The following is a 56,344-nucleotide window of genomic DNA, read 5'->3' as shown; positions in this document are numbered from 1 at the left end:
GCTGGGCGTCGGAGGTGTTCAATTGCTCCGCCCCCGACACCGGCAATATGGAGGTGTTCCACCGCTACGGCACGCGCGAGCAGAAGGAGCGGTGGCTGGGGCCGTTGATGCGCGGCGAAATCCGGTCGGCGTTCCTGATGACCGAACCCGCCGTCGCCTCGTCCGATGCGACGAACATCGAAACATCGATGGTCCGCGACGGCGATCATTACGTCATCAACGGCCGCAAATGGTGGTCGTCGGGCGTCGGCGATCCGCGCTGCAAGGTCGCGATCGTGATGGGCAAGACCGACACGTCCGCCAAGCGTCATGCGCAACAGAGCATGATCCTGATGCCGATGGATACGCCCGGCGTCACGATCGAGCGGATGCTGACCGTCTACGGATACGACCATGCGCCGCACGGCCATGGCGAAGTGGTGATGACCGATGTCCGCGTACCGGTCGAGAACGTGCTGCTCGGCGAGGGGCGCGGGTTCGAGATCGCGCAGGGGCGGCTGGGGCCGGGCCGCATCCATCATTGCATGCGCACCATCGGTGTCGCGGAGACGGGGATCGAGGCGATGGCCAAGCGATTGTTGTCGCGCGTCGCGTTCGGCAAGCGGATCGCGGATCATTCCGTCTGGGAACAACGCATTGCAAAGGCCCGCATCGACATCGAAATGACGCGGCTGCTGTGCCTGAAGGCGGCCGATATGATGGACAAGGCCGGCAACAAATCCGCGCAACTGGAGATCGCGATGGTCAAGGTCGCGGCGCCGACGATGGCACTGCAGATCCTGGACGATGCGATCCAGGCGCATGGCGGCGGCGGCGTGTCACAGGATTTCCATCTCGCCCATGCCTGGGCCGCCTTGCGGACGCTCCGCTTCGCCGATGGTCCCGACGAGGTCCACAACCGCGCCATCGCCCGCGCCGAGTTCGGCAAATACGGCGAATACGCCGCGGAACGGCCGGCGCGCTAACCCCGTCACCCTCACTCATTGCCACCTTCGGCGTCTCTCCCTCTCCCGATGGGAGAGGGAAGGGGCCCGCCGCCGCAGGCGGTGTGAAGGGTGAGGGTGAGTGCGATCGATTGGAGAAAGACTAAGTCATGAAAGCTGCCGTCCTCTTCGAACCGAAACAGCCGCTGGAGATCGCGGACGTCACCGTCTCCAGTCCCGCAGCGCATGAGGTGTTGATCCGCACCGTCGCAGTGGGTGTCTGCCGATCCGACCTGCATTTCGTCGACGGCATTTATCCGCACGCGCTTCCCACCATTCCCGGACACGAAGCCGCGGGCGTGGTCGAGGCGGTCGGCAGCGAGGTGCGCACGGTGAAGGTGGGCGACCATGTCGTCACCTGTCTCAGCGCCTTTTGCGGCCAGTGCGAATTCTGCGTCACCGGGCGCATGTTCCTGTGCGTCGATGCGGGCGTGCGCCGGCCGAAAGGCGCCGCGCCGCGGCTGATGCTCGGCGACCAGCCGGTCGCGCAGATGCTCAACCTGTCCGCCTATGCCGAAATGATGCTGGTCCACGAAAACGCCTGCGTCGCGATCGATCCGGACATGCCGATGGACCGCGCCGCGCTGATCGGATGCGCGGTCACCACCGGTGCAGGCGCGGTGTTCAACACCACCGACGTGACGCCCGGCGAGACGGTGTGCGTCATCGGCTGTGGCGGCATTGGCCTGGCGGCGGTCAATGCCGCGAAGATCGCCGGCGCGGGCAAGATCATCGCGCTCGATCCGGTATCGGAAAAGCGCGCGCTGGCGGAAAAGCTCGGGGCGACGCACAGTATCGACGCGCTGTCGCCGACCGCGGCGGACGAGGTGGTCGAGATTACCAGGGGCGGCGTCCACCACGCGATCGAGGCGGTCGGCCGCCCGCAGAGCGCCGCCACCGCGGTCAAGGTGCTCCGCCGCGGCGGCACCGCGACGATCCTCGGCATGCTGCCGCCGACCGAAAAGGTCGGCCTGTCGGCGATCGATCTGCTGTCGGGCAAGCGGTTGCAAGGCGGGCTGATGGGCAGCAACCGCTTCCCGGTCGACATTCCGCGGCTGGTCGATTTCTACATGCGCGGGCAGCTCGACCTCGACGCGGTCATCGCCGAGCGCATGCCGCTGGAGCGGATCAATCACGCCTTCGACGAATTGCGCAAGGGCGATGCCACCCGCAGCGTGATCACGTTCGGGTGAGGAATATTCATTTGTCCCCCGTCGTCATCCCCGCGAAGTCGGGGATCCATTGTCGCGCCGCTGACGAAGGCGCCGCAACGCAGGCGTCCATGAATCCCCGCCTCCGCGGGGATGACGTGGGAGATGCGAGGAGCGGAACCGCATGACCGACACCATACCCGTCGCGGACAAGGACCGGCTGAACGAGGCGAACCTCACGCGCTGGATGAGGGCGAACGTTGCCGGCTTCACCGGTCCGCTTACCTACGCCAAATTCGCGGGCGGCCAGTCCAACCCGACCTACCGCGTCGACAGCCCGTCGGGCGCCTATGTCCTGCGACGCAAGCCGTTCGGGCCGCTGCTTCCCTCCGCCCATGCGGTCGATCGCGAATATCGCCTGATCGCCGGCCTCTACCCGACCGGCTTTCCCGTCGCCAAACCTTACGGCCTGTGCACGGACGATAGCGTGATCGGGTCGATGTTCTACGTCATGGCGCTGGCCGACGGTCGCAACCTGTGGGACGGCACCTTGCCGGACTATGGCCCGGAACAGCGCACCGGCATCTACAACGCGATGGTCGATACCCTCGCCGACCTGCACAACACCGATCACGTCGCCGCGGGCCTGGGCGATTACGGCAAGCCCGGCAATTATTTCGCCCGCCAGACCGAACGCTGGATCAGGCAATATCGCGCCAGCGAAACCGAACACATGCCCGAGGTGGAAAAGCTGATCGACTTTCTGCCGCGCACCGTTCCCGAACAGACGCGGACGTCGATCGTCCATGGCGATTACCGGATCGACAACATGATCTTTTCGCCCACCGAGCCACGCGTCATCGCGGTGCTCGACTGGGAATTGTCGACACTCGGCGATCCGCTTGCCGATTTTTCATATTTCCTGATGAGTTGGGTCACCGAGCCGGAGGGGCGATCGGGCGTGAAGGGGCGTACCGGTTCCGACACCGGCATCCCGACGATCGAGGACATGACGCGCCGCTATTGCGCCCGCACCGGCCGCGACGGCGTTCCCGACCTCGACTGGTATTTCGCCTTCAACCTCTTCCGCCTCACCGGCATCGTGCAGGGGATCAAAAAGCGGATCGTCGACGGTACCGCCTCCAGCGCGCACGCCGAACGTTCGGCAGCGCAGGTTCATCGACTGGCCGCGGCGAGCTGGCAATTCGCCCAGGCCGCAGGTGCATAATTAGATAATCGAGAGGATTACATGTCACTCTTCGACCTGACCGGTAAGGTCGCGATCATCACCGGCTCGTCGCGCGGTATCGGCAAGGCCAGCGCGATCGAACTTGCCCGGGCCGGCGCTCGCGTCGTCATCAGCAGCCGCAAGCAGGACGCGTGCGACATCGTCGCGGCCGAGATCAATGCCGAATTCGGCGCGGGCCGCGCCATCGCCGTCGCGGCCAGCATCTCGTCGAAAGAGGCGCTGCAGCATCTGGTGGATGCCACCCGCGCCGCCTTCGGCCGGATCGACGTACTCGTCTGCAACGCGGCATCCAACCCGTATTACGGACCGATGGAGGGGATCGCCGACGACCAGTTCCGCAAGATCTTGGACAACAACATCCTGTCCAACCACTGGCTGATCCAGATGGTGGTGCCCGAGATGCGCGAGCGGTCCGATGGGTCGATCGTCATCGTATCGTCCATCGGCGGACTGCGCGGTTCGCCGATGATCGGCGCCTATAACGTGTCGAAGGCGGCGGACTTCCAGTTGGCACGCAATTATGCGGTGGAATACGGGCCCGACAACGTACGGGTGAATTGCATCGCCCCCGGCCTCATCAAGACCGACTTCGCCCGCGCCCTTTGGGATACGCCCGAAGCGGAGAGCCGGTCGAGCAAGCACACGCCGCTGCGCCGGCTGGGCGACCCGATCGATATCGCTGGCGCGGTCGTCTATCTGGCGTCGGATGCGGGCCGCTACATGACCGGGCAGGCGATGGTGGTCGATGGCGGGGTGACGATCTGATGGCGCGCTTCACCGACAGGTCGATCATCGTCACCGGGGCCGGCAGCGGCATCGGTCGCGCCGCCGCACTGCTGTTCGCGAGCGAGGGCGGCCGGGTGGTCGCTGCCGACCTCACCGAAGGCGCGGAGCAAACGGCGGCGGCGATCGTGGCGGCCGGCGGCATCGCACACGCCATCCGCATGGATGCCGGTGTTGAAGACGACGTGGTTCGGGCGGTCGATCTCGCCTGCGACCGGTTCGGCGGGCTGGACGTGATGTTCGCCAATGCCGGCATCTCGGGGGGCATGGCGAACATCTTCGACACCGACGTGGCGCTCATCACCGATGTCCTGCGTGTCAACCTGATCGGGCCCTTTCTGGCGATCAAGCATGCCGCACCGCGCATCGCGGCGCGCGCTGCACGGACCGGCGGCGGCGCCATCGTCCTCACCGCCAGCGTCGCCGGTATCCGGTCGGGCGCCGGGTCGCCCGCCTATTCGGCGTCGAAGGCGGGCGTCATGAACCTCGCCGCGGTCGCCGCGCAGCAGCTGGCGGGCAGCAACGTGCGCGTCAACGCGATCTGTCCCGGGCTGACCGAGACCGGCATGACCAAGCCGACGTTCGATTACGCCCGCGATGCCGGCAAGACCGATCGGATCGGTCGACTGAACCCGTTGCGTCGCGGCGCGCAGCCGGGCGAGCTGGCCAAGGTCGCGCTGTTCCTCGCCTCCGACGATGCCAGCTACATCAACGGACAGGCGATCGCCGTCGATGGCGGCTTGTCGTCGAGCCATCCCGTCACCCGGCAGGATTACGGCAAGACCGCGGTGTAACCGACTTGCTGGCGTCATCGACGCGCGTCAGGATGGCGACATGCGCATCATCCTCGCCGCCCTGTCGCTCGCCGGACCGGTTCAGGTTCCACCACCACCGGTCGTTATCGATCCGCTGCCGCATGCGAGTGCGGATCGGACCGACCGGCAGGCCGGAGCAGCAGTTGCTGCGCTGGATGGCGAGCCCGGTCCTGTGCAGCGGCGGAGGTGCCGGCGTGACGGCGCAACAGGTGGTGCGCGCGCCGGACCCGCAGGTCGGTTTGGCTTGGGACATCGCCAGCCAGCGCCGGACGATGACGCTCGACTTCCGGATCGATGCCACGGGACGTCCCCTGTCGATCGTCCGCCGCACGCCGGCGGAGAACGCCTATGTTCCCGATGCGCAGGATGTCGTGCCGGCCTTTGCCGCCAGCCGCTTCGCACCCGGGCCTGAGCGGACGGGCTGTACCGTGACGTTCACCGCGAATCTCACGCCGATCGCCGCTGCACCGCTGGCCGACGTCATGGCGTATACCGTGTTCCCGACCAGCGGTCGCGCAAAGGCGATCGCGGACCGGTTGCGCATGCCGGGCGACGATTGCGCCGATCCAGAACCCGCGGTGCTGTTGCGCGCTTTTCCCGATTTCAAGCGGTTACCCGACCAGCCCGGCTATCCGAGCTGGAGCATGGTCGGGTATGACATCGACCGGTCGGGCAAGCCGACTAGGTTGCGCGCACTGGCGGGCAGCGGCACGCCCGCGCTCGACGTGGCGGCGCGCAAGGCCGTGGCGGCATCGCGGTTCGAACGCGGTGCGCGCGCCGGCTGCCTGTATTTCTATTACAAGCGGGGGACGATCCTGCCACCGCCGCCGGCGCCGGAAGAAGATGCGCTGCGCCCGGCCGCTGCCACCTGCCCGCGCGACCACGTCTGGGATCGCAAGCCGGTTCTGACCTATCCGTCCGGTTACAGCCGCCGCAGCATCGAGGGCTGGGCCATCGTGGCCTATGACGTCGCGCCCTGGGGGCAGACGGGCAACGTCCGCATATTGCAGGCGGAACCGACCGCGGAATTCGGCGACGCCGCAACGGCGATGATCCGCAACGCCACCTTCAGGGCGGGCGGCGGTGGCTATGTCGGCTGCATCGACCGGGTGTTGTACCGGATCCGCAGGCCAGGCACGCCGACCGCCGAGAGCGCGCCCGACTGACGCGTCATCCGCGCGGCGTGCGTTGGCGGATCAGCCCCTCCTGCGCCGCACTGGCGACCAGCCGCCCGTCCCGGGTGAAGATGCTGCCGCGGTTCATCCCCCGCGCGTGACCTGCCCATGGGCTATCGGTCGTGTAGAGCAGCCATTCGTCGGCGCGAAAGGGTTCGTGGATCCACAGCGAATGATCCAGGCTGGCGGTCTGCATCTCGGGTGTCAGCCAGTTGACCCCGTGCGGCATCATCGATGTCGCGAGCAGCGCCATGTCCGATGCATAGGCCAGCGCGGCGCGGTGCACGGCCGGATCGTCACCGATCGCCGCCGTGGTGCGGAACCAGGCGGCGTTGCTGGGCGCGCGCTTTTCCGGTGCGAACCAGTTGCGGGGATATAGCGGGCGCAACTCGATCGCATTCTGTCGGCGCGTGAAGAAATCGCGGAATTTCTCCGGCACCTGATCGGCGACGAGCAGGCGGAGTTCGCGTTCGGACGTCAGCGTTTCCGGCGCCGGCACGTCGGGCATCGCGCTTTGATGGTGGAAGCCGTCCTCCGGCGTCTGGAACGAGGCCGCGAGGTTGAGGATCGGCTGCCCGCGCTGCGTCGCCACCACCCGCCGGGTCGCGAAGCTCCTGCCCTCGAAATCCCGCGTCACCTGATAGACGATCGGAAAATTCTCGTCGCCGGGCCGCATGAAATAGGCGTGGAGCGAATGCGCGTCCTTGCCCTCGACCGACCGCTGCGCCGCTTGCAGCGCCTGGGCGATCACCTGCCCGCCGAACACCCGGCCGCGCCCACCCGGCTGGCGGGACCCGCGGTACAGGTCGACGTCGATCTCCTCGACGTCGAGCAGCGTGACCAGCCCCGCCGCCAGTTCTTCGGGAGTGCGTTCGCGGAACTCCGCCATCAATAGCCTGCCGCCTTTGCCAGCCGGTCGGCATGAAAGCCGATGTCGCCGAACATCTCGGCCAGCACCCGCGCCCGCTTCATGTAGAAGCCGATGTCATATTCGTCGGTCATGCCGATGCCGCCATGCATCTGCACTCCCTCCTGTACCGACAGCGTCGTCGCCATCCCGGTCATCGCCTTGGCGATCGACACCGCCTCGTCGGCATCCGCTCCGGTATCCATCAACTGCTGCGCCTTGAGCACCGCGGCGCGCGCGACCTCCATTTCGCTGTAAAGATGTGCGGCGCGATGCTGGAGCGCCTGGAACGTGCCGATCGCCACGCCGAACTGCTTGCGTTCCTTCAGATAGCCGACGGTCATGTCCATCGCCCCGCCGCCGACGCCGAGCAGTTCGGCGGCGGCACCCGTGCGGCCAGCCCGCAGCAGCCGCCCGAGCGGATCGCGCCCGGCATCGACCTCGCCGATCACCGCATCGGCATTCACCTCGACACCGTCGAAGGTCATCCGGGCGGCGAGACTGGCGTCGGCAAGCCGTTCGGGCGTGGCGGTCAGCCCGGCGGCGTCGCGCGGCACCGCGAACAGCGTCACGCCATCCGCCTCGTCCGCCGAGCCGGCCGTGCGGGCGGCGACGATCAGCAGGTCGGCGACATGGCCGTGCGTGACGAAGCGCTTGTCGCCCGTCAGGCGAAAGCCGTTGCCCGATCGCTCCGCCTTGAGGCCGATCGCGTCCCGATGCTTGGCGCCCTCGTCGATCGCCAGCGCCGCGACCGTCTCGCCGGCAATGATGCCGGGGAACCAGCGGTCCGCCTGTGCCGACCCTTGCAGCGCCGCCACCGCCGCGACAGCGGTCGTCAGGAAGGGTGACGGTGACAGGTTGCGGCCGATCTCTTCCAGCACCACGCCCGCCTCGACGTGGCCGAGGCCGAGGCCGCCCTGCGCCTCCGGGATCAGGATGCCGTTAAGGCCCATGTCGGCGAATTGCTTCCACAGGTCGCGGCTGAAGCCGGTGGGATCGTCCGCATCGCGTAGCGCGCGCAGATGCGACACGGAGGCATGTTCGGCGACGAAGTCCCTTGCCGTATCGCGGAGCATCGTCTGTTCGTCGTTAAGAAAGAGGGGCATCGATCAATTCCTGCGTCACCCCGGACTCGTTCCGGGGGCCACCGTGCCTCAAGCCGAAGCGCCGGTGGAGAAGTGGACCCCGGAACAAGTCCGGGGTGACGGAATGTGTCGGCTCAGGCGCCGGGCAGCTCCAAAATCCGCTTGGCGATGATGTTGAGCTGGATCTCGGACGTGCCGCCCTCGATCGAGTTCGCCTTTGTGCGCAGCCACGCACGGGGCGCGGCGCCGGTGCCGGATCGCTCGCTCTCCCATTCCAGCGCATCCGATCCACCGGCCGCCATCATCAGTTCGTGGCGATCCTTGTTCAGCTCGGTGCCGACATATTTCATCATGCTGGGTTGCGCCGGATGCGCACGCCCCGCCTTCAGCTCGTCGATGAATCGTTCGGACATCGCCGCGAACGCCTTCGCCCGCACCTCGAACAGCGCGATCTGCGTCCGCAGGACCGGGTCGGCCAGCCGTCCGTCGTGGTCCAGTCCAACCGTCGCGATCGCACCTTCGATCAGGGGATTGCGCCCGCCGCCGCCCAGACCCATGCCGCTGATCATCTCGCGTTCGTGGCCGAGCAGATATTTGGCGACGTCCCAGCCCTTGTTTTCGTCGTGGATGCGGTTGGCCTTGGGCACCTTCACGTCGTCCATGAAGGTCTCGCAGAACGGCGAATAGCCGCTGATCAGCAGGATCGGCTTGGTCGAGACGCCGGGCGATGCCATGTCGAACAGCACGAAGCTGATGCCGCCCTGCTTCGAGGCCTTGCTGGTGCGGACGAGGCAGAAGATCCAGTCCGCCTTGTCGGCATAGCTGGTCCACACCTTCTGCCCGTTGACGATATAGTGATCGCCCGCATCCTCGGCGCTGGCGGCGAGGCCGGCGAGGTCGGACCCGGCATTGGGTTCGGAATAGCCCTGGCACCAGCGGATCTCTCCGCGCGCGATTTTCGGCAGATGCTCGAGCTTCTGTTCCTCGGTCCCGTACTTCAACAGCGCCGGCCCAAGCATCGAGATGCCGAAGGAATTGAGCGGATTGCGTGCGCGGATCGCCGCCATCTCCTCGCGCAAGACCTTGGTTTCCGCCGCCGACAGTCCGCCGCCGCCATAATCCCTGGGCCAATCCGGCACCGTCCAGCCGCGGCCCGCCATCGCGTCCAGCCATGCCTTCTGCGGCGGGTTGGCGTCAGGATCGTAGCCGCGGCCGCCCCAGCAGACGTCCGCGTCGGACCGGACGGGTTCGCGCATTTCGGGGGGGCAGTTCGCCTCCAGCCATGCGCGGGTGTCGGAGCGGAAGGTGTCGAGGTCGGTCACTTGATCGTTCCCGACTTCAGGCTCTTGGCAACGTCGAAGCCGTGCTTCTCAAGTCCTGCCACGACCTTGTCGTACCCTTCCGACTTCGCCCAGAACATCGGTCCGCCGCGATAGACCGGCCAGCCGTAGCCATAGATCCAGACGACATCGACGTCCGACGCACGCTGCGCCATGCCTTCCTCGAGGATCAGCGCGCCCTCGTTGACCATCGTGTACAGGGTGCGTTCGACGATCTCCTCGTCGGTGACGTCATGCTGCGGTGTCCCCGTCTTGGTCCGCCATTCGTCGATGATCTCGGCGACGCGGGGCTGGGGGAGGGGGTCCGCTTTTCGTCGTAATCGTAGAAGCCGGCCTGCTTCTTCTGGCCCCAGCGTCCTTCGGCGGCGAGCGCGTCGCGGACGTTCTCGATCCGGTTGGGGTCGCGATGCCAGCCGATATCGACGCCGGCGAGGTCGGCCATCTGGAACGGCCCCATCGGCATGCCGAAGGCGACATGAACGCGGTCGATCTGTTCGGGCGTCGCACCCTCCAGCAGCAGCTTGTTCGCCTCGACCTGGCGCGGCATCAGCATGCGGTTGCCGATGAATCCGTAGGTGACGCCGGCGACGACCGCCACCTTCTTGATCGTCTTGGCAAGGTCCATGACCGTCGCGAGCACGTCGGGCGCGGTCTTGGCACCGCGCACCACCTCCAGCAGCTTCATCACGTTGGCGGGCGAGAAGAAGTGCATGCCGACGACGTCCTGCGGACGCCCGGTGCAGGCGGCGATTTCGTCGATGTTGAGGTAGGACGTGTTGGACGCCAGGATCGCGCCGGGCTTGGCGATGGCGTCCAGTCGCGTGAAGATCTCCTTCTTCACGTCCATGTTCTCGTAGACCGCTTCGATGATGAGGTCGCAATCGGCGAGTGCGTCGAAGTCGAGCGTCGGGTTGAGCGCGCCCATCGCCGCCTCGACCTGCTCGGGCTTCATCCGGCCCTTGGCGGCGGTCGCCTCGTAATTCTTGCGGATAGTGCCGGTGCCGCGATCGAGCGCGTCGGCCTGCATCTCGACAATCGTCACCGGAATGCCAGCGGACAGGAAGTTCATCGAAATGCCGCCGCCCATCGTACCGGCACCGATCACGCCGACGCGCTTGATCGGGCGCTTGACCGTATCCGCGGGAACATCGTCGATCTTGGCGGCCTGCCGCTCGGCGAAGAAGATGTGGCGCTGCGCGGCGGACTGCGTCCCCATCATCAGCTTCATGAATTCCTGCCGTTCGAAGGCGATGCCCTCGGCAAACGGCGTTTCGGTCGCCTTGACGACACAGGCGATGTTGGCGGCCGGCGCCTCGAACCCGCGGAAACGGCGCGCATTGTCCTTGGTGAAGGCGGCGACCGCCTCGGGGTCTGCCTTCGCCTCCTTTTCGGACGCGCGCGGGATCGGCCGCTTGGCCTTCACCTCGCGTGCGAAGGCGATCGCATCGGCCTCCAGGCTGTCCTCGCCGACGATCTTGTCGATCAGTCCGGCGTCCGCCGCCTTCTTCGCCGGGATCGGATCGCCCTTCGCCGTCATTTCCAGCGCCATGCGGACGCCAGCGATGCGCGGGATACGTTGCGTGCCGCCCGCACCGGGCAGCAGGCCGAGCTTCACCTCGGGCGTGCCGATCTTCGCCGACGGCACCGCAACGCGATAATGGCAGCCGAGCGCCACTTCGCAGCCGCCGCCCAGCGCCGTGCCGTGGATCGCGGCGACGACCGGCTTGGTCGATGCCTCGATCAGGTCGACGACCGTCGGCAGGCCGGGTTCGACCATTGCCTTTCCGAATTCGGTGATGTCCGCGCCCGCGAAGAAGGTGCGGCCATCGCAACGGATCACCATCGCCTCGATCGAGGCATCGGCGACGCCTTCCTTGATCGCGGCTTCCAGCCCCTGCCGGACCGCGGCGCCGAGCGCGTTGACCGGCGGGTTGTCGGAGATGATGACGAGCACGTCGTCATGGCGTTCGGTACGGATCGGCGAGGTCATGGCAACACTCCAGGTATCGTCAAAAGGGGATCAGTTCAGCGCGGCGTAGATCATCGTCTTCAACTCGCGGCGGATCGGATAGAGGCCCGAGGGGCTCAGCTGCGTCATGAACACCATGTGCAGCCGCTCGACCGGGTCGATGAAGAAGGCGGTCGAGAACATGCCGCCCCAGTAATATTCGCCGCGCGATCCGGGGATCATCGTCCGCGCGACATCCTGCGTCACCGCGAAACCCAGGCCGAAGCCGGTGCCGGCGTTCTGCGTCTCGCTGAACAGCGATCGCGACAGGCTGGCGAGGTCCTTGCCGCCGGGCAGATGGTTCATCGTCATCAGGTCGATCGTCTTCCGGCCGACGATGCGCGCGCCATCCAGCGTCCCGCCATTCTCGCACATCCGGCAGAAACGATGATAGTCGAGCGCGCTGGACACCAGCCCGCCACCGCCCGACAGCAGCTTGGGTCGCCGGCTCCAGGCGCTCGCCGCGCCGCGATCGTACATCACGCGGCCCTTGCCCTCGACCAGCGCATAGCAGTCGGTCAGTCGATCGATCTTGTCGGCGGGTACCTCGAAGAAGGTGTCGTGCATGCCGAGCGGGGCGAAGATGCGGGTCCGGAAGAACACGTCGAGCGTCTGCCCCGATACGCACTCGACCACCGCGCCCAGTACGTCCGTGGACACCGAATAATTCCAGCCCTCGCCCGGCGAAAACTCCAGCGGCAGTTGGCCCAGGGCAGCGATGAAGCCATCAAGGTCGAGGTTGCCGTGCCAGCTCTCCATCTTCGATTCGCGATAGGCGGCATCAACGTTCGAGCGGTTCTGGAAGCCATAGGTCAGACCCGACGTGTGCCGTAACAGGTCGAGCATCCGCATCGGTTCGGCGGTCGGCCGCGTGAGGAAGGGGACGCCCCCGCCGCCGCCGTTATAGACGCCGAGGCCCTTGAATTCGGGCAGGACGTGGTGGACCGGTGTATCGACCGCGACCTTGCCCTCCTCGACCAGCATCATGAACGCGATCGAGGTGATCGGCTTGGTCATGCTCGCGATCCGGAATAGCGATGCATCGCCGATATCCTCGCCGCCCTCGCGTTCCGCGCCCTGGTGCGAGAGGTGGGCGATCTCGCCGTCGCGGGCGATCAGCAATTGTGCGTTGGGCAACAGCCCGGTGTCGAGATAGCGTGCTTTCAGGAATTGGTCGATCGCGGCCAGACGGCCGGCGTCGAAGCCGAGGGTGCTCGCGTCGATGGTCGTCATCCTCTGCCATACCTCAGTTTCTAACTTTCATCTTCTATTGCCTTGAGCGGCAGCGGAATCAACTATAACCTTTCATCGAAACGCGGGTTTTCGACGGCCCGCGCCGGACAGGTGAGAGAGGAAGCTGATCTTGGCAAGCGAACCGATCGTGGCCCTGCCGCCCTCGTGGCCGGCGATGTCGCTGCCGCTGGTGCAGTCGCTGCTCACCGCGCCCGGCGCCAGGTTCGAGATGGCGGAGGTAGAGATCCACGGCATCGCGACGCGCGTCTGGAAGAACGCACCGCCCACGATGCGCTTCCTGCTGGAGGCGAGCCGGGCGCATGCCGACCGTGTGTTCGTGATCTACGAGGATGAACGGGTCGGCTACGAGGCGCATTACCGTGCCGCCGCCGCGCTCGCCGCGCATCTGGTATCGCTGGGTATCGGCAAGGGCGACCGGGTCGCGCTGGCGATGCGCAACCTGCCCGAATGGCCGGTCGCCTTCTTCGCCGCCGTATCGATCGGTGCGATCATGGTGCCGCTGAACGCCTGGTGGACCGGTGCGGAGCTGGACTATGGCCTGCGCGATTCCGGCGCACGGGTGCTGATCGTCGACGGCGAGCGGCATGGCAGGCTTGAGGCGGTATACGCCGGCCTGCCTGACCTCGAGCGGGTGATCGTCGCGCGGGCCACGACGCCGCTGGCCGCGGGTGTCGAGCGGCTGGAAGAGGTGATCGGAACGCCGGCCGCATGGCCCGCGCTGGCCGATGCGGCATTGCCGGCGGCGGACATCGCCCCCGACGACGAGGCGACGATCTTCTACACCAGCGGCACGACCGGTGCGCCCAAGGGTGCGCTCGGCAGCCATCGCAACTTCATGACCAACATCATGTCGAGCGGCTATACCGCCGCGCGATCCTACCTGCGGCGGGGCGAGACGCCGCCCGAGCCGACGCCGCGGGTATCGCTCACCGTCATCCCGATGTTCCATGTCACCGCCTGTTCGGCCGGCATGATGGGTTCGATCGCCAGCGGATCGACGATGGTCTTCCTGCGCAAATGGGATGCGACCCGCGCGCTGGAGATCATCGAGCGCGAAAAGGTCAACATGACCGGCGGGGTGCCGACGATCGCCTGGCAGCTGCTCGAACATCCCGATCGCGCCCGCTACGACCTCTCGTCGCTCGATACGATTGCCTATGGCGGCGCGCCCTCCGCGCCCGAACTGGTGCGGCGCATCCATGAGGAATTCGGCGCGCTGCCCGGCAACGGCTGGGGCATGACGGAAACCACCGCGACGGTGACGCAGCATGGCGGCGAGGATTACCTCAACCGCCCCGACAGCGCCGGCGCACCCGTCGCGACGGCGGATATCGAAGTGCGGGGCAGGGACGGCGTCACCGTGCTGCCGGCGAACGCGATCGGCGAACTGTGGGCGCGCGGGCCGATGATCGTCAGCGGCTATTGGAACAAGCCGGAAGCCACCGCCGCCACCTTCATCCATGGATGGGTCCGCACCGGCGACCTCGCGCGGATCGACGAGGAAGGGTTCCTGTTCATCGCCGATCGCGCCAAGGACATCGTGATCCGGGGCGGCGAGAACATCTATTCGATCGAGGTGGAGAACGTGCTGTACGCGCATCCGTCGGTGACGGACGCGGCGCTGGTCGGCGTGCCGCATCGCACGCTGGGCGAGGAGCCCGCGGCGATCGTCCACCTCTGTCCGGGGTGCGAGGCGAGCGAGGCGGAATTGCAGGCGTTCGTGCGCGAGCGGCTGGCGGGATTCAAGGTGCCGGTCGCGATCCGTTTCCTGTCCGAACCGCTGCCACGCAATGCCAACGGCAAGATCCTGAAAAAGGACCTGAAAGCGCTGTTCGCCGACCATGTCCCGATGACGGTCTGATCCGCCTGAAAGAAGCAGGGTGGCGGGGCGCGAAAATACGCTAGAGCATGGGGATGGCCGACGATCCCGCTTCCGCTTCCAGCGCGCCCCCGATCTCTTCTGAGGAACAGGTGGCATTGGGTGCGCCGTTGCTGCCCGGTACGCGATCGGAAATTGGCCGCATCGCGCTCCGCCGCGACCGGCTGCTCGCCGCCTTTACGCTCATCTCGGGTATCGGCCTGGCGCTGGGCACGCCGTTCGCGCTGAAATCGGGTGCGGAATTCTTCATGCCGCTCACCGCGGCGCTGGTCATCGCGATCGCGCTGGTACCGGTGCTGGAATGGCTGGAACGGCGACGCATCCCCTCGGCACTCGCCGCGCTGTTCTGCGTGCTCGTGTTCCTCATCATCGCCAATATCGCGATCGCGGCGATCGTCGTGCCGGCCACCGACTTCTTCCAGCTGCTGCCCAGCAGGATCAGCCGGATCCAGCACAATCTGTCCCCGCTGCTCGACCTCTATTCGACGCTCGAAAAGTCGGTGAACAAGATGTTCCGGCAGATCGCCTCGACGCCGGTACGCCAGTCGCCGACCGCCGCGGTCGCCCCGCCCAGCTCGATCCTGGAACTCGCGGCGACCTCTGCGCCGACGGTCATCGTCCAGTTCTTCTTCGGCATCCTCATCGTCTTCTTCTTCCTCTCGGGCTGGAGCGGGATGCGGCGCAAGACGATCACCGGGCGGACCAGCTTCGACGGCGCGATGGCGACTGCGCGGGTGATCCAGGACGTGGTCGACGACGTGTCCGCGTATCTGGGCACGATCACGGTCATCAACCTGACGCTCGGTGCGGTGGTGGCGGGGGCGCTGTATTTCATCGGCATGCCATCGCCGCTGATGTGGGGCGGGATCGTCGCGCTGCTCAACTACATCCCCTATTTCGGGCCGATCATCGCCATGTTCCTGCTGGCGATCGGCGGCATGATGACCTTCACCGACATCTGGGTGGCGATGCTGCCGCCGGCGGTGATGATCGGCTGCCACCTGGTGGAGGCGAATGCGATCACACCGCTGATCGTCGGTCACCGCCTGACGATCAGCCCGCTGATGATCCTTATTTCGATCAGCTTCTGGGGCTGGGTGTGGGGGACGGCGGGGGCGCTGCTGGCGGTGCCGCTGCTCATCATCATCCAGACCGTGCTCGGGGCCGCAGGCAAGCCGGACATCGCCGGTTTCCTGTTCGAACACGGCACCCTCGTGCAGCAGGAGCGCGAGCGCCGCCGCCGAAACGACGGGGATGGCGAATAGGCCGTTGACACCCCCGATGCCCTCGCCTAGTTGGCGCGCCTCAACGCTTTCAGCGGGTGTAGCTCAGTTGGTTAGAGCGCCGGCCTGTCACGCCGGAGGTCGCGGGTTCGAGCCCCGTCACTCGCGCCACTTCCCTTTCGGGGAAGCGGGACAAGCTAATCGGAACATGCGGGAATAGCGCATCGCCGGATCGGCGAAGGTCGCATTCCGACCGCTTTCAGCGGGTGTAGCTCAGTTGGTTAGAGCGCCGGCCTGTCACGCCGGAGGTCGCGGGTTCGAGCCCCGTCACTCGCGCCACCGGTCGTGCCGGTGGATATCCGAAACATCCTCCTTATCCGCGCCGCATCACCGCCAGCGCATCATCGCCAGCGCCCGGTCTCCATCCACAGCAGCAGCGGCTTCAGCGGCATGATCCAGACGATGCCCGCGATCAGGTAGAACGGCGCCTGCAACCACCACGGCCATGCGCCGATGACACTGGATGCGCTGACGATCCCGATGCACCAGATCAGGATCAGCGCCAGGATGATGAACATGCCGGCAGGCTTGCGCCACGAAGGGGTCATGGGACGATCCAGTCTGATTCGGTGGCGATGGCGTGAAGGGCGACGTCCCAGGGATCGGGAACGAGCGTCGCGACCTGCTGCACCGCCCATGCTATTCCGATCCGCCAGGCATCCGGATGCGCGGCAAAGGCACGGTCGTAATGGCCGGCACCTTGCCCCAGCCGGTTGCCCGCCCGATCGAAGCCCAGCAAGGGCGTCAGGATGATGTCCGGCCGTACCTCGACGGCGCCGGCGGGGGGCTGCTGCAACCCGAACGGTCCGGCGACGAGAGGCTCGGCCGCGTCCCATGCCAGGAAGCGAAACGGTGCCGCCTTCGTCGTCACATGGGGCAGGACGATCGTGCAGCCCGCATCGCGTGCGGCGGCGGCGAAATAGCCGGGATCGGCTTCGCTGCCGATCGGGATGTAGCTTGCCACCACGGGCTGGCGGACGAGTGCCGACAGGAAGGCGTCCGTCGGCCAGATTGCGGCGTTGCGGGTCATCCCGTCTCGTGCGGCCCGCATGCGGGCGCGAAGGGCGATCTTGTCGGTCATCGCTCCGAATCGCATGCGGGAGGAGAGGGACGGGTGGCGGGACCGCCGTGGCCGTGTGCCAAAGTATCCGCCGACGCCTGTTAACGTCAGGTGGGGACCATGTGCGTCGGACCAGGGTCCGGGCAGGGACAGCCCCCTTGGATGATGAATAGCCTCAGGGATAAAGTAAGGCTCGTACCGGGCAGAACCCGCCACCGCCAATTTAGGATGTGCTACCGCCGCTGGCAATGGGCCATCGCTGGTTTGTTGATGCGTGGATGTAGGGCCACGGCCAGGCTCTGGCGGTGTTGTCGGATCGCGGGATCGTCAGCCGGACGCCGGGCTTACCTCCAGCGCGTCGGCCAGCGCCTCCAGCCGGTCCGCGATACGTGCGAGCGCCGGTTCGCTGACCGCCGCACCCTCGGGCGGTCGCTGCTCGATCTCCTCAAGGTCGTCGGCGAGCATCAGTGCCACGAACAGCATCGCGCGTTCCCCCGGAACCCCTGCTGCAGCCCGCAACGCGGCCGGCCAGCGTTCCTCGATCATCCCGCCCAGCTTCTGCAACCGCGCCTCTTCGCCATCGCGGCAGGCGACGGTGTACGGGCGCCCGCCGATCGGCAAGGTGACGTTGGCCATCAGGACGCCGTGCCGCGGGCGATGACGTCGTCGAGCGCGCTGACCGCTTCCGCCATGCGCGCCTTCAGCGCCGCGTGACGTCGGGCCAGCGCATCACCCGCCCTGGCGCGGGCGTCGATCGCGGTTTCGATGCGGGCGATCGCAGCGTCGATCCGTTCGACGGCGTTGGGGGTGTCAACCATGTCAACGACGTAGGCCCGCGGTCGGTGACCGGCAAGACGGCAAACCGGATGCCGCCATCGTCTCGGCGCGGGAAGCCAACAATTGAAGGCCGCGGTTGACAGAACGGGTCCCCCCTCGCAAAGGCTTGCCCGCCCGGCGCGGCCCCAATCCGTCGCGCACGCTGACCCACGCGAGGAGAGACCAATGACGGTGAAGGTTGCGATCAACGGCTTCGGACGCATTGGGCGCCTCGTGGCGCGCGCGATCATCGAGCGGGGTTCCGGCGATCTCGAACTCGTCGCGATCAACGACCTGGCCGATGCCAAATCGAACGCCTGGCTGTTCAGCCGCGACAGCGTCCACGGCAAATATCCCGGTACCGTCGTCGCCGAGGGCAACGATCTGGTCATCGACGGCAAGCGCATCCGCGTCACCGCCGAACGCGATCCCGCCAACCTGCCGCACAAGGAACTCGGCGTCGACCTGGTGCTGGAATGCACTGGCTTCTTCACCGACAATGTCGCCTGCCAGAAGCATATCGACGCGGGTGCGAAGAAGGTGCTCATCTCGGCTCCCGGCAAGGGCGTCGACCTGACCGTGGTCTATGGCGTCAATCATGACAAGCTGACCGCCGACCACACGATCGTGTCGAACGCGTCGTGCACCACCAACTGCCTGGCGCCGGTCGCCAAGGTGCTGAACGATGCGATCGGCATCGAACGCGGCCTGATGACGACCGTCCACGCCTATACCAACGATCAGAAGATCCTCGATCAGATCCACCCGGACCTGCGCCGCGCCCGTGCCGCCGCGATGTCGATGATCCCCACCACGACCGGTGCCGCGCGCGCGGTCGGCGAGGTGCTGCCCGAACTGAAGGGCAAGCTGGACGGGTCGGCGATCCGCGTGCCGGTGCCGGACGTCAGCCTGATCGACCTGACCTTCACGCCGAAGCGCGACACGACCCGCGACGAGGTGAACGCGATCCTCAAGGCCGCATCGGAAGACGGCCCGCTGAAGGGCGTGCTGGTCTATTCGGACGAACCGCTCGTATCGATCGACCTGATGCATTCGCCGCAATCCTCGACCGTGGACAGCCTGGAAACGGCGGTGCTCGACGGCAAGCTGGTGCGGGTCGTCAGCTGGTACGACAACGAATGGGGCTTCTCGAACCGCATGGTCGACACCGCGACCGTGATGGCGAGCTTCCTTTAAGCGGATGGGCGTGCTGGTCGGCATCGCCCGGCATGCCTTTTCAAAGGCGCCGATGGAATTGCTCGCGGCGGTCGACGTGACGCTGGACGGCGGATTGCACGGCGACTTCCGCGGCGCGGTGAAACCCGGCGGTCGCGGCAAGCGACAGGTGACGATGATGGAGCGGGTCGACTGGGACGCGGCGATGGCCGAACTGGGTCATGCGATCCCCTGGCAGGAACGCCGCGTCAACCTGCTGCTCGACGGCATCGATATTCCGCAGCTGCCCGGCACGCGCATCGCGATCGGCGATGCGGAATTCGAGGTCACCGTCGAATGCGATCCGTGCAGCCGCATGGAGACGGTCGCTGCCGGGCTGAAGGCGGCGTTGACACCCGACTGGCGCGGCGGAGCGTGTACGCGCGTGAGGGTTCCCGGTCGTATCGCCGTGGGCGATACGGTGACCATCCGTACCGGATACTTCACACATGAAGGAAGATGACGTGGCCAAGCCCTTCAAGACGCTCGACGATATGGGTGAGATCAGCGGCAAGCGCGTGCTGGTCCGCGAAGACCTCAACGTGCCGATGGCCGATGGCGCGGTCACCGACGACACCCGTCTGCGCGCGACGCTGCCGACGGTCACCGAGCTCGCCGATCGCGGCGCGATCGTCCTTATCCTGGCGCATTTCGGTCGCCCGAAGGGGGTACCGAACCCCGATATGTCACTGGCGATGCTGACGAGGCCGTACAGCCACGTGCTGGGTCGCGAGGTCCGCTACATCGACTGGGAGGGCGACGAGGCCGCCGTCGGGACGATGCAGCCCGGCGACATCGCCATATTGGAAAACACCCGCTTCTTTGGCGGCGAGGAAAAGAACGATCCGCAAGTCGTTGATCGTTTTGCCAAATTGGGCGACTTGTACGTCAACGATGCCTTCTCTGCCGCGCACCGCGCCCACGCCTCTACCGAGGGGCTGGCCAGGGCGTTGCCGGCCTATGCCGGGCGGGCGATGGAAGCCGAACTCGACGCGCTGGAGAAGGCGCTGGGCCAGCCCGAGCATCCTGTCGCCGCGGTCGTCGGCGGCGCCAAGGTGTCGACCAAGCTCGACGTGCTCAAGCATCTCGTCACCCGCGTCGATCACCTGATCATCGGCGGCGGCATGGCCAACACCTTCCTCGCCGCGCGTGGGGTGAACGTCGGCAAGTCGCTGTGTGAACACGACCTGACCGACACGGCGGACGCGATCCTGGAAGCGGCGGACAAGGCGAATTGCACGGTCCATCTGCCCTATGACGTCGTGGTGGCGAAGGAATTCCGCGCCAATCCGCCGGTGCGCACCGTCAACGTCCACGAAGTCGCCGCGGACGAGATGATCTTGGACGTCGGTCCGAGTGCGGTGGAGGCGCTGGGCGACGTGTTGAAGAACTGCCGCACCCTCGTGTGGAATGGCCCGATGGGCGCATTCGAAACACCGCCGTTCGACGTCGCCACCGTCAGCCTCGCGCGGACGGCCGCTGCGCTGACGCAGGATGGATCGCTCGTCTCGGTCGCGGGTGGCGGCGATACCGTCGCCGCGCTCAACCAGGCTGGCGTCGCCGACCGTTTCACCTTCGTCTCGACCGCGGGCGGCGCCTTCCTGGAATGGATGGAGGGCAAGGACCTGCCCGGCGTCGCGGCGCTGATGGGGTGATGGCTCAGGACGGTGCCGCTTCGCGCAGCAGCGGCACCAGATTGGCGTTAAGATCGTCCAGCCCCAGCGCCGCCGCTTTGGCGTAACGGACGACGCCGGCGCGATCGATGATATAGTTGGTCGGCACGGCATTGCCGATCAGCGGATATTTGCCACGGATCCGCCTGGCGGGCGTGATCGCCAGCGCTGCGAACAGCGGCTTCATCCGATAGGCCGGCACCGAATCCTCGGTCGCGATCGCGAACACGCGCAGCCCATGTTTCTGGGTCATCCGATAATAATTGTCGAGCAGCGGCAGCTCCTGCCGGCATGGCCCGCACCACGTCGCCCAGAAATTGAGCACGACGACCTGCCCACGTAGCTCCGATAGCTTGACCTTGCCGCCATCCGCCAGCGCCAGCTCGAAATCGGGCGCGGGCTTGCCGACCAGCCCGCTCTCGGCCGGCGGCGGCGCAGCGGCCGAGGTCGCGATCAGGGCTGCGGCGATGGCGACACGGAACAGATGCATGATGGTCTCCCCCGGCAGCAGAAAACCGCGTCGTAGCGTCCGCGTCAATCCACGCACGTAAGCGGTTGATCCGGCGCGGCCGCGCTCGTATGTTAAACGCGTTAAACAGGAGCCGGCATGCTCGGAGTGCGACTCGACAGCGAATTGGAAGAGCGGCTCGCCGCCGTCGCGCGCACCCAGGGTCGCAGCAAGAGCGACATCGCGCGAGAGGCCGTTCGCCGCTATGTCGACTTGCATGACGAGGCATATCGCCGCGAGGCGCGTCGTCAGTCGACCCGCGCCTCGGGCCGCGACGCCGCCACCGATGCCGCCTTTTGGCAGGATGCCGCCGCGTGGAAGTGAAGCATGGCGGCATCGTATTGGTGGACGGCCCCGACGGCGCGCCGGCGCGCCCCTGCGTCGTTGTGCAGTCCGACCTGTTCAACGACACCCACGCGACGATCACCATCTGCCCGCTGACCAGCGTGATGGGCGGCGAGGCGCTGTTTCGCGTCGCCATGTCGCCGCGCGAACACAATGGCCTGACTGCCGAATGCGAGGTGCAGGTCGACCGGATCACCAGCGTTGCCCGCACCCGCATCACCGCGGTGATCGGCCACGCCAGCCCCACCCGCATGGAGCAGATCGACCAGGCGCTGCGGCGCTGGCTGATGCTCTGACCGATATTCCCCAAGGAGCCGAACGATGACCACCACCACCACCCCCGCCGTCAAAGCGATCCTCGACAAATACGAAGCCACCAGCCCCGCGGTGAAGGCGAACCTTGCCCGTATCCTGATGCAGGGCAAGCTTGGCGGCACCGGCAAGCTCGTCATCCTGCCGGTCGACCAGGGCTTCGAGCACGGGCCGGCGCGCAGCTTCGCGATCAACCCGCCCGCCTATGATCCGCACTACCACTATCAGATCGCGATCGATGCCGGGCTCAGCGCCTATGCCGCTCCCCTGGGACCGCTCGAAGCGGGCGCGGATACCTTCGCCGGTCAAATCCCGACGATCCTCAAGGTCAACAGCTCGAACAGCTGGGCGACGAGCATTGATCAGGCGGTGACCGCCAGCGTCGGCGATGCGCTGCGCCTCGGTTGTGCCGCGATCGGCTTCACCATCTATCCGGGGTCGGACGGCATTTTCGAACAGATGGAAGAAATCCGCGAGCTGTCCGAAGAGGCGAAGTCGGTCGGTATCGCCACCGTCATCTGGAGCTATCCGCGTGGCGGCAAGCTGTCGAAGGATGGCGAGTTGGCGCTCGACGTCGGCGCCTATGCCGCGCACATGGCGGCGCTGCTCGGGGCGCATATCATCAAGGTGAAGCTGCCGATCGCGCATATCGAGCAGGCGGATGCCAAGAAGGCGTATGAGGGCACCGACTGGTCGAACCAGGCGGATCGCGTCCGCCACGTCGTCCAGTCGAGCTTCGCCGGCCGCCGGATCGTCGTCTTCTCAGGCGGCGCGGCCAAGGGCAGCGACGCGGTGTACCAGGACGCGCGCGACATTCTGGCGGGCGGCGGCAACGGTTCGATCATCGGCCGCAATACCTTCCAGCGCAGCCGCGAGGATGCGCTCGAGATGCTGGCCAAGATCATCGCGATCTACAAGGGCGAGGCAGCCTGACGCATCCGACCCGCACCGCTCCGGCTTTCGCCGGGGCGGTGTTCCATGTAGGGGCGCTGGCATGACCGAAGACGATCCGCTTGGCCCCCTCGATCCCGATTTCGCGGCGCACTTCCGCCGCGACGACCGCCGGCCGCCCTGCCAGCTCTATCTGATCTCGCCGCTCGACGTGACCGGCGGCTTTCCCGACCGGTTGGCGCGCGCGCTCGACGCCGGGCCGGTCGCCGCATTCCAGATGCGGATAAAGGATGTCGACCAGCACGTCGCCGCCAAGCTCGCCGAGCCGTTGCAGCGGCTGTGCGCGGATCGCGAAGTCGCCTTCATCGTCAACGACAGCATCGCGCTCGCGAAGCGGCTGGGGGCGGACGGCGTCCATCTCGGCCAAGGCGACGGCGATCCGCGGGAGGCGCGCGACGCGCTCGGGCCGACTGCGCAGATCGGCGTGACCTGTCACGACAGCCGCCATCTGGCGATGGAAGCGGGCGAGGGCAGCGCCGATTACGTTGCCTTCGGTGCCTTCTATCCCACCACGACCAAGACGGTCGAGCATCAGCCCGATCCGTCGATCCTGTCGTGGTGGGCGACGATGTTCGAGATCCCAAGTGTCGCGATCGGCGGCATCACACCGGCCAATGCGCCGCCGCTGGTCGCCGCGGGTGCGGACTTTCTCGCGGTGTCAGGCGCCGTCTGGGGCGGCGGTGAAGCCGCGGCGATTCAAGCCTTTACCGAGGTGCTGAAGCGCTGAGATAGCGCCTGCACCAAGATGCGCGGCAACCCAACGCGTCCCGAACCGTTCACTGCGCAAGCGTAACGGTAAAGGGATACGGCAGATGAAAGCGCTCTTCGCAACGGCATTCCTCGCGAGCGCCGCGCTCGTCGTGCCGGCCAGTGCACAGGCACCGCAGCCGATCGATCGCAATATCCTGCATGTGCAGGTCATCCTCGATTCGCTCGGGTTCGGACCCGGCGTGCTCGACGGCAAGGGCGGCCAATCGCTCACCGCCGCGCTGAAGGGTTTCCAGGAAGCCAAGGGCCTGGCGATTACCGGCAAGCCCGACGCGGCGACGCTCCGCGCGCTCTACCCCTATCGCGCCAAACGCCCGACCGCCCGCTTCACCCTGACGCGAGAGGCGCTTGCCGGACCCTATTTCAACCCGTTGCCCAAGGATTACGGCGAACAGGCCAAGTTGCCCACGATCGGCTATGCGACGCCGATGGAGAAGCTGGCGGAGATGTTCCACACCCAGCCCGCCGTGCTGATCGCGCTGAATTCGCCGACGACGCGATTGAAGGTTGGCAACACCATCGTCGTCCCCAACGCGCTGCCCGCGTCGCGCGATTATGATCCCAAGCTACCCGATCACTGGCGGCAGACGCTGAACATGCTGAACGTCGATGCGAACCAGCCGGTCGCCGATCATATCGTCGTCGACAAGTCCGACAGCGTCCTCCGCGTCCTGGACAAGAATGACCGGTTGATCGCGCAGTTCAGCGCGACGATGGGATCGTCGCACGACCCGCTGCCGCTGGGCACGTGGAAGATCTACGGTGCCGACTACAATCCCAAATTCCACTATAATCCGGCGCTGTTCTGGGATGCGAAGAAGGGCGATGAGAAGGAGATGCTGCCGCCGGGGCCGAACGGCCCGGTCGGCGTGGTCTGGCTGGACCTGTCCAAGGAGCATTACGGCATCCACGGCACCCCGCATCCGGAACTGATCGGCCGCACCGAAAGTCATGGGTGCATCCGCCTGACCAATTGGGATGCGGCCCGGTTGGCGCAGATGGTGAAGCCGGGCACGAAGGCCGTGTTCAAGGCGTGATCGGCGCGACGCATCTCACAGCCCTCCGCTCTGCGCGGCCGATGCCGAAGATCGAGGTCGCGGAGTCGAAGCGATGAGCCGTCTCGGCTGGATCATCCTGGCGGTTGTCGTGGTCGTGGCCGGTGCCTTTCTGTCAATGACGAGCTTCGGCAGCACCGAACGACGCACCTCGCGCGTCGCCGTCGCGGCCAGCGCGCCGGATGCAGAGCCGGCACCGGAGCGACCCGGACAGCTGGTCGTACCGGTCGCAGGAGTGAGACCATCCGCGATCGCGGATAGCTGGAACGACCCGCGCGGCGGCGGATCGCGCGGGCATCACGGCACCGACATTCCCGCTCCCGGCGGCACCGCCGTCGTCGCAGCGGCTGCGGGGCGCGTGGAAAAGCTGTTCCGATCCGGCCTGGGTGGCATCACCGTCTACATCCGCTCGCCCGACCGCCGCTGGATTTATTATTATGCTCATCTGGCGGGGTACACACCAGGACTGGCGGAGGGGCAGGCGGTCCGCGCCGGTCAATCAATCGCCTATGTCGGCGACACCGGTGACGCCGGGGAGGGCAATTATCACCTTCATTTCGGCATGCAGCGCATGCAGCCGGACCAGCGCTGGTATCAGGGCGAGGACGTCAATCCATACCCGATGCTTGCCGCCGCGGCCCCCACGCGGTAAAGCCGCCGCACCATGGCGCGCGTACTCCGCGTGCCGCAATCGCTCTTTCCAGCAGGTTCAGACCATGAAGATCAGCGGCGTGGACATCCGTCCCGGCAACATCATCGAATATGAGGGCGGCATCTGGCGCGCCGTCAAGATTCAGCACACGCAGCCCGGCAAGGGCGGCGCGTACATGCAGGTCGAGCTGAAGAACCTGATCGACGGTCGCAAGAACAACGTCCGCTTCCGCTCCGCCGAAAGCGTCGAGCGCGTCCGCCTCGATACCAAGGATTTCCAGTTCCTGTTCCGCGACGGCGATGCGCTGACGTTCATGGACAAGGACAATTACGAACAGATCACGCTCGACGCAGGTATCCTCGGCGATGCCGCGGCGTTCCTGCAGGATGGTATGGACGTCGTGCTCGAACTGTATGACGAAAAGCCGATTTCGGTCGAGCTGCCAAGCACGATCGAGGCGATGATCGTCGAGGCCGACGCGGTGGTGAAGGGGCAGACCGCCTCGTCCAGCTACAAGCCCGCGATCCTCGACAACGGCGTCCGCGTCATGGTCCCGCCGCACATCGGTGCGGGGACGAAGATCGTCGTCGACGTCTACGAACAGACCTACGTTCGCCGCGCGGATTGACCGCCTATCCCTCTCCCGGTGGGAGAGGGCGGCCGAGCGCAGCAAGGTGGGATGAGGGCAGGGCCTTCACCCCACCTCACCCTCCCACCGCCTGATGGCGGCGGGCCCCTCCCTCTCCCGCCCGGAGAGGGGCATAGAGAACCTCACAATGCCCAGCCATTCCGGCCTCTTCACCGTCATCGAACGCGCCGCGCGCAAGGCCGGCACGGCACTGCGCCGCGATTTCAACGAGGTCCAGAACCTCCAGGTCAGCCGCAAGGGGCCGGCCGATTTCGTGTCGATCGCCGACAAGCGCGCCGAACAGACGCTCTACGAGGAACTGAGCCGCGCCCGGCCCGACTGGGGCTTCCTGTTGGAAGAGGGCGGCGAGGTTGCCGGCGATCCCGACAAGCCGCGCTTCATCATCGATCCGCTGGATGGCACGTCCAACTTCCTGCACGGCATTCCGCATTTCGCCATCTCGATCGCGGTCGAGGAACAGACCGCGGCCGGGAAGCGCGAGATCACGACCGCGCTCGTCTACCAGCCGCTGACCGACGAAAGCTTCTGGGCAGAAAAGGGCCGCGGCGCTTGGCTCACCGACCAGCGCCTGCGCGTTTCGGGACGTCGCGATTTGTCGGAAGCGCTGATCGCGACGGGCATCCCGTTCCTGGGCCACGGCGATTTCGTCCAATGGAGCCGCATCTTCGGTGCGATCGCCCCCGAGGTCGCCGGTATCCGCCGTTTTGGCGCCGCATCGCTGGACCTGGCTTGGGTCGCTGCCGGTCGGTTCGACGGCTATTGGGAATCCGGCCTGAAGCCGTGGGACGTCGCGGCGGGCATGCTACTCGTCAAGGAGGCTGGCGGCTATGTCACCGACTTCCGCGGCGCCGACCGCGCGATGGAGCGCAATGAATTCCTTGCCGCCAACGACGGCCTGCACGTCAAGCTGCACAAGCTGGTGGCGGGGGCCTTGCGCTAACGCGGCGATTCTATCCCGCTGGGCAGGGGGCTGGGCTGTTCGCGCCGGCGAGCAGGCGGCGGCGGGTAAGCGAACCGTTCGCGGGTCGTCCGCCTCTCGTCAATTGCGAGTGATTCTCACACCCTCCCGGCCTTGCCCGTGCCAACCCACGGGCCTAAAGCGACCCCACATCCTTCGCACTTGCGAGAAGCCCATTGGTCGATCTGTCGCAATATCTACCTATCCTGCTGTTCCTGGGTGTCGCCCTGGCGCTGTCGAGCACGTTTGTGTTCCTGCCCATGGTCGTCGCCAGGCTGACCGGCACGAACAAGCCGAGCGAGCAGAAGCTGTCCGAATATGAATGTGGTTTCCCCGCGTTTGAGGATCCGCGCAGCCAGTTCGACGTGCGGTTCTATCTGATCGCCATCCTGTTCATCATATTCGATCTCGAAGCCGCCTTCCTATATCCTTGGGCAGTATCGGTTTTCAGCATCGGCTGGACCGCATGGATCTCCATGATGATCTTCATCGGCGAGCTTGCGCTGGGGCTCGTCTATGCCTGGAAGAAGGGAGCGTTGGATTGGGAGTAGAGGCACACTCCGGTCCCATCGGATTGGTCAACAACCCCGAAGGCGCGGTGATCGCGCCCGACCAGGGGTTTTTCGACAGTCTGAATGGCGAGCTGACCGACAAGGGCTTCCTGGTCACCTCGACCGAGGAATTGTTCCAGTGGGCGCGTACCGGGTCCCTGTGGTGGATGACGTTCGGCCTGGCATGCTGCGCGGTGGAGATGATCCACGTCAACATGCCGCGCTACGACCTCGAGCGCTTCGGGGCCGCGCCGCGCGCGTCGCCGCGCCAGTCGGACGTGATGATCGTCGCCGGTACGCTGTGCAACAAGATGGCGCCGGCGCTCCGCAAGGTCTACGACCAGATGTCGGAGCCGAAATACGTCATCTCGATGGGCAGTTGCGCCAACGGCGGCGGCTATTACCATTACAGCTATTCGGTCGTGCGGGGCTGCGATCGCGTCGTGCCCGTCGACATCTACGTGCCCGGTTGTCCGCCGACCGCGGAAGCGCTGCTGTACGGCATCATGCAGCTGCAGCGTAAGATCCGCCGTCAGGGGAGCATCGAACGGTGAGGGCGCCTGCTCCCGCCTATGCGGCGCATCTGAACGACGAAACGATCGGAGCGGCGCGCATCACGCTCGGTGCATCGCTGCTCGACGCGGTCGATCAGGTTGGCGAGGTCGCGCTCTATGTCGCGCGCGAGGATATCGTCGCCGCGTTGACCAAGTTGCGCGACACGCCGGGCCTCGAATACCAGCAGCTGATGGAGATCGCCGGCGTCGACTATCCGGAGCGCCCGGAGCGCTTCGAGGTGGTCTATTGCCTGCTCTCGCTGACCCGCAACCATCGCCTGCACGTCCACGTCGCGACCGACGACGTGAAGCCTGTGCCGTCGGTGACGGGCATCTGGCCGGTCGCCGGTTGGCTGGAGCGCGAGGTCTACGACCTGTACGGCGTATTGTTCTCCGGCAATGCCGATCTGCGCCGCATCCTGACCGATTATGGCTTCCGCGGCCATCCGCTGCGCAAGGACTTCCCGATGACCGGGTTCGTCGAAATGCGCTATTCGGAAGAAGCCAAGCGCGTGATCTACGAGCCGGTCAAGCTCGCGCAGGATTTCCGCAACTTCGACTTCCAGAGCCCGTGGGAGGGCGCGCAATACGTCCTTCCCGGCGACGAGAAGGGTATGCTGCCCGAGGCCAAGGGTGCGCCGACGCCGCTGAAGGCGGACGAGATCGTCAAGGCCGACGCACCTGCCAAGCCGAAGGCGGCGACCGCGACGAACGAGCCCAAGACCACCGAGACCCCCGCGCAGACCGGTGCCGGCGAACTCGACCCCGGCAACCAGCGCGAGGACAAGCCTACGGATTCGGACGTCGTGCCGACCAAGGGTGGAGGACAGAACCAGTGAGCGACTATGTCGACGAGCTGATGCACGTCACCGATGCGGGCGATCCCACGACCGGCGACGTCACCATCTCCAATTATACGATCAATTTCGGTCCGCAGCACCCCGCGGCGCATGGCGTGTTGCGGCTGGTCATGGAGCTGGACGGCGAGATCATCGAGCGGATCGATCCGCACGTTGGCCTTCTCCACCGCGGCACCGAGAAGCTGATCGAAGCCAAGACCTATGCGCAGGCGATCCCCTATTTCGATCGCCTCGATTACTGCTCGCCGATGTGCATGGAGCACACGTTCGTGCTCGCGATCGAAAAGCTGCTGGATATCGAGGTGCCGGTCCGCGCCCAGTATCTGCGCGTCTTCTTCGCCGAGCTCACCCGCATCTCGAACCACATGCTCAACCTCGGTAGCCACGTGATGGACGTCGGCGCGATGACGCCGAACCTGTGGCTCTTCGAGATTCGCGAGGATTGCTACAATTTCTTCGAGCGGGCCTCCGGCGCGCGCATGCACCACAATTACTTCCGTCCGGGCGGCGTCCACCAGGATGTGCCGCTGAAGCTGCTGACCGATATCGCCGACTGGCTGGACACGCGATTGCCGCGCTTGTTCGAGGATGCGATCAGCCTCGTCGCCGACAATCGCATCTTCAAGCAGCGCAACGTCGATATCGCGACGGTCAGCCGCGAGGACGCGATCGCCTGGGGCTTCTCCGGCCCGATGATCCGCGCTGCCGGCATCCCGTGGGATCTGCGCAAGTCGCAGCCCTATGACGTCTACGACCGCATGGACTTCGACGTTCCGGTCGGCACGCGCGGCGACTGCTACGACCGCTTCATGGTGCGCGTCGAAGAGGTGCGCCAATCGGCCCGGATCATGAAGCAATGCCTGGCCGAAATGCCCGAAGGCCCGATCGCCTCGACCGACCGCAAGGTCGTGCCGCCCAAGCGCGCCGAGATGAAGCAGTCGATGGAAGCGCTGATCCATCACTTCAAGCTCTATACCGAGGGCTATCATGTACCCGCGGGCGAAGTGTATGTCGCGACCGAAAGCCCCAAGGGCGAGTTCGGGGTGTTCCTGGTCTCCGACGGTTCGAACAAGCCCTATCGCTGCAAGATCCGGCCGACCGCGTTCAGCCACCTTCAGGCGATGGACTTCATGTCCAGGGGTCACATGCTGGCGGACACGACCGCGATCCTCGGGGCGATGGATATCGTGTTCGGCGAGTGCGATCGGTGACGTTCCTGCGAAAGCATATGTGGATCGGCGCAGCGCTGCTGATCGTCGCGGCGGGAGGGTTCCTGGCATATGGCGCGAGCTATCGGCTCGGTTTCTTCATGGGTTCGAATTGATGGCTGAAGCACCGCAAATCCCCGACGAGGCAGAAACCCGCGCACGCTGGGGCGGCTTCGCCTGGAACGAAGACAACCAGCGCAAGGCGAACGAGATCCTGTCGCGCTACCCGAAGGGTCGCGAGCAGTCGGCATCGATTCCGTTCCTCGATCTCGCCCAGCGGCAGGTGGGGGCGGAAACGCAGACGCAGGGTTGGTTGCCCGTGCCGGTGATCGAATTCGTCGCGCGTCAGATCGGCGTGCCGTACATGCGCGTGTTCGAGGTCGCGACCTTCTACACGATGTTCAACCTCGCGCCGGTCGGCCGCTATCACGTGCAGGTTTGCGGGACGACGCCGTGCATGCTGCGCGGCTCCGACGACGTGCTGGCCGCCTGCAAGAACCGCGGGTTGGTGAAGGGGGGCACGACGCCCGATGGCATGTTCACGCTGACCGAGGTCGAATGCCTCGGCACCTGCGCCAATGCGCCGATGGTCCAGATCAACGACGACAATTACGAAGACCTGGACTATGACCGCACCGTCGCGGTGCTCGAAGCGCTAGCCAGGGGCGAACAGCCCCGGACCGGCTCGACGATCGGTCGCCAGACAAGCTGCCCCGAAGGCGGTCCGACGACGCTGACCGCGATGGTCGACGCCAACCACGATTACCGGAGCGAGTGGGCCTGATGCTAGCCGACAAGGATCGCATCTTCACCAACGTCTACGGGTTCCAGCCGTGGAACCTGGACGCGGCGCTTAAGCGTGGCGACTGGGACAATACCAAGGCGCTGATGGCGCTCGGCCAGGACGCTATCATCGACGTCATCAAGGCGAGCGGCCTGCGTGGCCGTGGTGGCGCCGGCTTCCCCACGGGGACCAAATGGTCGTTCATGCCCAAGGAGCCGAAGCCGGACCGGCCGAACTTCCTGGTCATCAACGCCGATGAATCCGAACCCGGTTCTTGCAAGGACCGCGAGATTATCCGCCACGATCCGCACAAGCTGATCGAGGGCGCACTGATCGCCGGTTACGCGATGCGCGCGCGGGCGGCCTATATCTACATTCGCGGCGAATATATCCGCGAGGCGGAGACGCTGTTCGCCGCGGTCGCGGAGGCGTACGATCGCGGTCTGATCGGCAAGAACGCCAGCGGCTCGGGCTACGATTTCGACGTCTTCGTCCACCGCGGCGCCGGCGCGTACATCTGCGGCGAAGAGACCGCGATGCTCGAGAGCCTTGAGGGTAAGAAGGGCCAGCCGCGCCTGAAGCCCCCGTTCCCGGCGGGTGCGGGGCTGTATGGGTGCCCAACGACGGTCAACAACGTCGAAAGCATCGCCGTAGCGCCGACGATCCTGCGGCGTGGCGCGTCGTGGTTCTCGAGCTTCGGGCGCGAGAACAACAAGGGCACCAAGCTCTACCAGATCAGCGGCCATGTGAACAAACCGTGCGTCGTCGAGGACGCGATGGGCCTCACTTTCCGCGAACTGATCGAAACGCATTGCGGCGGCATCCGCGGCGGCTGGGACAACCTCCTCGCGGTGATCCCGGGCGGGTCGTCGGTGCCGCTGGTGCCGGCCCGCGACATCATCGATGCGCCGATGGACTTCGACGGGCTGAAGGCGGTCGGGTCGGGCCTTGGCACCGCGGCGGTGATCGTCATGGACAAGTCGACCGACATCGTCCGCGCGATCAGCCGCATCTCCTATTTTTACAAGCATGAGAGCTGCGGCCAGTGCACGCCGTGCCGCGAAGGCACCGGCTGGATGTGGCGCGTGATGGAGCGGCTGCGCACCGGCGATGCCGACATCGCCGAGATCGACACGCTGCAACAGGTCACCAAGCAGGTCGAAGGTCACACGATCTGCGCGCTCGGCGATGCTGCGGCATGGCCGATCCAGGGCCTCATCAAGCATTTCCGCCCCGAACTGGAGCGGCGCATCATCGAACGGAGCGGCGGCGATCTGACGCCGATGCAGGAAGCTGCTGAATAATGCCCAAGCTTAAGGTAGACGGGATCAAGGTCGAAGTGCCGCAGGGAGCCACCGTGCTCCAGGCGTGCGAGGCCGCGGGCAAGGAAATCCCGCGCTTCTGCTATCACGAACGCCTGTCGATCGCGGGCAATTGCCGCATGTGCCTCGTCGAGGTGAAGCCGGGACCGCCGAAGCCGCAGGCGTCGTGCGCGCTGCCCGCCGCGGACAATCAGGAAGTGTTCACCACCTCGGCGATGGTGAAGAACGCGCGCGAAGGCGTGATGGAATTCCTGCTCATCAACCATCCGCTGGATTGCCCGATCTGCGATCAGGGCGGCGAGTGCGACCTGCAGGACCAGTCGATGGCCTATGGCAAGGGCCATAGCCGCTACACCGAGAACAAGCGCGCGGTCACCGAAAAATACATGGGCCCGATCGTCAAGACGATCATGACCCGTTGCATCCAGTGCACTCGGTGCGTGCGCTTCGCCGAAGAGGTTGCCGGGGTCGAGGAGATCGGTGCGATCTATCGCGGTGAGGACATGCAGATCACCAGCTATCTGGAACAGGCGGTGACCAGCGAACTGAGCGGCAACGTCGTCGATCTGTGCCCGGTCGGCGCGCTGACCAGCAAGCCTTACGCCTATGAGGCGCGACCCTGGGAATTGAAGAAGACGCTGACGATCGACGTGCAGGACGCGGTCGGCACGAACATCCGTCTCGACAGCCGCGGCCGCCAGGTGCTGCGCTGCGTGCCGCGCATCAACGAGGACGTCAACGAGGAGTGGGCGACCGACAAGACGCGCCACCACGTCGATGGGCTGGTGCGTCGTCGCCTCGATCGCCCGTACGTGCGCCGCGAGGGCAAGCTGATCCCGGTCAGCTGGGACGAGGCGTTTGCCGTCATCAAGACGCAGGTCGATCGTGCCGGCACGGATGTCGCCGCGGTGGCCGGCGATCTGGCCGATTGTGAAACCATGTACGCCGCCAAGGCCCTGCTTGCCAAGCTAGGCTCATCGCTGCTCGAGGGGCGGCAGACCGGCATGGACTATGACACGTCCAGCCTCGCCGCGGTGAATTTCAACACGACGATCGCCGGCGTCGAAGAGGCCGACGCGATCCTGCTGGTAGGCACCAACCTGCGCTGGGAAGCGCCGTTGGTGAACACCCGCATCCGCAAGGCGATCAAGAAGGGCGCGAAGGTCTTTGCGATCGGTCCCGAGACGGAGCTGACCTACAAGGTCGAATGGCTCGGTACCGATCTGTCGCTGCTCGGCGACCTGCCCGAGGCGGCGGCGACGCTGTTCGGCGAGGCGAAGAAGCCGATGGTTATCGTCGGCGGTGGCGCGCTGAAGGGCGGCCATGGCGCCGCGCTCGCCTTCGCCAAGCAGTACAACCTCGTCCGTGATGGCTGGAACGGCTTCAACGTCGTGCATATGGCCGCCAGCCGGATGGGCGGGCTGATGCTCGGCTATGCGCAAAAGGGCGGCATCGCCGACCTCGCCAATGCCGGCGTCACCTTCTACCTCGGCGCGGATGAGGTCGACTTCTCCGCGTTCGGCGGATTTAAGGTCTATGTCGGCCATCACGGCGACAAGGGTGCGCATCACGCCGACGTGATCCTGCCCGCCGCGACCTATGCCGAAAAGTCGGGCACCTGGGTCAACCTCGAGGGCCGCGTGCAGCGTGGCGAACGCGCGGTATTCCCGCCGGGCGATGCGCGCGAGGATTGGGCGATCTTCCGCGCCCTGTCCGATGTGCTCGGCCATACGTTGCCGTTCGACAGCCTCGCCGGCTTGCGCGAGGCGATGGCAACCGACGTACCGGCGTTGCGCGACCTGGGCAAGCTTGCCGCCTTCGACTGGAATCCGCCCGCACTCGACGCGGCGGGACAGGGCAGTCTTGCCGGCTATCCGATCCAGGATTTCTATCTGACCAACGCCATCTGCCGCGCGTCCCCGACGATGCAGCGCTGTTCGGCGGAACTGGTCCATGGCGAGACATTCGCGGAGGCCGCGGAGTGACCGATTTCTTCAACACGACTGTCGGTATGTCGTACAATTGGGCGTGGTTCGTCGCCACGATCGTCGGCATTCTGGTGATCGCATTGCCGCTGATGCTGGCGGTGGCGATGATCATCTATGCTGATCGCAAGATCTGGGCGGCCATGGCGCTGCGGCGCGGCCCGAACGTGGTCGGGCCGTTCGGCCTGCTCCAGTCGTTCGCGGATGGCCTGAAGGTGTTTCTGCAGGAGACGATCGTCCCGGCAGCCGCCAATCGGGCGTTGTTCCTCCTTGCGCCCATTATCACCTTCACGGTCGCATTGATCGTCTGGGCCGTGGTGCCGTTCGGGGCCGGCGTGGTGCTCTCCGACATCAACGTCGGGCTGCTGTACGTGCTCGCCGCCTCGTCGCTGGGCGTCTACGGCATCATCCTGTCGGGCTGGGCCTCCAACTCCAAATATCCGTTCTATTCGGCATTGCGCGCCGCGGCGCAGATGGTGAGTTACGAAGTCGCGATCGGTTTCGTGCTCGTCACGGTCGTGTTGTGGGCGGGCAGCTTCAACCTGTCGGCAATCGTGCTAGCGCAGCAGAACCTCTACGGTCTGCCGATCAACGGTTTCGTGCTCAACCCGCTGCTGTTCCCGATGTCGGTTGTGTTCCTGATCTCGTCGATGGCCGAGACGCAGCGTGCACCGTTCGACCTGACCGAGGCGGAGAGCGAACTCGTCGCCGGCTATCAGACGGAATACAGCTCGATGAGCTTCGCGCTGTTCTGGCTTGGCGAATATGCCAACGTGCTGCTGATGTGCGCGCTCAACGCGACGTTGTTCTGGGGCGGCTGGCTCCCCTTCTTCAACTTCGCGCCGTTCACCTGGGTGCCGGGGATCATCAACCTCTTCATCAAGATGTTGATCTTCTTCTTCATCTTCAGCTGGGTGAAGGCGACGGTGCCACGCTACCGGTACGACCAGCTGATGCGGCTGGGGTGGAAGATATTCCTGCCGCTGTCGCTGCTGTGGGTGTTCCTGGTGTCGGGCGTGTTGATGCTGATGCGCGTGCCGCTCCATTGATGGGCGGGATCGCGGACTGGTTGAGCGCTCGCGGCTTTCGGCCGCAGGCGTTGCGTGACCGGGCGCTTGCGGGCGTCGGGATTGGATTGTTGGTCGTGATGATCGACCGTGTGTTGGGATTCGGATCTTGAGCGTCGCACAGATCGTCAAGTCGTTCACCTTGTGGGAGTTCGTGAAAGCGCACGCCCTGACCTTGAAGTATTTTTTCAAGCCCAAGGCGACGATCAACTACCCCTTCGAACGCAACCCGGTCAGCCCTCGGTTCCGCGGCGAGCATGTGCTGCGCCGCTATCCCAACGGTGAGGAACGCTGCATCGCATGCAAGCTGTGCGAAGCGGTCTGTCCGGCGCAGGCGATCACGATCGAGGCCGAACCGCGCGACGACGGCAGCCGTCGTACGACGCGCTACGACATCGACATGACCAAGTGCATCTATTGCGGCCTGTGTCAGGAAGCCTGCCCTGTCGATGCGATCGTCGAGGGGCCGAACTATGAATTTTCGACCGAGACGCGCGAGGAGCTGATCTACGACAAGGCCAAGCTGCTCGACAACGGCGACCGCTGGGAAAGCGCGATCGCGGCGAACCTTGCCGCCGATGCGCCGTATCGTTAATGCGCGCCGCACTCGATCCAGGGCTTAGGGGGCCGACCCAATCGTGATCCAGGCAATTGCCTTTTACCTGTTCGCCATCGTGGTGATCGGATCGGGCGCGATGACGATCTCGTCGCGCAATCCGGTGCATTCGGTGATGTGGCTGATCCTCGCCTTCTTCAACGCGGCGGGGCTGATGGTGCTTGTCGGTGCCGAATTCATCGCGATGCTGCTCGTCATCGTCTATGTCGGTGCGGTCGCGGTGCTGTTCCTGTTCGTCGTCATGATGCTCGATATCGAGGTCGCGCAGCTGCGCGCCGGCGTCGCGCGCTACGCGGCGCTGGGTCTGGCACTGGCGGTCGCGCTGGCGGCGGAAATCCTGATCGGCATCGGTGCCTGGGGCGCCGGTGGCCTGAAGATCAGCCAGCGCATCGCACCGATCGATACGGCGGTGCCGAATATCCAGGCGATGGGCCAGCTGCTCTACACGCGCTATCTCTTCGTGTTCGAGGCGGCCGGCTTTGTCCTGCTCGTCGCGATGATCGGCGCGATCGTGCTGACGCATCGTCAGCGTGGCGGGGTGCGCGGCCAGAACATCAGCCGTCAGAACGCGCGCCGTCCGCAGGACGCGACGCGCAACGTCCAGCCACCGATCGGCCAGGGGGTCCAGCTGTGATCGGCCTTACACATTACCTCGTCGTCGCGGCGATCCTGTTCACGATGGGCGTGCTCGGCATCTTCCTCAACCGTAAGAACCTGATCGTCATCCTGATGGCGATCGAACTGATCCTGCTCGCGGTGAACCTCAACCTCGTCGCCTTCTCGGCATATCTCCACGATCTGGTCGGCCAGATCTTCGCGATGTTCGTGCTGACCGTCGCCGCGGGCGAGGCCGCGATCGGTCTGGCGATCCTGGTGATATATTTCCGTGGCCGCGGCACGATCGCGGTCGACGACGTCAATCGGATGAAGGGCTGATTACGGTGCACTCCATCCTCTTCATCGTGTTCCTGCCGTTGCTGGCGGCGATCGTTGCCGGCCTCGGCAACAAGGCGATCGGCTTCGTCCCGGCGAAGGTCATCACGACCGGCGCGCTGTTCGCATCGTGCCTGCTGTCCTGGCCGGTGTTCCTCGGCTTCCTCGCCGGCAGCAGCGAGGCGCATGTCGTGCCGGTCCTCACCTGGATCGTCAGCGGCGACATGGCGGTCGACTGGTCGCTCCGCGTCGACCAGCTGACCGCGATCATGCTGGTGGTCATCACCAGCGTGTCGGCGCTCGTCCACCTCTACAGCTGGGGCTATATGAGCGAGGACCCGGACCAGCCGCGCTTCTTCGCCTATCTGTCGCTGTTCACCTTCGCGATGCTGATGCTGGTCACCGCGGACACGCTGGTCCAGATGTTCTTCGGCTGGGAAGGTGTCGGCCTCGCCAGCTATCTGCTGATCGGCTTCTGGTTCCGCAAGCCGTCGGCCAACGCCGCCGCGATCAAGGCCTTCGTCGTCAACCGCGTCGGCGATCTCGGCTTCATGCTCGGTATCTTCGGCACGTTCCTCGTCTTCGGCACGGTGTCGATCCCCGCGATCCTCGCCGCGGCGCCGGGCATGGCCGGTTCGACGATCGGCTTCCTGGGCATGCGCGTCGACACGATGACAGTCCTCTGCCTGCTGCTGTTCGTCGGTGCGATGGGCAAGTCCGCGCAGCTCGGTCTCCACACCTGGTTGCCGGACGCGATGGAGGGGCCGACCCCGGTGTCGGCGCTGATTCACGCAGCGACCATGGTCACCGCGGGCGTGTTCATGGTGTGCCGCCTGTCGCCGATGTTCGAAACGTCACCAGCCGCTTTGCATGTCGTGATGTTCGTCGGCGCCGCGACCTGCCTGTTCGCCGCGACCGTCGGCATGGTGCAGACCGACATCAAGCGCGTCATCGCCTATTCGACCTGCTCCCAGCTCGGCTACATGTTCTTCGCCGCGGGGGTCGGCGCCTATGGTGCGGCGATGTTCCATCTGTTCACGCACGCCTTCTTCAAGGCGCTGCTGTTCCTCGGCGCGGGCTCGGTCATCCATGCGATGCATCACGAACAGGACATGCGCTATTACGGGGGCCTGCGGAAAAGCATTCCGCTGACCTTCTGGGGCATGATGATGGGCACGCTGGCGATCACCGGCGTCGGCCTGCCGGCGGCGTTCGGCAATCCGCTCGGGATCGGTTTTGCCGGCTTCCATTCGAAGGACGCGATCATCGAGGCGGGCTGGGCCGCGGGCGAGCCCGGCGTGTGGTTCGTCGGCGTGCTCGTCGCGCTCATCACCAGCTTCTATTCGTGGCGGCTGATGTTCCTCACCTTCTGGGGCAAGCCGCGCTGGGCCGCGTCGGAGCATATCCAGCACGCGCTGCATGACGCGCAGGGCCACGGCCACGACGATCATGCGCACGGCCACGATGCGCATCACGCCGACGAGGCGCATGGCAATCCGGCGCAGGCCGAGGATGCCGGCGATCATCCGTCGACCCATGGCGCATCGCAGCACGACATGCCCGCCGGCACCGGCGGCTATCACCCGCACGAGAGCCCGTGGCCGATGCTGGTGCCGCTCGTCATCCTGTCGATCGGCGCGATCGCGGCAGGGTTCGTCTTCCACGGCTTCTTCATCGAGCCGGAGGCGGGCGAGACGTTCTGGAAGGGCGACATCGCCTTCCGCGAACATCTCATGCACGCGATGCATGGCGTGCCGACGCCGATCAAGCTGTCGGCGACCATCGCCATGCTGCTCGGGCTGTTCACCGCCTGGTATGCCTATATCAAGGCGCCGAGCTTCCCGGCGGCGGTCGCGGACCAGTTCCGCATCCTGTACCGCTTCCTCGTCCACAAATATTATTTCGACGAGCTGTATCACCTGCTCTTCGTCCGCCCCGCCTTCGCGATCGGCCGCTTCCTGTGGCATCGCGGTGACGAGAAGACGATCGACCGGTTCGGGCCGAACGGCTCGGCCTGGCTGGTGCAGCGCTCCAGCCGCGTCGCCGGCCGGCTCCAGAACGGATATGTCTATACCTATGCCTTCGTCATGCTGATCGGTCTGACCGCCGTCGTCACCTGGGCGATCGCACAATGAGCGGGCTGCCCATCCTCTCGATCATGCTGCTGATCCCTGCGGTCGCGGCGATCGTCTGCCTGTTCGTACCCGCCGCCACCGCGCGCATGGTGGCGCTGGCGGCAACGCTGCTCGATTTCGCCCTCGGCGTGCTGCTGTGGGCAAATTACGATATCGGCGGCGCGCAGTGGCAGTTCGTCGAGCACGGCCCGCGCCTCGGCTTCTTCGGCTGGGATCTCGGCATCGACGGCTTTGCGTTGATGCTCATCATGCTCAGCGTGTTCCTGATGCCGATCTGCATCGGGGCGAGCTGGCGTTCGGTCACCAACCGCGTGTCCGAATATATGGCGGCGTTCCTGCTCACCGAAACGCTGATGATCGGTACGTTCGCGGCGCAGGACCTGTACCTGTTCTACCTGTTCTTCGAAGCCGGCCTGATCCCGATGTACCTCATCATCGGCATCTGGGGCGGGGCGAACCGCATCTACGCCAGCTACAAGTTCTTCCTGTACACGCTGCTCGGCTCGCTGCTGATGCTGGTTGCGATGCTGTACATGACGCATGCGGCGGGCACCTCCAGCATTCCGGCATTGCAGACCCACGATTTCCCGGCACACGTGCAGACGTGGCTGTGGCTGGCGTTCTTCGCCTCGTTCGCGGTCAAAATGCCGATGTGGCCGGTCCACACCTGGCTGCCCGACGCGCACGTGCAGGCGCCGACCGCGGGATCGGTGATCCTGGCGGGCGTGCTGCTGAAGCTGGGCGGCTACGGCTTCCTGCGCTTCAGCCTGCCGATGTTCCCCGAGGCGTCCGGGCAGCTGACGTGGCTGATCTTCGGCCTCTCGGCGGTCGCGGTCATCTACACCTCGCTCGTCGCGCTGGTGCAGTCGGACATGAAGAAGCTGATCGCCTATTCGTCGGTCGCGCACATGGCGATCGTCACCATCGGCCTCTACGCCTTCAACCGTCAGGGTATCGAAGGCGCGATGATCATGATGCTCAGCCACGGGCTGGTGTCGGGGGCGCTGTTCCTGTGCGTCGGCGTCATCTACGACCGGCTGCACACGCGTGAGATCAGCCGCTACGGCGGTCTGGCGATCAACATGCCGCGCTATGCCCTGTTCTTCCTGTTCTTCACGATGGCGTCGATCGGCCTGCCCGGGACCAGCGGCTTCGTCGCCGAATTCCTGGCGCTGATGGGCGCCTATCAGGTGTCGACCGGGATCGCGCTGCTCTGCACGACCAGCATCATCCTGGGCGCTGCCTACATGCTGTACCTGTATCGCCGCGTCGTGTTCGGCGAGATCAAGTCCGACGACGTCGCCGCGATGGAGGATCTGTCGCACCGCGAATTGTGGCTGCTCGCCCCGATTGCGGCGGTGGCGCTATGGATGGGCGTATACCCCGAAAGCTTCCTCGCGCCGATGCGCAAGGACGTCGGCGTGCTGCTCGCCCGGATCGATCGCGCCACGCCGGTCAGCGATTCGCAGCCGACCGCCGGCAAACCCATTCCCGCGGCGCATGCTGCCGCCCACGGAAACGCGCACTGATGGATTACGCCGCCAATCTCGCCATGACCCTGCCCGAGGTGATCCTGGGGCTGGGCGCGATCGTCCTGATGCTGGTGTCCGCCTGGGGCGGGTCCGCCGCGACGCGGGCGGTGTCGTGGACCGCGGTCGCGATTCTGGGTGGTGCATGCCTCGCGCTGCTCGGCCCGGCCAGCTACGGCGGGCCCGCATTCGACGGACTGTACCGCGCCGACGCTTTCGCCGCGTTCGCCAAGGTCCTGATCTTCATCGCGGCCGCCGTCGGCATCGTGATGGCGCCGGACTTCTTCCAGCGGACCAGTGGCGACGATCTGCGTCCCGAATATCCCGTGCTGATCCTGCTGTCCGCTGCCGGCATGGGCATGATGGTATCGGCCGGCGACATGCTGACCCTGTACGTCGGCCTCGAACTGCAGAGCCTTTCCGCCTACGTCCTCGCCAGCTTCATGCGGCGCGACACGCGGTCGGCGGAGGCGGGCCTGAAGTATTTCGTGCTCGGTGCGCTCGCCAGCGGCATCCTGCTATATGGCATCAGCCTGGTCTACGGCTTCTCGGGCACGACCCTGTTCGGCGGTATCGCCGCAGCCTATGCGGAGGGGAATTCGCTGGGCCTGCTGTTCGGGCTCGTGTTCGTCTTCGCCGGCATCGCGTTCAAGATTTCGGCAGTGCCGTTCCACATGTGGACGCCGGACGTGTACGAAGGCGCGCCGACCCCCGTCACGGCCTTCTTCGCTTCGGCACCCAAGGTCGCGGCGATGGGCCTTGCGGTGCGTGTCGCGGTCGAGGCAATGGGCCCGGCGACGGACCAGTGGCGCCAGATCGTGATCTTCGCAGCGCTCGCCTCGATCATCCTCGGTGCAGTCGCGGCGATCGGCCAGACCAACATCAAGCGCCTGCTTGCCTATTCGTCGATCAACAACGTCGGCTTCGCGCTCGTCGGCCTCGCCGCCGGCACGCCGGAGGGCATATCCGGCGTACTCGTCTATATGACGATCTATATCGCGATGACGCTCGGCTCGTTCCTGGTGGTGCTGCAGATGCGCGACGACGACGGTCAGCCGGTCGAGGAGATCGCGGCGCTGTCTGGCATGTCGCGCACCCGGCCCGGTCTTGCCGCCGCGCTCGCGATCTTCATGTTCAGCCTCGCCGGCATTCCGCCGCTGTTCGGCTTCTATGCGAAGTTCGCGGTCTTCTCGGCCGCGGTACAGGCGGGGCTGTTCCCCCTGGCGGTGGTCGGCATCGCGGCCTCGACGATCGGCGCCTATTACTACCTGCGCGTCGTCAAGACGATGTACTTCGACGAACCGGCGCCGGCCTTCGTCAAGGGCAACAGCCCCGTCGAGGGCGGGCTGATCGTGCTGACCGCGGCGTTCGTCTCGCCGCTCGGCTATCTGGCCATTCCGTTGCTCGGTGGCTGGACGATGGCGGCGGCCCGCGCGCTGTTCCCGGCGATTTGACGGTTCGGACCGTCGCGGAGACGGGATCGACCAACGCCGACTTGCTGCTCCTCGCCCGTCAGGGCGCGGAGGAAGGCCTGTGGCTTCGTGCGGATCGGCAGACGGCGGGCCGCGGACGGCAGGGCAGGGCATGGTCGTCGCCACCCGGCAATCTCTCCGCCTCGACGTTGGTGCGCTTGCGGCCGAGCGATCCGCCCGCGGCGACATTGGCGCTCGCCGCCGCCGTCGCTCTGCACGAGGCGGTGGGGGTGTTCGGCGTAACCGCGCAGCTGAAATGGCCCAACGACGTGCTGGTGACCGGCGCCAAATTGTCCGGCATCCTCCTCGAACGCAGCGGCGATGCCGTGATCGTCGGCATCGGCGTCAATCTGGCGCATCATCCCGATTTGCCGGATCGCCCGACCACCAGCCTTGCCGCGCATGGCGCTCCGGTGGCGCCGGAGGTGTTCGTCGACGTCCTCGCCGAGGCATTCGCGCGCTGGCTGGCGCGCTGGCGCGGCGAGGGGATCGCCGCCGTGCGCGCCGCCTGGCTCGCCGCGGCGCATCCGATCGGCACGGCGCTGACCGCCCGCATGCCCGATGGCAGCGCGCATGACGGGCTGTTCGACGGCCTCGACCGGGACGGCGCGTTGATCCTGCGCTTGGCGGGCGGCGAGCGACATGTCATTCACGCTGCCGACGTGTTCCTGGCCTGAAGGATTGACGATGCTGCTCGCCGTGGATGCCGGCAACACCAATGTCGTGTTCGCGCTGGTCGAAGGGCGCGCGATCAAGGCGCGCTGGCGGATCGCCACCGACCCCCGCCGCACCGCCGACGAATATGCCGTGTGGCTCAGCCAGTTGCTGGCGCTCGAGGGCTATGAGCGGAGCCAGATCGACGCCGTCATCATCGCGACCGTGGTGCCGCGCGCGCTCCACAACCTCCAGGTCCTGGCGCAGAAATACTTCAGGACCGATGCCCTGGTCGCCGGCCGGGCGCCGGTGGAATGGGGCATCACCATCGACGTCGATGAGCCCGCCAGCCTGGGCGCGGACCGCGCGGTCAACACGATCGCCGCGCATGCGCTGCACGACGGCGACCTGATCGTCATCGATTTCGGTACGGCGACGACGTTCGACGTCAGCGACTATAGCGGGGCGTACAAGGGCGGGATCATTGCGCCGGGCATCAACCTGTCGCTCGATGCGCTCGTCAGCGCCGCCGCCAAACTGCCGCGCATCGCGATCGAGGCGCCCGCCACGCAGAGCGTCATCGGGCGCAACACCGTCGATCAGATGGCGATCGGCGTCTATTTCGGCTATATCGCGATGATCGAGGGGCTGGTCGCGCGCATGAAGGCGGAGGTCGGCCGGCCCGCCAGGGTGATCGCCACCGGCGGCCTCGCCACGCTCTTCGAACAGCATACCGACGTGTTCGACGTCATCGAGCCGGACCTTACCATCCAGGGGCTGGCGATCATGTATCAAAACGCCCATATTGGCTGAGACGCGCTCGCGCCATCCATCGGCCTGCGGGCGCCACGACATTCACGAAAGTAATAAATGACACCTAAGAACAACGAGCTCCTCTTCTGCGCCCTCGGTGGCTCCGGCGAGATCGGCATGAACGTCAATCTCTACGGCCACGCCGGCAAGTGGCTGATGGTTGACTGCGGCGTCACGTTCGCCGACGCCGCCTATCCCGGCATCGACATCGTGCTGCCCGACCTGTCGTTCATCGAGGATCGGATCGACGATCTGGTCGGCATCGTGCTGACCCACGGTCATGAGGATCACATCGGCGCGCTGCCGTATCTGGCCGAAGACCTCGGCGTGCCGCTCTACGCCACGCCGTTCACCGCCGGCCTGATCCGCGGCAAGCTGGAAGAGGAAGGCAACGCCAACCGCGTCAAGCTGCGCGTCATCCAGCCGAACAAGCAGACCGGCGTCGCCGGAGTGCAGATCGGCCCGTTCGGCGTCAGCTTCGTCGAGCTGTCGCATTCGATCCCCGAACCGAACGCGCTCGTCATCGAGACCAAGGCCGGCCGCGTCTTCCACACGGGCGACTGGAAGCTCGATCCGACGCCGGTCATCGGCAAGCCGGTAAGCGCCGAACACCTCACCCGCATCGGCGATGCCGGGGTCGACGTGCTGGTGTGCGATTCGACCAACGTGTTCAACAAGGAGGCGTCGGGGTCCGAAGCGTCGGTCCGCCAGGGGCTGGCGGAACAGGTTGCCAAGGCGAAGGGCCGCGTGCTCGTCACCACCTTTGCCTCCAACGCGGCACGCTTGCACACGCTGGGTCAGGTCGCGCGCGAAACCGGTCGCAAGCTGTGCGTCACCGGTCGATCGCTCGACCGGATCCTGAAGGTCGCGCAGGCCACCGGCTACCTCACCGACTTCCCGGAAACCGTCGATCCCGACACGGCGATGCGCCTGCCGAAGAACAAGGTGCTGATCGTCGCGACCGGCGGACAGGGCGAGCCGCGCGCCGCGCTCGCCCGGGTCGCGGACGGATCGCATACCATCAAGCTCGACGCCGGCGATTCGGTGATCTTCTCGTCCAAGCAGATCCCGGGCAACGAGGTCGCGATCGGCAAGATCCAGAACACGCTGGCCGGCAAGGGCGTGGTGATGATCACCGAACGCCAGGCGCACGTCCATGTCTCGGGCCACCCCGGTCGCCCGGAACTGGCGCAGATGTACAAGTGGATCCGGCCGCAGACGCTTATCCCCGTGCACGGCGAGATGCGCCACATGATGGAACATGCCCGCTTCGCCCTGACCGAAGGCGTGCCGCAGACGGTGGTGCAGAGCGACGGTGACATCCTGCGCCTGATCCCCGGCAAGCCCGAGAAGATCGGCAACGCCGGTGTCGGGCGGCTGGTGCTCGACGGCGACGTGATCCTGCCCGCCGACGGATCGACGATCAACGAACGGCGCAAACTGGCGATCAATGGCCAGATTTCCGTCGCGGTGGCGATCGGGCGGAACGGGCAGCCGCTCGGCCGTCCGCAGATCCGCATCAACGGCGTGCCGGTCGAGGAAGATCGCATCGCCTTCATCGAGGATGCCGCCGAAGCGGCGGCCGATGCGATGAAGGGGCAGAAGCGCGAACTCGATCGCCGGCGCGAGGATATCCGCCTCGCCGTGCGCCGGGTCGCGACGCGCTGGACCGGCAAGAAGCCGATCGTCGACGTATTGATCGTCGAAGGCTGATTGGGCGATGAAGTGGACGTCGATGCTGGCGATCTACGTCCTCTTCTGGGCGTTTTCGGTCTTCCTGGTGCTGCCGTGGGGCGTCCGCACCACGCGCGAAGCGGGCGGGGATTATATCGCCGGCCAGGCGGAAAGCGCACCGCATGAATTCCGCCTCGGCCGGCTGGCACTACGCGTGACCATCGTGGCGACGGCGCTGTTCGCACTGTTCGTCGCCAACTACGAATTCGGCTGGGTAACCCCCAAGATGCTCGACCTGTTCGATCGCGAGGCGGTCTACAACCGCGGTTGAACGGGCGTGGATGACAGGATTGTCACGCCGCCGCCAGCTTGACGATCGGTGTCCAGCGGTACGGGAGCCGACCGTCGAGCGATCGCGGTCGAAATTCCCCTCCGTCCAGGGCGTGCCGTCATGAACCCCGTCTGCCATGAAACATGAATCTGCTGACCCGCGCATTGCGCCTGATGGACCATGAGGGCCTGTCGCACGTCGCCGTCCGTATCGCGATGGCGATCGACGACCTGGCCGGCAATCGGGTTTGCCTCGACCGGCCGACGCTGAACTGAGCACCCCGGCCGGTTCGTCGTATCGGCCCTGCCTCGCCGCAGATCGACCCCGCCTCAGCGCAGACGTTCGATCGCCTGTGCGAGGGCGACGTACAATTTGCCCATGTCCGACGACAGCAGCGTGACGCTGAGCGGCGATCCGTCGCGCTGCGCCAGGATCGTGCGCAACATGCTTTCGAAATCGTGGATGTAGCGATTGACCGCCTCGCGGAAGGGGCCGTCGTCGTCATACAGCCGCGCGATGTCGCGCGCATCGCCCGGTTCCAGCACGCGCACCGCGCGCCGGGTGAATACGCCGCGATCCCCCTTCAGATAGGCGGCCCAAGCGCTGTCCGACACGTCGGGCGCGAACGCCTTGGTGATATCGATCGACGCGCTGTGCAGCGATTCGATCAGCAGCGATGCGCGGCGGGCGAAGGTGTCGCGCTCCGCCTCGTCGCGCTCGGTGCGGGCATCCTCGATCCGCGTTTCGACGATCGCGGTCTGATCGACGATCTGCTGGACCCGCAGCGACAATCGCTCGGTCGCGCGGGTCGCGGCGTCGACGGCGTGACCCGTCGCATCGGCGATCGCGCGCACCTGCCGTTCGACGGTGTCGGTCGTCGCGCGCCGCATCGCTTCGGCGCTCGCCTCTTCCAACTGGCTGGCGGCCTGCGGGATCACCGTCGCCAGTGTCTCGCGTGCCTTGTCGGCCGCCACCGCCGCGGTATCGCGGACGCGCAGCAGCGCATCGACCAGCTGCGGCGCCGCCTCTTCGGCGAAACGGTGCGTGCGCTCGATCGTCTCGTCGACCATTATGCCCAGGGCATCGGCCTTGGCGCGACCCTCGGTCAGCGTCTGCAACAGCGTGCCGGACAGGTGATCCAGCGTGCGCCGCTGTTCCGATATGACGCCCGCAATCGCCTCGATCGCGTCGTGCGTGCTTTCCGCCGCGGTCACCAGCGCCAGCAATTCGGGCTTGGCGGCGACGACCACCTGCTTGCTGCCGGCGATCTTGGCGTCTAGCCGGGTCAGCGCGTCGGGCAGGGTCTCGTCGATCTCGCGTGCGGCGGCATCGAGCGCGATCAGCAGCGATTCGGTGGTGCCGATCGTCCGCGTCGCCATCGCATCGCCCGTCCGCAATGCCTCGGTCATCGCATCGGCGGAGCCGCCGAGCGCGCTGATCGACGCGGCGAGCAACTGAGACCGTTCGACGCCTTGCGTATGCAGCGTGTCCAGCCGCGTCTCGACCCGGCCGATGCCGCTGTCGAGCCCGGCGAGCAGCGATTCGCTTGCCGCCCGCTGCCCTTCCAGCCGGGTGGTGACACGGTCGATCACGTCCTCCACCGCCGTGATCCGTTCGGCCAGCGCATCGGCACTGTCATGGGCGGCGCTGTCGAGTGCGGCCTGGTTGGCGCGCAGCATCGCCAGCATCGCATCGCCCTGCGCGGCGATCCCCTTGCGCGCCTCGTCCACCGCATCCGCGGTCCGGCCGAGCAACCCGTCGACGGCGGTCGACATCTCGGCCGTCACCGCTTCCAGCCGCGCGCCCGCCGTTTCGCTGGTCGCCTCCATGCGGGCAATGTGCGCCGCCAGTTTCTGAGCAGCGCCGCCGGCGACCAGATCGGCATCGCGCCCGCGTTCGGCCAGCGCGGCGAGCTGCGCCTCCAGCGCCGCGGCATGGCCGCTCGCCGACAGGCCGGTATCTTCCAGCAGGCGCTGGACGTCCGCCACCTCCGCCTGCGCCCGCGGTAGCGAGGCGAGCAGGACGTTCAGGCTGCCCTGCGCATCCGTCGCCGCCCGCGACAGCGCATCGGCATGGGCGTCCGCCTGGCCGATTTCCTGCGCCAGCCCGCGCCCCACCGCCGCCAGCCGCTCGTTCGCGCCGTCGCCGATCGTCATCAGCGTGCCGATCTGGCTGGCCAGCTCGCGCCGGTTGGCGTCCAGCGATCGCGACAGCACCGCCACCGTCCGCTCTAGGTGCGCCGCCTCGGCCCGCATCGCCTGGGCGGTCCCACGGAACCGGCGCGCCTCACGCCGGCTGGTGCGCATCGCCAGCAGATAGACGATGCCGACCAGCGCCGGAACGACGGCCAGCGCCGCGATGAACTGCACCAGCGCCACGGGGGCGAGCAGGGGGATCTGGTCGCGGGCGATCCACGCCATCCCGCATAGCCACAGCGCACAGACGAGCATTGCCACGACCGGCCCGATCCAGGCGCTGGCCGGCCGTGGTTCCAGCTCGACCGCCTCGGTCCACACGTCGGTGCCGTCGTCTGCGCCGATCATGGGGCCGGTCAGGTGATCCCGCTCGCCATAGCCGTGGACGTCGCTGGTTGCGGCGGCTTCCGCCCGCATGTCGATGATCATGGAACCCCCGTTCTTCGCCGGCGAACGTAACCGTCTTCGGCCGCACCATAAAGCAAAACCGCAACGCTTGGTTAAGCACCGTCGCGCTACAGCCTCGTCATGGCTTATGATCCGGGCGCGATCGACGCGGCGCTGGCCGCGGCAGTGGGTGACGAACCGGCGTTGATCGCAGAATTGCGGCTGGCGTTCGTCGAAAGCGCGCAGCGCGCCCTGGCGGCGATGGAGGCGGCGGAAAGCCGCGATGCATGGCGCGAGGCTGCGGCCCGGATGAAGGGGCTTGCCGCCAGCTTCGGCGCGGTCCGCCTGATGGTGCTGGCGGCCCAGGCGTCGGACCTGCCCCACGACAGCGCCACGCTGGCCAAGCTGCGCCGTTCGATCGCGAGGCTGGGCAGCGAAGCTGCGTAATGACCTAGGCATCGGACGCATCACCGCCTAACAGCGGCGGGATGCTCGCCGGCCTTCTCTTCGCCACGCACGATGCCGACGACCGGCCCGCCATGCTCACCGCGACATTGCCGTTCGGCGGCGTGACGTTGATCGAATATCAGGCGCGGCTGCTGGTCGCTGCCGGCGCGTCGCAGGTCGTTATTCTCGTGTCGCGGCTGACGCCCGAACTGCTCGGGGCGATCAATCGCATCGACAAGCGCGGCATCGCCGTCGACACGGTGCGCACCGCGGCGGAAGCGACGGCGAAGCTGCACCCACTCGCGCGCGTCCTGATGCTGGCGGACGGGCTTACGACCACCGACGATACGCTGGCGGTGCTGGCCCGCGAGGGCGGCGATGCGCTGTTGGTGATGCCGGAGGACCAGTCCGCCGGCGGCTACGAACGCGTCGGCGGCGGCATGGTCTGGGCCGGCGTCGCGCGGCTCGATCCGCGCCGGCTCGGCGAACTTGCCGCCATGCCGCGCGACTATGACGTGCAATCGACACTGGTCCGCCTGGCATCGCAGGCGCGGGCGGTGCACGTCCTGCTCCCGCAGGAGGCGGTGCGCGGCGGCCATGGCGTCGGCCATGCCGGCGCGGCGCTGGAGGCGCGCGGCCGGACGGTGATGGCCGCGATGATCTCGGGCCGCAACGGGTGGTTCGAACGCTTCGTCACCGCGCCCCTGGCACGCGCCCTCATTCCGTTGCTGGTACCGCGGACCGTTCCGGTGGTCGCGGTGGCGGCGGGTGCCGGCACCACCGGCCTGCTCGGCCTGGCGTTGACGCTGTTCGATCAGCCGGTGGCGGGCCTGCTCCTGACGTTGCTCGCATCGCTCGGCCTGTCGCTGGCCGCGAACCTCGCCGATCTGCGCGACGAATCGGCCAGCCAGCGTGCGCTGGACCTCGCGGCGCAGCTGCTGCCCGCATTGGCCGTCATCCTCTACGGCTTCGGCGCGACGCAATATGGCGGTGATCGCGCAGCAGAGACGCTCGCCATCGGCCTCGTGCTGCTGGCGGTGCTCGGCGAGCGTGCGCTTGGCTCGCGGCCGCGTCACTTGTGGTGGGGCAGTGCGCCGGCCTATCTGGGGCTGACGTGGCTCGGTGCGGTCTTCGCCGCCCCGGTCGCCGGCCTGGGCCTCGCTGCGACCTATGCCGCCGCGACGTTGGCCGCCGCGATCGAACGATTGCGGCGTCAGGCTTAGCGCTGTTTTAATGATGAGGGGATAGTCGTCAGACCATGTCGGTCGGACCGGATCAGGCGGAGCGGGGAACGCTCGGCACACGCATCGCTGCTGCACGCCGTCTCGGCGGGCTGGCGGATGCGCGACTGACCGGGGCGATCGCCGATTTCTATCTGGCCGACGACAGCCGCCTCGACGAACGGACCCGGATCGATCTGGGGCGGGTGCTCGCGGCCGTGGTGCAGGGGATCGAAACCGAGATTCGCCGTCACGGCGGCCGGGTGCTGTCGGCGCGCGGTGCCGATCCGCAGGCCGAACGACTGCTGCGCGGGCATGAGGACGTCGTGCGACGGCTGGCGCGTGCCGGCCTGCTCCGCGATCGGCAATTGATGGACGAACTGATCGCGCAGGTCCGGTGCGACCGCATCGGCGCAGCGCTGCCGCCCGCTGCAACCCCTCGCGAACAGGTCAGCCTGCTGGTCCGCCTGGCGGAGGTCGACGATGGCGTGGTCGCCGCCGCCGCACGTGCGCTGCTGTCCGCCGAAACGCGTCGCCGCACCGCCGCCGAGCAGGGCGGTATACCGGCGAGCGTCCTGCCCGCCGAACTGCATCACCAATTGGTCTGGTGGGTGGCCGCCTCGATTCGCGAAAGCCAGGTCGCCGCAGCGGGTGAGGATGCCGCGCTCGACCGTGCGATCGTCGAGGCGGCGCAGCGCAGCCTCGCCGCGCATGACGAAGGGCAGCGGCCGGAGGCGATCGCGATGCGGCTCGCCGCTGCGATCGATGCGCGCACCGATGAACTGGGCGAACTGCTGGTCGATGCACTGGGCGACCAGCGCCTGTTGCTGTTCATCGCGGTCCTCGGCCGTGCCGTCGACCTCGACTTCACCGGCGCCCGCGCGATCGTGCTGGAGCCGGAGGGCGACCGGCTGTGGCTGGCGCTGCGAGCCGCCGATCTCGATCGGCCGACGATCGCGCGGATCGCGCTGGCGCTTGCCGATGCCGACGCGCGCCGCGACATCGAAAGCTTCGCCGACGAACTCGACGCGATCGTCGCCATTCCGCGGGACGCTGCGCAATCGGCGCTGGCACCGCTGACGCTGCACCACGATCTGCGCCTCGCGATCGACGCACTGGCCCGGGAGGCAGCACGATGAGGGCCGACGGCATTCCCGACGTTCCGGTCAGCCACGCCACGCTGGATGGCGATGGTCTTCTGATCGCGGCCGATCCCGCGCTGATGGCGCTCAACGACAACGCCGGCGGCGCGATCGGCGCGACGCTGGCGGTGCCGCAACTCGCCACCGTCGCCCGACTAGCGCGGCGGCTGGGCATCCTCGTCGCGCGCGGCGTCACCGTCGCCGACCTGGATACCGATCTCGATCTGTGGGTCCGTGTCCAGCCGGAGGGGGACGGCTTGCGCATGGCGGTCAGCGGCTGGCGCGAGGTGCGTCCGCGCTTCGTCGTCGCGGCTCCGTCGTCTCGCCTGGTCGAGGATGGCGACCTGTCGTGGGAGACCGATGGTGCCCTGCGGCTGACCTTCGTCTCGATCGACCCGGCACGGCGGCTCGGCATCGACGCCTTCTCGCTGCTCGGGCAGCCGCTGACCGCCTTGTTCGCGCTGGATGCGGTGGGCGATGGCGCCTTGCCGATCCTGGAGGCGGTGGCACGGCGCAAGGACTTGCGCGAACAGCGGGCGAAGCTCCGCCCCGGCGATGCGCCGATGCTGCTGACCGCGCAGGTCAAGCAGGATGCCAGCGGCGAATTCGCCGGCCTGACCGGCGTCGCCCGCGCTGCGGACGTGCCGTCCGTGCCAGCGGTGCCGGCGATTTCGGCCGAATTCACCGACGGGCTGGACAAGGCGCTGCGGGCGCCGCTCGCCCGCATCATCGCCCATGCCGATACCATCCATGCCGAGGCGGAGGGCCCGGTGCAGCAGGATTATGTCGCCTATGCATCGGATATCGCCAACGCCGGGCGGCATCTGCTGGATCTGGTCGATGACCTCGTCGATCTGCAGGCGGTCGAGCGAGCGGACTTCACGCTGACGGTCGAACCGATCGACCTCGCCGATGTCGCGCGACGCTCTGCCGGTTTGCTGGCCGTCCGGGCCGGTAACGCCGGTGTCGCGATCGCACGTCCGCTGCCGGACCTGCGCATCGCCGCGTCGGGCGATTTCCGCCGGGCGTTGCAGATCATGGTCAACCTGATCGGCAATGCCGTCCGCTATTCGCCGGAGGGCGGCGTGGTGACCGTCACGGCGGCACGCCTGGGCGACAAGGCGGAGGCGATCGTCGCCGATCAGGGCAAGGGCATCGCGCCCGAGGATCAGGCTCGCATCTTCGAAAAGTTCGAACGGGTCGATCCTTCGGAGGCGGGCGGCAACGGCCTGGGCCTCTATATCGCCCGGCGACTGGCGCGGGCGATGGGCGGCGACCTGACGGTGGAAAGCGCGCCCGGCGATGGCGCACGGTTCACGCTGACCCTCCCCACCTAGGGGCCCGATGGTAGGGCACGATGGCAGGAGACGATTCCGGGGCAGGGGGCGCATCGCCGCCCCGCCCGTGGGATCAGCGGCGCATCCGCCGCGCGACCAGTACCAACAACAGACCGGCAACCGCCAGCGCGGCGCCGCGATCCGCCCACGGCCGCTGATCAAGCATGAAGCTCGACTGCGGCCAATGGACGTAGCCGAGGCCCTGGCCGATCCACAGCATCCCCATCAGCGCCATCAGGACGCCGATGGACAGCAGGACCGGCCGGGCGCGGCGCATCAGCGCTGTCCTACCGGGACATACGACCGCTGCGTCGGGCCGGTGTACAGCTGGCGCGGACGGCCGATCTTCTGGTCGGGATCGGTGATCATCTCGTTCCACTGCGCGACCCAGCCGACGGTGCGGGCGAGCGCGAACAGCACGGTGAACATCTCGGTCGGGAAGCCGATCGCCGACAGGATGACGCCGGAATAGAAATCGACGTTCGGGAACAGCTTCTTCTCGATGAAGTAATCGTCGCTCAGCGCCAGCTCTTCCAGCCGCAGTGCGGTGTCGAACAGCGGATCGTTGACCTTCAGCGCATCGAACACCTCGCGCACCGTCTTCTGCATGACGGTCGCACGGGGATCGTAGTTCTTGTACACGCGATGGCCAAAGCCCATCAGGCGGAACGGATCGTTCTTGTCCTTTGCGCGCGCGATGAACTCGGGGATACGCTCGGGCGTGCCGATCTCGCGCAGCATGTTCAGCGCGGCTTCGTTCGCGCCGCCATGCGCGGGACCCCAGAGGCAGGCGATGCCGGCCGCGATGCAGGCGAACGGATTGGCGCCCGACGACCCGGCGAGACGCACGGTCGAGGTCGAGGCGTTCTGTTCGTGGTCGGCATGCAGGATGAAGATGCGATCCATCGCCTTCGCCACCGCCGGGTTCACCTCATAGGGCTCGGCCGGCACGCCGAAGGTCATGCGCAGGAAATTGCCGGTATAGGACAGCGAATTGTCCGGGTACAGGAACGGCTGGCCGACGCTGTACTTGTACGCCATCGCCGCGATCGTCGGGATCTTGGCGATCAGGCGGTGGCTGGCGATGGTCCGCTGCACCGGATCGTGGATGTCGGTGGAATCGTGATAGAATGCCGACAGCGCGCCGACGACGCCGCACATGATCGCCATCGGGTGCGCATCGCGGCGGAAGCCGCGGAAGAACGCCGCCAGCTGCTCATGCACCATCGTGTGGCGGGTGATCGTCGTGTTGAACCCGCTCAGTTCGTCCGCCGACGGCAGCTCGCCGTTCAGCAACAGATAGGCGACTTCCATGAAGCTGGAATTCTCGGCCAGCTCACCGATCGGATAGCCGCGATGCAGCAGCACGCCTTCGTCGCCGTCGATATAGGTCAGCGCCGACTGGCACGATGCCGTCGAGGTGAAGCCCGGATCGTAGGTGAAGGCGCCGGTCTGCGCATAGAATTTGCGGATATCGACGACGTCCGGACCGACCGAGCCGGACATGACCGGGTAGTCGAGATCCTTACCGTCCAGGGATACTTTGGCGGCTTCGGTCATGTCGTGGTCCTTCCTGTCAGACTGCCATTTTGTCCGCGATCCGGCCGAGGCTTTCCTCCTTGCCGAGAAGCGCGAGCACGTCGAAGATGCCGGGCGACGTCTTGCGCCCGGTGAGAGCGGCGCGGAGCGGCTGGGCGACCTGGCCGAGCTTGACGCCCTGGCTTTCGGCGACCTGCCGTACCGCTGCTTCGGTCGTCTCCTGATCCCACTGCTGCACCGCGTCAAGGCTTGCGTGCAACGTGGCGAGAAGCTGGGCTGCATCGCCACTTAGCAGGTCCAAAGCGGACGGGTCCATGTCCAGCGGCCGCGCCGCGAACAGGAACGCCGCGCCCGCGCTCAGCTCGTTCAGATTGGCGGCACGCGCCTTCAACACCGGCATCGCCCGGGTCAGCAGGTCCTCGTCGCGATAGCCGCCGATCGCCGCCACCAACTGCGCCAGGCGGGCGTCGTCGGCGGCGCGGATGTAATGGCCGTTGAGGTTTTCCAGTTTCTTGATGTCGAACCGCGACGGGCTCTTGCCGACACCATCCAGATCGAACCATTCGGTCGCCTGCGTCCGGCTGATGATCTCGTCGTCGTCATGGCCCCAGCCGAGCCGCAGCAGGTAATTGTCGAAGGCTTCGGGCAGGATGCCGAGTTCGTCGCGATAGGCCTCGATGCCGACCGCACCGTGCCGCTTCGACAGCTTGGCGCCGTCGGTGCCGTGGATCAGCGGGATATGCGCATAGACCGGCTCCGGCCAGCCGTTCGCGGTATAGATCGGCAGCTGGCGGAACGCGTTGTTGAGGTGATCGTCGCCGCGGATGACGTGCGTCACCCCCATGTCGTGATCGTCGACCACCACCGCGAGCATATAGGTGGGCGTTCCGTCCGATCGCAGCAGGATGAGGTCATCGAGTTCGGCGTTCTGGACCGTCACCGACCCCTGCACGCGATCTTGGATCGTCGTCGCGCCCTCGCGCGGCGCCTTCAGCCTGACGACGAACGGCTGGTCGGCCGGCACGCTCGCCGGGTCGGCATCACGCCAGGGGCTGCGGATGCGCAACGGTTTCTTTGCCGCCTGAGCCTCTGCGCGCTGCGCCGCGATCTCGTCCTGAGTCATGTAGCAGCGATAGGCATGGCCCGACGCCACCATCTGGTGCGCCACCTCGGCATGACGATCGGCGCGCGCGAACTGGAACACCGCATCGCCGTCCCAGTCGATGCCGAGCCACGTCAGCCCCGACAGGATCGCATCGATCGCCGGCTGCGTAGAGCGCGCCCGATCGGTGTCCTCGATGCGCAGCAGGAACTTGCCGCCATGATGGCGCGCGAACAGCCAGTTGAACAGCGCGGTCCGCGCCCCGCCCAGATGGAGATAGCCGGTCGGCGACGGCGCGAAACGCGTCACGATGCCGCTGGTGGCGGTGGGCGCCGGGGCCAAAGCCCGATCGGTGCCGATATCTGTAGTTGCGCCCAACCGCGCGTGCTCCCAAGGTTCGAAATGTCATGGCCAGTCCAGCCGTCGCGGCCCCTAGCACGCGCGCGGTGCGCCTTCAAACGCCGCGGGCGCTGCGGCGGTTGCGTGACGGTATCGAAGCATGGCTGGAGGCGGAGCGCGACCAGATCGTGCTGTGGGCGCCCGTCGCGCTTGGCGGCGGCGTCGCCGCATGGTTCCTGCTGCCCGATCCCCGCGCCTGGGCGGCGGCGATACTGCTCTGCCTCGCGGTGGCGTTGGGCGGCGTGGCGCTGGGGGCGGGCGGCGGGCGGTTGCCCCGCATGCTCACTGTCGGTGCGCTCGCCTGCGCCTGCGGCATCGGCCTTGTCTGGTGGCGGGCGGAACGGGTGGCCGCGCCCGTCCTGGCGCGACCCGTCGTCGCCACCTTCACAGCGATCGTCGAACGGGTCGAACCGCTCGCCGCACGCGACCGGGTCCGGCTGACGCTGCTGCCGGATGCGGGATCGCACCTGCCGCATCGCATCCGGGTCAATCTGGCCACGGCCGATGTCCCCGCGGGGCTGGGCGAGCAGGCGCACATCGCCCTGCGCGCCCGGCTGATGCCGCCACCCGCGGCATCCGTGCCCGGCGCGCACGATTTCGCGCGCGTCGCCTGGTTCGCCGGCATCGGCGCGACCGGTCGCGGCTTCGCGCCGGTGCGGGTGATCGCCGCCGGTCCGCCGCACGGCGGCCTGCGCACGCGATTGACCGCGCACATCACCGCGCATCTCGAGGGGAGCCGTGGCGGCATCGCCGCGGCGCTGGCGACCGGTGACGAGGGTGCGATCCTGGAGGCCGATTCGGATGCGATGCGCCGCGCCGGCCTCGCACATCTGCTGTCGGTCAGCGGCCTCCACATCACCGCGGCGGTCGCCGCGACGATGCTGCTCGTCCTGCGGCTGCTGGCGCTGTGGCCATGGCTGGCCATTCGCATCCGCCTGCCGCTGGTCGCCGCGGTCGCCGGCGCGCTTGCCGCGATTGGCTATACGCTGCTGACCGGCAGCCAGGTGCCGACGATCCGGTCGTGCGTCGCATCGCTGCTGGTGCTCGCCGCGCTCGTCATGGGGCGCGAGGCGATGACGCTGCGGCTGGTCGCGGCGGGTGCGACGGTCGTGCTGCTCGCCTGGCCCGAATCGCTGGTGGGGGCGAGCTTCCAGCTCTCGTTCGCCGCGATCGCCGCGATCGTCGCGCTGCACGAACATCCCGCGATCGACCGC

Annotated in this window: 56 protein-coding genes, 2 tRNA genes and 1 pseudogene (2 of these 59 only partly in view); 45 read left to right on the top strand and 14 right to left on the bottom strand. The window is 66.6% G+C overall.

Annotation, left to right across the window (positions count from 1 at the left end):
* The 6 genes from GTH33_RS15095 to GTH33_RS15070 form a co-directional block, all read left to right on the top strand.
* Nucleotides 1–965, top strand: partial view of an acyl-CoA dehydrogenase family protein gene (locus tag GTH33_RS15095; protein WP_163959104.1) — the 3' portion only. It extends 298 nt beyond the left edge of the window; 965 of the gene's 1,263 nt are visible here — the last part of the coding sequence; its start codon lies off the left edge, out of view; the stop codon is at nucleotides 963–965.
* 128 nt (nucleotides 966–1,093) lie between these two features.
* A complete protein-coding gene (locus GTH33_RS15090; protein ID WP_163959103.1) occupies nucleotides 1,094–2,176 on the top strand; it encodes a Zn-dependent alcohol dehydrogenase in 1,083 nt (360 codons plus the stop codon).
* A gap of 142 nt (nucleotides 2,177–2,318) precedes the next feature.
* Entirely contained in the window at nucleotides 2,319–3,362 is a 1,044-nt protein-coding gene (locus GTH33_RS15085) for a phosphotransferase family protein (protein ID WP_163959102.1), read from the top strand.
* Nucleotides 3,363–3,383: 21 nt separating this feature from the next.
* Nucleotides 3,384–4,148: an SDR family oxidoreductase gene (locus tag GTH33_RS15080; protein ID WP_163959101.1), complete on the top strand. Its 765-nt coding sequence runs from the start codon at nucleotides 3,384–3,386 to the stop codon at nucleotides 4,146–4,148.
* On the top strand, nucleotides 4,148–4,960 hold the full coding sequence (locus tag GTH33_RS15075; protein ID WP_163959100.1) for an SDR family NAD(P)-dependent oxidoreductase: 813 nt from the start codon (nucleotides 4,148–4,150) through the stop codon (nucleotides 4,958–4,960). The genes GTH33_RS15080 and GTH33_RS15075 overlap by 1 nt, the downstream gene beginning before the upstream one ends.
* Nucleotides 4,961–5,082: 122 nt before the next feature.
* Nucleotides 5,083–6,147, top strand: a complete 1,065-nt coding sequence (locus GTH33_RS15070) for a TonB family protein (protein ID WP_163959099.1) — start codon at nucleotides 5,083–5,085, stop codon at nucleotides 6,145–6,147.
* A gap of 4 nt (nucleotides 6,148–6,151) precedes the next feature.
* Here GTH33_RS15070 and GTH33_RS15065 read toward each other — a convergent pair whose 3' ends face one another.
* The 5 genes and pseudogenes from GTH33_RS15065 to GTH33_RS15045 all read right to left on the bottom strand — a co-directional run bounded on the left by GTH33_RS15065 (nucleotide 6,152) and on the right by GTH33_RS15045 (nucleotide 12,729).
* A complete protein-coding gene (locus GTH33_RS15065) occupies nucleotides 6,152–7,045 on the bottom strand; it encodes an acyl-CoA thioesterase (RefSeq protein ID WP_163959098.1) in 894 nt (297 codons plus the stop codon).
* On the bottom strand, nucleotides 7,045–8,169 hold the full coding sequence (locus tag GTH33_RS15060; RefSeq protein ID WP_163959097.1) for an acyl-CoA dehydrogenase family protein: 1,125 nt from the start codon (nucleotides 8,167–8,169) through the stop codon (nucleotides 7,045–7,047). The genes GTH33_RS15065 and GTH33_RS15060 overlap by 1 nt, the downstream gene beginning before the upstream one ends.
* 113 nt (nucleotides 8,170–8,282) lie before the next feature.
* A complete protein-coding gene (locus tag GTH33_RS15055; RefSeq protein ID WP_163959096.1) occupies nucleotides 8,283–9,470 on the bottom strand; it encodes an acyl-CoA dehydrogenase family protein in 1,188 nt (395 codons plus the stop codon).
* Nucleotides 9,467–11,478 (bottom strand): annotated as a pseudogene (locus tag GTH33_RS15050) (3-hydroxyacyl-CoA dehydrogenase NAD-binding domain-containing protein). The gene GTH33_RS15055 and the pseudogene GTH33_RS15050 overlap by 4 nt, the downstream one beginning before the upstream one ends.
* Before the next feature lie 30 nt (nucleotides 11,479–11,508).
* Nucleotides 11,509–12,729 (bottom strand): serine hydrolase domain-containing protein, encoded by a 1,221-nt coding sequence (locus tag GTH33_RS15045; RefSeq protein WP_163959095.1) that lies wholly within the window; start codon nucleotides 12,727–12,729, stop codon nucleotides 11,509–11,511.
* 175 nt (nucleotides 12,730–12,904) lie between these two features.
* Here GTH33_RS15045 and GTH33_RS15040 point away from each other — a divergent pair, with 175 nt between their 5' ends.
* The 4 genes from GTH33_RS15040 (at nucleotide 12,905) to GTH33_RS15025 (ending at nucleotide 16,191) form a co-directional block, all read left to right on the top strand.
* Nucleotides 12,905–14,611 carry a class I adenylate-forming enzyme family protein gene (locus tag GTH33_RS15040; RefSeq protein ID WP_163960110.1) on the top strand — a complete coding sequence of 569 codons (1,707 nt, stop codon included), beginning with the start codon at nucleotides 12,905–12,907 and terminating at the stop codon, nucleotides 14,609–14,611.
* Between the two features lie 53 nt (nucleotides 14,612–14,664).
* Entirely contained in the window at nucleotides 14,665–15,894 is a 1,230-nt protein-coding gene (locus GTH33_RS15035) for an AI-2E family transporter (protein ID WP_163959094.1), read from the top strand.
* A gap of 52 nt (nucleotides 15,895–15,946) precedes the next feature.
* Nucleotides 15,947–16,023: transfer RNA gene (locus GTH33_RS15030), tRNA-Asp, on the top strand.
* Nucleotides 16,024–16,114: 91 nt separating this feature from the next.
* Nucleotides 16,115–16,191 (top strand) — tRNA-Asp (locus GTH33_RS15025).
* Nucleotides 16,192–16,253: 62 nt separating this feature from the next.
* Here GTH33_RS15025 and GTH33_RS15020 read toward each other — a convergent pair.
* The 4 genes from GTH33_RS15020 to GTH33_RS15005 all read right to left on the bottom strand — a co-directional run bounded on the left by GTH33_RS15020 (nucleotide 16,254) and on the right by GTH33_RS15005 (nucleotide 17,790).
* The gene (locus GTH33_RS15020) at nucleotides 16,254–16,460 is read right to left on the bottom strand and encodes a DUF2842 domain-containing protein (RefSeq protein ID WP_163959093.1); all 207 of its coding nucleotides are present in this window, start codon (nucleotides 16,458–16,460) and stop codon (nucleotides 16,254–16,256) included.
* A complete protein-coding gene (locus tag GTH33_RS15015; RefSeq protein WP_163959092.1) occupies nucleotides 16,457–16,993 on the bottom strand; it encodes a 5-formyltetrahydrofolate cyclo-ligase in 537 nt (178 codons plus the stop codon). Before GTH33_RS15015 ends, GTH33_RS15020 begins: the two co-directional genes overlap by 4 nt.
* Nucleotides 16,994–17,299: 306 nt before the next feature.
* Nucleotides 17,300–17,608 carry a cell division protein ZapA gene (locus GTH33_RS15010; protein WP_163959091.1) on the bottom strand — a complete coding sequence of 103 codons (309 nt, stop codon included), beginning with the start codon at nucleotides 17,606–17,608 and terminating at the stop codon, nucleotides 17,300–17,302.
* Nucleotides 17,608–17,790: a hypothetical protein gene (locus GTH33_RS15005; RefSeq protein ID WP_163959090.1), complete on the bottom strand. Its 183-nt coding sequence runs from the start codon at nucleotides 17,788–17,790 to the stop codon at nucleotides 17,608–17,610. The genes GTH33_RS15010 and GTH33_RS15005 overlap by 1 nt, the downstream gene beginning before the upstream one ends.
* A gap of 184 nt (nucleotides 17,791–17,974) precedes the next feature.
* Between GTH33_RS15005 and gap the strand changes: the two genes are divergently transcribed.
* From gap to GTH33_RS14990, 3 genes are read left to right on the top strand one after another with little or no spacing between them, the layout of a single operon-like run.
* On the top strand, nucleotides 17,975–18,985 hold the full coding sequence (gene gap, locus GTH33_RS15000) for a type I glyceraldehyde-3-phosphate dehydrogenase (RefSeq protein WP_163959089.1): 1,011 nt from the start codon (nucleotides 17,975–17,977) through the stop codon (nucleotides 18,983–18,985).
* Nucleotides 18,986–18,989: 4 nt separating this feature from the next.
* On the top strand, nucleotides 18,990–19,466 hold the full coding sequence (locus GTH33_RS14995; protein ID WP_163959088.1) for an MOSC domain-containing protein: 477 nt from the start codon (nucleotides 18,990–18,992) through the stop codon (nucleotides 19,464–19,466).
* The gene (locus GTH33_RS14990) at nucleotides 19,453–20,658 is read left to right on the top strand and encodes a phosphoglycerate kinase (RefSeq protein WP_163959087.1); all 1,206 of its coding nucleotides are present in this window, start codon (nucleotides 19,453–19,455) and stop codon (nucleotides 20,656–20,658) included. Before GTH33_RS14995 ends, GTH33_RS14990 begins: the two co-directional genes overlap by 14 nt.
* A 4-nt stretch (nucleotides 20,659–20,662) precedes the next feature.
* Here GTH33_RS14990 and GTH33_RS14985 read toward each other — a convergent pair whose 3' ends face one another.
* On the bottom strand, nucleotides 20,663–21,166 hold the full coding sequence (locus GTH33_RS14985; protein WP_163959086.1) for a TlpA family protein disulfide reductase: 504 nt from the start codon (nucleotides 21,164–21,166) through the stop codon (nucleotides 20,663–20,665).
* Between the two features lie 117 nt (nucleotides 21,167–21,283).
* On the opposite strand from GTH33_RS14985, the gene GTH33_RS14980 reads away from it, so the two are divergent.
* From GTH33_RS14980 to GTH33_RS18330, 27 genes are all read left to right on the top strand, one after another.
* Nucleotides 21,284–21,508: a ribbon-helix-helix protein, CopG family gene (locus tag GTH33_RS14980; protein ID WP_208403967.1), complete on the top strand. Its 225-nt coding sequence runs from the start codon at nucleotides 21,284–21,286 to the stop codon at nucleotides 21,506–21,508.
* On the top strand, nucleotides 21,499–21,825 hold the full coding sequence (locus GTH33_RS14975; RefSeq protein ID WP_212592671.1) for a type II toxin-antitoxin system PemK/MazF family toxin: 327 nt from the start codon (nucleotides 21,499–21,501) through the stop codon (nucleotides 21,823–21,825). The genes GTH33_RS14980 and GTH33_RS14975 overlap by 10 nt, the downstream gene beginning before the upstream one ends.
* Before the next feature lie 25 nt (nucleotides 21,826–21,850).
* Nucleotides 21,851–22,774, top strand: a complete 924-nt coding sequence (locus tag GTH33_RS14970) for a class I fructose-bisphosphate aldolase (protein WP_163959085.1) — start codon at nucleotides 21,851–21,853, stop codon at nucleotides 22,772–22,774.
* A gap of 61 nt (nucleotides 22,775–22,835) precedes the next feature.
* Nucleotides 22,836–23,519, top strand: a complete 684-nt coding sequence (thiE, locus tag GTH33_RS14965) for a thiamine phosphate synthase (protein ID WP_163959084.1) — start codon at nucleotides 22,836–22,838, stop codon at nucleotides 23,517–23,519.
* 85 nt (nucleotides 23,520–23,604) lie between these two features.
* Complete coding sequence (locus tag GTH33_RS14960; RefSeq protein ID WP_163959083.1) at nucleotides 23,605–24,597, top strand: L,D-transpeptidase family protein; 993 nt, start codon at nucleotides 23,605–23,607, stop codon at nucleotides 24,595–24,597.
* Nucleotides 24,598–24,670: 73 nt separating this feature from the next.
* A complete protein-coding gene (locus tag GTH33_RS14955) occupies nucleotides 24,671–25,267 on the top strand; it encodes a M23 family metallopeptidase (RefSeq protein WP_163959082.1) in 597 nt (198 codons plus the stop codon).
* A 64-nt stretch (nucleotides 25,268–25,331) separates the two neighbouring features.
* A complete protein-coding gene (efp, locus tag GTH33_RS14950) occupies nucleotides 25,332–25,895 on the top strand; it encodes an elongation factor P (RefSeq protein WP_163959081.1) in 564 nt (187 codons plus the stop codon).
* 148 nt (nucleotides 25,896–26,043) lie between these two features.
* Entirely contained in the window at nucleotides 26,044–26,856 is an 813-nt protein-coding gene (locus GTH33_RS14945; RefSeq protein WP_163959080.1) for an inositol monophosphatase family protein, read from the top strand.
* 194 nt (nucleotides 26,857–27,050) lie between these two features.
* Nucleotides 27,051–27,425: an NADH-quinone oxidoreductase subunit A gene (locus GTH33_RS14940; protein WP_163959079.1), complete on the top strand. Its 375-nt coding sequence runs from the start codon at nucleotides 27,051–27,053 to the stop codon at nucleotides 27,423–27,425.
* Complete coding sequence (locus tag GTH33_RS14935) at nucleotides 27,416–27,979, top strand: NuoB/complex I 20 kDa subunit family protein (protein WP_276508867.1); 564 nt, start codon at nucleotides 27,416–27,418, stop codon at nucleotides 27,977–27,979. The genes GTH33_RS14940 and GTH33_RS14935 overlap by 10 nt, the downstream gene beginning before the upstream one ends.
* On the top strand, nucleotides 27,976–28,818 hold the full coding sequence (locus GTH33_RS14930; protein WP_163959078.1) for an NADH-quinone oxidoreductase subunit C: 843 nt from the start codon (nucleotides 27,976–27,978) through the stop codon (nucleotides 28,816–28,818). Before GTH33_RS14935 ends, GTH33_RS14930 begins: the two co-directional genes overlap by 4 nt.
* Before the next feature lie 20 nt (nucleotides 28,819–28,838).
* A complete protein-coding gene (locus GTH33_RS14925; RefSeq protein ID WP_208403998.1) occupies nucleotides 28,839–30,050 on the top strand; it encodes an NADH-quinone oxidoreductase subunit D in 1,212 nt (403 codons plus the stop codon).
* Between the two features lie 112 nt (nucleotides 30,051–30,162).
* On the top strand, nucleotides 30,163–30,831 hold the full coding sequence (locus GTH33_RS14920; protein WP_163959076.1) for a complex I 24 kDa subunit family protein: 669 nt from the start codon (nucleotides 30,163–30,165) through the stop codon (nucleotides 30,829–30,831).
* Nucleotides 30,831–32,135 (top strand): NADH-quinone oxidoreductase subunit NuoF, encoded by a 1,305-nt coding sequence (gene nuoF / locus GTH33_RS14915; protein WP_163959075.1) that lies wholly within the window; start codon nucleotides 30,831–30,833, stop codon nucleotides 32,133–32,135. The genes GTH33_RS14920 and nuoF overlap by 1 nt, the downstream gene beginning before the upstream one ends.
* Nucleotides 32,135–34,138 (top strand): NADH-quinone oxidoreductase subunit NuoG, encoded by a 2,004-nt coding sequence (nuoG, locus tag GTH33_RS14910; protein WP_163959074.1) that lies wholly within the window; start codon nucleotides 32,135–32,137, stop codon nucleotides 34,136–34,138. The genes nuoF and nuoG overlap by 1 nt, the downstream gene beginning before the upstream one ends.
* A 26-nt stretch (nucleotides 34,139–34,164) precedes the next feature.
* Nucleotides 34,165–35,187: an NADH-quinone oxidoreductase subunit NuoH gene (nuoH, locus tag GTH33_RS14905; RefSeq protein WP_163960103.1), complete on the top strand. Its 1,023-nt coding sequence runs from the start codon at nucleotides 34,165–34,167 to the stop codon at nucleotides 35,185–35,187.
* 127 nt (nucleotides 35,188–35,314) lie between these two features.
* Entirely contained in the window at nucleotides 35,315–35,800 is a 486-nt protein-coding gene (gene nuoI, locus GTH33_RS14900) for an NADH-quinone oxidoreductase subunit NuoI (protein ID WP_163959073.1), read from the top strand.
* 43 nt (nucleotides 35,801–35,843) lie between these two features.
* Complete coding sequence (locus GTH33_RS14895; RefSeq protein WP_163959072.1) at nucleotides 35,844–36,455, top strand: NADH-quinone oxidoreductase subunit J; 612 nt, start codon at nucleotides 35,844–35,846, stop codon at nucleotides 36,453–36,455.
* On the top strand, nucleotides 36,452–36,757 hold the full coding sequence (gene nuoK / locus GTH33_RS14890) for an NADH-quinone oxidoreductase subunit NuoK (RefSeq protein ID WP_163959071.1): 306 nt from the start codon (nucleotides 36,452–36,454) through the stop codon (nucleotides 36,755–36,757). Before GTH33_RS14895 ends, nuoK begins: the two co-directional genes overlap by 4 nt.
* Nucleotides 36,758–36,762: 5 nt before the next feature.
* Nucleotides 36,763–38,889: an NADH-quinone oxidoreductase subunit L gene (gene nuoL, locus GTH33_RS14885; RefSeq protein WP_163959070.1), complete on the top strand. Its 2,127-nt coding sequence runs from the start codon at nucleotides 36,763–36,765 to the stop codon at nucleotides 38,887–38,889.
* Nucleotides 38,886–40,418 (top strand): NADH-quinone oxidoreductase subunit M, encoded by a 1,533-nt coding sequence (locus tag GTH33_RS14880; protein WP_163959069.1) that lies wholly within the window; start codon nucleotides 38,886–38,888, stop codon nucleotides 40,416–40,418. Before nuoL ends, GTH33_RS14880 begins: the two co-directional genes overlap by 4 nt.
* Entirely contained in the window at nucleotides 40,418–41,872 is a 1,455-nt protein-coding gene (gene nuoN / locus GTH33_RS14875; RefSeq protein ID WP_163959068.1) for an NADH-quinone oxidoreductase subunit NuoN, read from the top strand. Before GTH33_RS14880 ends, nuoN begins: the two co-directional genes overlap by 1 nt.
* Nucleotides 41,869–42,567, top strand: coding sequence for a biotin--[acetyl-CoA-carboxylase] ligase (locus GTH33_RS14870; protein ID WP_163959067.1), 699 nt, complete (start codon nucleotides 41,869–41,871; stop codon nucleotides 42,565–42,567). The genes nuoN and GTH33_RS14870 overlap by 4 nt, the downstream gene beginning before the upstream one ends.
* 10 nt (nucleotides 42,568–42,577) lie before the next feature.
* The gene (locus tag GTH33_RS14865; protein WP_163959066.1) at nucleotides 42,578–43,357 is read left to right on the top strand and encodes a type III pantothenate kinase; all 780 of its coding nucleotides are present in this window, start codon (nucleotides 42,578–42,580) and stop codon (nucleotides 43,355–43,357) included.
* 57 nt (nucleotides 43,358–43,414) lie between these two features.
* A complete protein-coding gene (locus GTH33_RS14860; protein ID WP_163959065.1) occupies nucleotides 43,415–45,070 on the top strand; it encodes a ribonuclease J in 1,656 nt (551 codons plus the stop codon).
* A 7-nt stretch (nucleotides 45,071–45,077) separates the two neighbouring features.
* The gene (locus GTH33_RS14855; RefSeq protein WP_163959064.1) at nucleotides 45,078–45,362 is read left to right on the top strand and encodes a DUF1467 family protein; all 285 of its coding nucleotides are present in this window, start codon (nucleotides 45,078–45,080) and stop codon (nucleotides 45,360–45,362) included.
* Nucleotides 45,363–45,505: 143 nt separating this feature from the next.
* Entirely contained in the window at nucleotides 45,506–45,637 is a 132-nt protein-coding gene (locus GTH33_RS18330; RefSeq protein ID WP_276508868.1) for a hypothetical protein, read from the top strand.
* 54 nt (nucleotides 45,638–45,691) lie between these two features.
* On the opposite strand, the gene GTH33_RS14850 is transcribed toward GTH33_RS18330, so the two are convergent.
* Nucleotides 45,692–47,986 carry a coiled-coil domain-containing protein gene (locus GTH33_RS14850; protein ID WP_163959063.1) on the bottom strand — a complete coding sequence of 765 codons (2,295 nt, stop codon included), beginning with the start codon at nucleotides 47,984–47,986 and terminating at the stop codon, nucleotides 45,692–45,694.
* 99 nt (nucleotides 47,987–48,085) lie between these two features.
* Here GTH33_RS14850 and GTH33_RS14845 point away from each other — a divergent pair, with 99 nt between their 5' ends.
* The 4 genes from GTH33_RS14845 to GTH33_RS14830 are packed head-to-tail and all read left to right on the top strand — an operon-like array spanning nucleotide 48,086 to nucleotide 52,090.
* Nucleotides 48,086–48,391, top strand: coding sequence for an Hpt domain-containing protein (locus GTH33_RS14845; RefSeq protein ID WP_163959062.1), 306 nt, complete (start codon nucleotides 48,086–48,088; stop codon nucleotides 48,389–48,391).
* Nucleotides 48,392–48,432: 41 nt separating this feature from the next.
* On the top strand, nucleotides 48,433–49,614 hold the full coding sequence (locus GTH33_RS14840; protein WP_163959061.1) for a hypothetical protein: 1,182 nt from the start codon (nucleotides 48,433–48,435) through the stop codon (nucleotides 49,612–49,614).
* Nucleotides 49,615–49,649: 35 nt separating this feature from the next.
* Nucleotides 49,650–50,750, top strand: coding sequence for a DUF2336 domain-containing protein (locus tag GTH33_RS14835; protein WP_163959060.1), 1,101 nt, complete (start codon nucleotides 49,650–49,652; stop codon nucleotides 50,748–50,750).
* On the top strand, nucleotides 50,747–52,090 hold the full coding sequence (locus tag GTH33_RS14830; protein ID WP_163959059.1) for a sensor histidine kinase: 1,344 nt from the start codon (nucleotides 50,747–50,749) through the stop codon (nucleotides 52,088–52,090). The genes GTH33_RS14835 and GTH33_RS14830 overlap by 4 nt, the downstream gene beginning before the upstream one ends.
* Before the next feature lie 73 nt (nucleotides 52,091–52,163).
* Here the strand turns inward: GTH33_RS14830 and GTH33_RS14825 are convergent, their stop codons facing one another.
* Genes GTH33_RS14825 through gltX form a run of 3 tightly spaced genes read right to left on the bottom strand, consistent with a single transcriptional unit; the run spans nucleotide 52,164 to nucleotide 55,073 of the window.
* Nucleotides 52,164–52,367, bottom strand: coding sequence for a hypothetical protein (locus tag GTH33_RS14825; RefSeq protein ID WP_163959058.1), 204 nt, complete (start codon nucleotides 52,365–52,367; stop codon nucleotides 52,164–52,166).
* The gene (locus tag GTH33_RS14820) at nucleotides 52,367–53,650 is read right to left on the bottom strand and encodes a citrate synthase (protein ID WP_163959057.1); all 1,284 of its coding nucleotides are present in this window, start codon (nucleotides 53,648–53,650) and stop codon (nucleotides 52,367–52,369) included. The genes GTH33_RS14825 and GTH33_RS14820 overlap by 1 nt, the downstream gene beginning before the upstream one ends.
* Before the next feature lie 16 nt (nucleotides 53,651–53,666).
* Complete coding sequence (gltX, locus tag GTH33_RS14815) at nucleotides 53,667–55,073, bottom strand: glutamate--tRNA ligase (protein WP_163959056.1); 1,407 nt, start codon at nucleotides 55,071–55,073, stop codon at nucleotides 53,667–53,669.
* Between the two features lie 65 nt (nucleotides 55,074–55,138).
* Here gltX and GTH33_RS14810 point away from each other — a divergent pair, with 65 nt between their 5' ends.
* Nucleotides 55,139–56,344, top strand: partial view of a ComEC/Rec2 family competence protein gene (locus GTH33_RS14810; RefSeq protein WP_208403968.1) — the 5' portion only. Its footprint extends 969 nt past the window's final position; 1,206 of the gene's 2,175 nt are visible here — the first part of the coding sequence; it begins with the start codon at nucleotides 55,139–55,141; its stop codon lies off the right edge, out of view.

This window comes from Sphingomonas insulae (genome assembly GCF_010450875.1).
GTDB classification, from domain to species: domain Bacteria; phylum Pseudomonadota; class Alphaproteobacteria; order Sphingomonadales; family Sphingomonadaceae; genus Sphingomonas; species Sphingomonas insulae.
Note: the sequence above shows the minus strand (reverse complement) of the source record. Positions and strands in the feature narration are given on the sequence as shown.

Coding starts and splice junctions, on each gene's coding strand:
- GTH33_RS15005 (WP_163959090.1), bottom strand. CDS start 17,790: ATGGTTGACACCCCCAACGCCGTCGAACGGATCGACGCTGCGATCGCC.
- GTH33_RS14865 (WP_163959066.1), top strand. CDS start 42,578: ATGCTGCTCGCCGTGGATGCCGGCAACACCAATGTCGTGTTCGCGCTG.
- gap (WP_163959089.1), top strand. CDS start 17,975: ATGACGGTGAAGGTTGCGATCAACGGCTTCGGACGCATTGGGCGCCTC.
- GTH33_RS14990 (WP_163959087.1), top strand. CDS start 19,453: ATGAAGGAAGATGACGTGGCCAAGCCCTTCAAGACGCTCGACGATATG.
- GTH33_RS14840 (WP_163959061.1), top strand. CDS start 48,433: ATGCTCGCCGGCCTTCTCTTCGCCACGCACGATGCCGACGACCGGCCC.
- GTH33_RS14855 (WP_163959064.1), top strand. CDS start 45,078: ATGAAGTGGACGTCGATGCTGGCGATCTACGTCCTCTTCTGGGCGTTT.
- GTH33_RS14955 (WP_163959082.1), top strand. CDS start 24,671: ATGAGCCGTCTCGGCTGGATCATCCTGGCGGTTGTCGTGGTCGTGGCC.
- GTH33_RS14880 (WP_163959069.1), top strand. CDS start 38,886: ATGAGCGGGCTGCCCATCCTCTCGATCATGCTGCTGATCCCTGCGGTC.
- GTH33_RS14820 (WP_163959057.1), bottom strand. CDS start 53,650: ATGACCGAAGCCGCCAAAGTATCCCTGGACGGTAAGGATCTCGACTAC.
- GTH33_RS15010 (WP_163959091.1), bottom strand. CDS start 17,608: ATGGCCAACGTCACCTTGCCGATCGGCGGGCGCCCGTACACCGTCGCC.
- GTH33_RS15065 (WP_163959098.1), bottom strand. CDS start 7,045: ATGGCGGAGTTCCGCGAACGCACTCCCGAAGAACTGGCGGCGGGGCTG.
- thiE (WP_163959084.1), top strand. CDS start 22,836: ATGACCGAAGACGATCCGCTTGGCCCCCTCGATCCCGATTTCGCGGCG.
- GTH33_RS15040 (WP_163960110.1), top strand. CDS start 12,905: ATGTCGCTGCCGCTGGTGCAGTCGCTGCTCACCGCGCCCGGCGCCAGG.
- GTH33_RS14920 (WP_163959076.1), top strand. CDS start 30,163: ATGGCTGAAGCACCGCAAATCCCCGACGAGGCAGAAACCCGCGCACGC.
- GTH33_RS15080 (WP_163959101.1), top strand. CDS start 3,384: ATGTCACTCTTCGACCTGACCGGTAAGGTCGCGATCATCACCGGCTCG.
- GTH33_RS14945 (WP_163959080.1), top strand. CDS start 26,044: ATGCCCAGCCATTCCGGCCTCTTCACCGTCATCGAACGCGCCGCGCGC.
- GTH33_RS14825 (WP_163959058.1), bottom strand. CDS start 52,367: ATGCGCCGCGCCCGGCCGGTCCTGCTGTCCATCGGCGTCCTGATGGCG.
- GTH33_RS15085 (WP_163959102.1), top strand. CDS start 2,319: ATGACCGACACCATACCCGTCGCGGACAAGGACCGGCTGAACGAGGCG.
- GTH33_RS14995 (WP_163959088.1), top strand. CDS start 18,990: ATGGGCGTGCTGGTCGGCATCGCCCGGCATGCCTTTTCAAAGGCGCCG.
- GTH33_RS15060 (WP_163959097.1), bottom strand. CDS start 8,169: ATGCCCCTCTTTCTTAACGACGAACAGACGATGCTCCGCGATACGGCA.
- nuoN (WP_163959068.1), top strand. CDS start 40,418: ATGGATTACGCCGCCAATCTCGCCATGACCCTGCCCGAGGTGATCCTG.
- GTH33_RS15070 (WP_163959099.1), top strand. CDS start 5,083: ATGCGAGTGCGGATCGGACCGACCGGCAGGCCGGAGCAGCAGTTGCTG.
- GTH33_RS15045 (WP_163959095.1), bottom strand. CDS start 12,729: ATGACGACCATCGACGCGAGCACCCTCGGCTTCGACGCCGGCCGTCTG.
- GTH33_RS15015 (WP_163959092.1), bottom strand. CDS start 16,993: ATGACCGACAAGATCGCCCTTCGCGCCCGCATGCGGGCCGCACGAGAC.
- GTH33_RS14925 (WP_208403998.1), top strand. CDS start 28,839: ATGCACGTCACCGATGCGGGCGATCCCACGACCGGCGACGTCACCATC.
- GTH33_RS14845 (WP_163959062.1), top strand. CDS start 48,086: ATGGCTTATGATCCGGGCGCGATCGACGCGGCGCTGGCCGCGGCAGTG.
- GTH33_RS14835 (WP_163959060.1), top strand. CDS start 49,650: ATGTCGGTCGGACCGGATCAGGCGGAGCGGGGAACGCTCGGCACACGC.
- GTH33_RS14980 (WP_208403967.1), top strand. CDS start 21,284: ATGCTCGGAGTGCGACTCGACAGCGAATTGGAAGAGCGGCTCGCCGCC.
- GTH33_RS14970 (WP_163959085.1), top strand. CDS start 21,851: ATGACCACCACCACCACCCCCGCCGTCAAAGCGATCCTCGACAAATAC.
- GTH33_RS14830 (WP_163959059.1), top strand. CDS start 50,747: ATGAGGGCCGACGGCATTCCCGACGTTCCGGTCAGCCACGCCACGCTG.
- GTH33_RS14850 (WP_163959063.1), bottom strand. CDS start 47,986: ATGATCATCGACATGCGGGCGGAAGCCGCCGCAACCAGCGACGTCCAC.
- GTH33_RS15090 (WP_163959103.1), top strand. CDS start 1,094: ATGAAAGCTGCCGTCCTCTTCGAACCGAAACAGCCGCTGGAGATCGCG.
- GTH33_RS15075 (WP_163959100.1), top strand. CDS start 4,148: ATGGCGCGCTTCACCGACAGGTCGATCATCGTCACCGGGGCCGGCAGC.
- efp (WP_163959081.1), top strand. CDS start 25,332: ATGAAGATCAGCGGCGTGGACATCCGTCCCGGCAACATCATCGAATAT.
- GTH33_RS14985 (WP_163959086.1), bottom strand. CDS start 21,166: ATGCATCTGTTCCGTGTCGCCATCGCCGCAGCCCTGATCGCGACCTCG.
- nuoH (WP_163960103.1), top strand. CDS start 34,165: ATGTCGTACAATTGGGCGTGGTTCGTCGCCACGATCGTCGGCATTCTG.
- nuoF (WP_163959075.1), top strand. CDS start 30,831: ATGCTAGCCGACAAGGATCGCATCTTCACCAACGTCTACGGGTTCCAG.
- GTH33_RS14960 (WP_163959083.1), top strand. CDS start 23,605: ATGAAAGCGCTCTTCGCAACGGCATTCCTCGCGAGCGCCGCGCTCGTC.
- nuoG (WP_163959074.1), top strand. CDS start 32,135: ATGCCCAAGCTTAAGGTAGACGGGATCAAGGTCGAAGTGCCGCAGGGA.
- GTH33_RS15035 (WP_163959094.1), top strand. CDS start 14,665: ATGGCCGACGATCCCGCTTCCGCTTCCAGCGCGCCCCCGATCTCTTCT.
- GTH33_RS14860 (WP_163959065.1), top strand. CDS start 43,415: ATGACACCTAAGAACAACGAGCTCCTCTTCTGCGCCCTCGGTGGCTCC.
- GTH33_RS15020 (WP_163959093.1), bottom strand. CDS start 16,460: ATGACCCCTTCGTGGCGCAAGCCTGCCGGCATGTTCATCATCCTGGCG.
- GTH33_RS18330 (WP_276508868.1), top strand. CDS start 45,506: ATGAATCTGCTGACCCGCGCATTGCGCCTGATGGACCATGAGGGCCTG.